At 31.3% G+C, this 57,671-nt stretch carries 53 protein-coding genes and 4 tRNA genes (1 of these 57 running past the window's edge); 23 read left to right on the top strand and 34 right to left on the bottom strand.

The features are described from left to right. Positions 1 to 1,869, bottom strand: partial view of a TonB-dependent receptor domain-containing protein gene (locus G4D72_RS02225; RefSeq protein WP_166075955.1) — the 5' portion only. 255 nt of this gene lie to the left of the window's left edge; only the first 1,869 of its 2,124 coding nucleotides appear in the window; its start codon is at positions 1,867 to 1,869; its stop codon lies beyond the left edge, outside the window. Between the two features lie 195 nt (positions 1,870 to 2,064). On the opposite strand from G4D72_RS02225, the gene G4D72_RS02220 reads away from it, so the two are divergent. The 4 genes from G4D72_RS02220 (at position 2,065) to G4D72_RS02205 (ending at position 5,990) form a co-directional block, all read left to right on the top strand. Continuing rightward, on the top strand, positions 2,065 to 2,460 hold the full coding sequence (locus G4D72_RS02220) for a DUF2721 domain-containing protein (RefSeq protein WP_166075954.1): 396 nt from the start codon (positions 2,065 to 2,067) through the stop codon (positions 2,458 to 2,460). Between the two features lie 57 nt (positions 2,461 to 2,517). Beyond that, entirely contained in the window at positions 2,518 to 3,321 is an 804-nt protein-coding gene (locus G4D72_RS02215; protein ID WP_166075953.1) for a hypothetical protein, read from the top strand. Positions 3,322 to 3,434: 113 nt separating this feature from the next. Further along, positions 3,435 to 4,820: a DUF1800 domain-containing protein gene (locus G4D72_RS02210; protein WP_166075952.1), complete on the top strand. Its 1,386-nt coding sequence runs from the start codon at positions 3,435 to 3,437 to the stop codon at positions 4,818 to 4,820. A gap of 6 nt (positions 4,821 to 4,826) precedes the next feature. Then, the gene (locus G4D72_RS02205) at positions 4,827 to 5,990 is read left to right on the top strand and encodes a DUF1501 domain-containing protein (protein WP_166075951.1); all 1,164 of its coding nucleotides are present in this window, start codon (positions 4,827 to 4,829) and stop codon (positions 5,988 to 5,990) included. Between the two features lies 1 nt (position 5,991). On the opposite strand, the gene G4D72_RS02200 is transcribed toward G4D72_RS02205, so the two are convergent. Continuing rightward, complete coding sequence (locus G4D72_RS02200; RefSeq protein ID WP_166075950.1) at positions 5,992 to 8,193, bottom strand: ATP-binding protein; 2,202 nt, start codon at positions 8,191 to 8,193, stop codon at positions 5,992 to 5,994. Positions 8,194 to 8,308: 115 nt separating this feature from the next. Here G4D72_RS02200 and G4D72_RS02195 point away from each other — a divergent pair, with 115 nt between their 5' ends. From G4D72_RS02195 to G4D72_RS02170, 6 genes are all read left to right on the top strand, one after another. After that, complete coding sequence (locus G4D72_RS02195; protein WP_166075949.1) at positions 8,309 to 9,205, top strand: EamA family transporter; 897 nt, start codon at positions 8,309 to 8,311, stop codon at positions 9,203 to 9,205. 60 nt (positions 9,206 to 9,265) lie between these two features. After that, positions 9,266 to 9,868, top strand: coding sequence for an alpha-ketoglutarate-dependent dioxygenase AlkB family protein (locus G4D72_RS02190; RefSeq protein ID WP_166075948.1), 603 nt, complete (start codon positions 9,266 to 9,268; stop codon positions 9,866 to 9,868). A gap of 101 nt (positions 9,869 to 9,969) precedes the next feature. Further along, positions 9,970 to 10,257, top strand: coding sequence for a TIGR03643 family protein (locus G4D72_RS02185; RefSeq protein WP_166075947.1), 288 nt, complete (start codon positions 9,970 to 9,972; stop codon positions 10,255 to 10,257). A 90-nt stretch (positions 10,258 to 10,347) separates the two neighbouring features. Next, on the top strand, positions 10,348 to 12,219 hold the full coding sequence (locus G4D72_RS02180; protein ID WP_166075946.1) for a M61 family metallopeptidase: 1,872 nt from the start codon (positions 10,348 to 10,350) through the stop codon (positions 12,217 to 12,219). Between the two features lie 88 nt (positions 12,220 to 12,307). Further along, positions 12,308 to 13,024: a DUF4369 domain-containing protein gene (locus G4D72_RS02175; protein ID WP_166075945.1), complete on the top strand. Its 717-nt coding sequence runs from the start codon at positions 12,308 to 12,310 to the stop codon at positions 13,022 to 13,024. Between the two features lie 118 nt (positions 13,025 to 13,142). Then, positions 13,143 to 13,709, top strand: coding sequence for a pentapeptide repeat-containing protein (locus G4D72_RS02170; RefSeq protein WP_166075944.1), 567 nt, complete (start codon positions 13,143 to 13,145; stop codon positions 13,707 to 13,709). Here the strand turns inward: G4D72_RS02170 and G4D72_RS02165 are convergent. From G4D72_RS02165 to G4D72_RS02135, 7 genes are all read right to left on the bottom strand, one after another. Continuing rightward, positions 13,702 to 14,712: an endonuclease/exonuclease/phosphatase family protein gene (locus G4D72_RS02165; protein WP_166076090.1), complete on the bottom strand. Its 1,011-nt coding sequence runs from the start codon at positions 14,710 to 14,712 to the stop codon at positions 13,702 to 13,704. The two genes, G4D72_RS02170 and G4D72_RS02165, sit on opposite strands and share 8 nt — an antisense overlap. A gap of 36 nt (positions 14,713 to 14,748) precedes the next feature. After that, positions 14,749 to 15,579, bottom strand: a complete 831-nt coding sequence (locus tag G4D72_RS02160) for a rhomboid family intramembrane serine protease (protein ID WP_166075943.1) — start codon at positions 15,577 to 15,579, stop codon at positions 14,749 to 14,751. Between the two features lie 39 nt (positions 15,580 to 15,618). Further along, positions 15,619 to 16,413, bottom strand: coding sequence for a rhomboid family intramembrane serine protease (locus G4D72_RS02155; RefSeq protein WP_235922424.1), 795 nt, complete (start codon positions 16,411 to 16,413; stop codon positions 15,619 to 15,621). A gap of 14 nt (positions 16,414 to 16,427) precedes the next feature. Continuing rightward, positions 16,428 to 18,275 (bottom strand): DNA mismatch repair endonuclease MutL, encoded by a 1,848-nt coding sequence (gene mutL / locus G4D72_RS02150; RefSeq protein WP_166075941.1) that lies wholly within the window; start codon positions 18,273 to 18,275, stop codon positions 16,428 to 16,430. Between the two features lie 103 nt (positions 18,276 to 18,378). Further along, positions 18,379 to 19,044, bottom strand: a complete 666-nt coding sequence (locus G4D72_RS02145) for a Crp/Fnr family transcriptional regulator (RefSeq protein ID WP_166075940.1) — start codon at positions 19,042 to 19,044, stop codon at positions 18,379 to 18,381. Positions 19,045 to 19,118: 74 nt separating this feature from the next. Beyond that, entirely contained in the window at positions 19,119 to 19,607 is a 489-nt protein-coding gene (ribH, locus tag G4D72_RS02140; RefSeq protein ID WP_166075939.1) for a 6,7-dimethyl-8-ribityllumazine synthase, read from the bottom strand. Beyond that, positions 19,607 to 20,401 carry a tetratricopeptide repeat protein gene (locus tag G4D72_RS02135; RefSeq protein WP_166075938.1) on the bottom strand — a complete coding sequence of 265 codons (795 nt, stop codon included), beginning with the start codon at positions 20,399 to 20,401 and terminating at the stop codon, positions 19,607 to 19,609. Before G4D72_RS02135 ends, ribH begins: the two co-directional genes overlap by 1 nt. A gap of 136 nt (positions 20,402 to 20,537) precedes the next feature. Between G4D72_RS02135 and recF the strand changes: the two genes are divergently transcribed. The 10 genes from recF (at position 20,538) to G4D72_RS02085 (ending at position 31,646) form a co-directional block, all read left to right on the top strand. After that, the gene (gene recF / locus G4D72_RS02130; RefSeq protein WP_166075937.1) at positions 20,538 to 21,617 is read left to right on the top strand and encodes a DNA replication/repair protein RecF; all 1,080 of its coding nucleotides are present in this window, start codon (positions 20,538 to 20,540) and stop codon (positions 21,615 to 21,617) included. A 5-nt stretch (positions 21,618 to 21,622) separates the two neighbouring features. After that, the gene (locus tag G4D72_RS02125; RefSeq protein ID WP_166075936.1) at positions 21,623 to 22,312 is read left to right on the top strand and encodes a thioredoxin domain-containing protein; all 690 of its coding nucleotides are present in this window, start codon (positions 21,623 to 21,625) and stop codon (positions 22,310 to 22,312) included. Between the two features lie 26 nt (positions 22,313 to 22,338). Beyond that, positions 22,339 to 23,376, top strand: coding sequence for a UDP-N-acetylmuramate dehydrogenase (gene murB, locus G4D72_RS02120; protein WP_317165222.1), 1,038 nt, complete (start codon positions 22,339 to 22,341; stop codon positions 23,374 to 23,376). A gap of 137 nt (positions 23,377 to 23,513) precedes the next feature. Continuing rightward, positions 23,514 to 24,620: a glycosyltransferase gene (locus tag G4D72_RS02115; RefSeq protein WP_394367564.1), complete on the top strand. Its 1,107-nt coding sequence runs from the start codon at positions 23,514 to 23,516 to the stop codon at positions 24,618 to 24,620. Then, the gene (locus G4D72_RS02110) at positions 24,611 to 25,174 is read left to right on the top strand and encodes an RNA polymerase sigma factor (RefSeq protein ID WP_166075933.1); all 564 of its coding nucleotides are present in this window, start codon (positions 24,611 to 24,613) and stop codon (positions 25,172 to 25,174) included. Before G4D72_RS02115 ends, G4D72_RS02110 begins: the two co-directional genes overlap by 10 nt. Positions 25,175 to 25,225: 51 nt before the next feature. Further along, positions 25,226 to 26,470 (top strand): MFS transporter, encoded by a 1,245-nt coding sequence (locus G4D72_RS02105; protein ID WP_166075932.1) that lies wholly within the window; start codon positions 25,226 to 25,228, stop codon positions 26,468 to 26,470. Positions 26,471 to 26,562: 92 nt separating this feature from the next. Then, complete coding sequence (locus G4D72_RS02100; RefSeq protein ID WP_166075931.1) at positions 26,563 to 27,399, top strand: energy transducer TonB; 837 nt, start codon at positions 26,563 to 26,565, stop codon at positions 27,397 to 27,399. Between the two features lie 116 nt (positions 27,400 to 27,515). Continuing rightward, positions 27,516 to 28,382: a lipoyl synthase gene (gene lipA, locus G4D72_RS02095; protein WP_166075930.1), complete on the top strand. Its 867-nt coding sequence runs from the start codon at positions 27,516 to 27,518 to the stop codon at positions 28,380 to 28,382. 48 nt (positions 28,383 to 28,430) lie between these two features. Then, complete coding sequence (gap, locus tag G4D72_RS02090; protein WP_166075929.1) at positions 28,431 to 29,450, top strand: type I glyceraldehyde-3-phosphate dehydrogenase; 1,020 nt, start codon at positions 28,431 to 28,433, stop codon at positions 29,448 to 29,450. Positions 29,451 to 29,471: 21 nt separating this feature from the next. After that, positions 29,472 to 31,646, top strand: a complete 2,175-nt coding sequence (locus G4D72_RS02085; RefSeq protein WP_166075928.1) for a tetratricopeptide repeat-containing hybrid sensor histidine kinase/response regulator — start codon at positions 29,472 to 29,474, stop codon at positions 31,644 to 31,646. Here the strand turns inward: G4D72_RS02085 and lpxK are convergent. After that, complete coding sequence (lpxK, locus tag G4D72_RS02080) at positions 31,624 to 32,637, bottom strand: tetraacyldisaccharide 4'-kinase (protein ID WP_166075926.1); 1,014 nt, start codon at positions 32,635 to 32,637, stop codon at positions 31,624 to 31,626. The two genes, G4D72_RS02085 and lpxK, sit on opposite strands and share 23 nt — an antisense overlap. A gap of 189 nt (positions 32,638 to 32,826) precedes the next feature. Between lpxK and G4D72_RS02075 the strand changes: the two genes are divergently transcribed. The 3 genes from G4D72_RS02075 to rluF all read left to right on the top strand — a co-directional run bounded on the left by G4D72_RS02075 (position 32,827) and on the right by rluF (position 35,646). Beyond that, on the top strand, positions 32,827 to 33,918 hold the full coding sequence (locus G4D72_RS02075) for a Nif3-like dinuclear metal center hexameric protein (protein WP_166075925.1): 1,092 nt from the start codon (positions 32,827 to 32,829) through the stop codon (positions 33,916 to 33,918). A gap of 4 nt (positions 33,919 to 33,922) precedes the next feature. Further along, complete coding sequence (locus tag G4D72_RS02070) at positions 33,923 to 34,702, top strand: zinc ribbon domain-containing protein (protein WP_166075924.1); 780 nt, start codon at positions 33,923 to 33,925, stop codon at positions 34,700 to 34,702. A gap of 155 nt (positions 34,703 to 34,857) precedes the next feature. Next, positions 34,858 to 35,646, top strand: a complete 789-nt coding sequence (gene rluF, locus G4D72_RS02065; protein WP_166075923.1) for a 23S rRNA pseudouridine(2604) synthase RluF — start codon at positions 34,858 to 34,860, stop codon at positions 35,644 to 35,646. A 96-nt stretch (positions 35,647 to 35,742) separates the two neighbouring features. On the opposite strand, the gene G4D72_RS02060 is transcribed toward rluF, so the two are convergent. The 24 genes from G4D72_RS02060 to G4D72_RS01945 form a co-directional block, all read right to left on the bottom strand. Beyond that, positions 35,743 to 36,270 (bottom strand): GNAT family N-acetyltransferase, encoded by a 528-nt coding sequence (locus G4D72_RS02060; RefSeq protein ID WP_317165221.1) that lies wholly within the window; start codon positions 36,268 to 36,270, stop codon positions 35,743 to 35,745. Between the two features lie 76 nt (positions 36,271 to 36,346). Next, positions 36,347 to 36,655 (bottom strand): DUF3467 domain-containing protein, encoded by a 309-nt coding sequence (locus G4D72_RS02055; RefSeq protein ID WP_166075922.1) that lies wholly within the window; start codon positions 36,653 to 36,655, stop codon positions 36,347 to 36,349. A gap of 135 nt (positions 36,656 to 36,790) precedes the next feature. Further along, entirely contained in the window at positions 36,791 to 37,309 is a 519-nt protein-coding gene (locus tag G4D72_RS02050) for a GNAT family N-acetyltransferase (protein ID WP_166075921.1), read from the bottom strand. 73 nt (positions 37,310 to 37,382) lie between these two features. After that, positions 37,383 to 41,693 (bottom strand): DNA-directed RNA polymerase subunit beta', encoded by a 4,311-nt coding sequence (gene rpoC / locus G4D72_RS02045; RefSeq protein WP_166075920.1) that lies wholly within the window; start codon positions 41,691 to 41,693, stop codon positions 37,383 to 37,385. Between the two features lie 251 nt (positions 41,694 to 41,944). Continuing rightward, a complete protein-coding gene (rpoB, locus tag G4D72_RS02040) occupies positions 41,945 to 45,757 on the bottom strand; it encodes a DNA-directed RNA polymerase subunit beta (RefSeq protein WP_166075919.1) in 3,813 nt (1,270 codons plus the stop codon). 251 nt (positions 45,758 to 46,008) lie between these two features. After that, a complete protein-coding gene (rplL, locus tag G4D72_RS02035; RefSeq protein ID WP_166075918.1) occupies positions 46,009 to 46,380 on the bottom strand; it encodes a 50S ribosomal protein L7/L12 in 372 nt (123 codons plus the stop codon). Positions 46,381 to 46,436: 56 nt separating this feature from the next. Next, on the bottom strand, positions 46,437 to 46,937 hold the full coding sequence (rplJ, locus tag G4D72_RS02030) for a 50S ribosomal protein L10 (protein WP_166075917.1): 501 nt from the start codon (positions 46,935 to 46,937) through the stop codon (positions 46,437 to 46,439). A 22-nt stretch (positions 46,938 to 46,959) separates the two neighbouring features. Next, positions 46,960 to 47,649, bottom strand: a complete 690-nt coding sequence (rplA, locus tag G4D72_RS02025; protein WP_166075916.1) for a 50S ribosomal protein L1 — start codon at positions 47,647 to 47,649, stop codon at positions 46,960 to 46,962. 5 nt (positions 47,650 to 47,654) lie between these two features. Further along, entirely contained in the window at positions 47,655 to 48,095 is a 441-nt protein-coding gene (gene rplK, locus G4D72_RS02020; protein WP_166075915.1) for a 50S ribosomal protein L11, read from the bottom strand. A 62-nt stretch (positions 48,096 to 48,157) separates the two neighbouring features. Then, positions 48,158 to 48,709 (bottom strand): transcription termination/antitermination protein NusG, encoded by a 552-nt coding sequence (gene nusG / locus G4D72_RS02015; protein ID WP_166075914.1) that lies wholly within the window; start codon positions 48,707 to 48,709, stop codon positions 48,158 to 48,160. 6 nt (positions 48,710 to 48,715) lie between these two features. Further along, entirely contained in the window at positions 48,716 to 48,904 is a 189-nt protein-coding gene (secE, locus tag G4D72_RS02010) for a preprotein translocase subunit SecE (protein WP_166075913.1), read from the bottom strand. 17 nt (positions 48,905 to 48,921) lie between these two features. Then, a tRNA-Trp gene (locus tag G4D72_RS02005) sits at positions 48,922 to 48,993 on the bottom strand. Between the two features lie 56 nt (positions 48,994 to 49,049). Next, positions 49,050 to 50,237: an elongation factor Tu gene (tuf, locus tag G4D72_RS02000; protein WP_166075912.1), complete on the bottom strand. Its 1,188-nt coding sequence runs from the start codon at positions 50,235 to 50,237 to the stop codon at positions 49,050 to 49,052. 59 nt (positions 50,238 to 50,296) lie between these two features. Next, a tRNA-Thr gene (locus tag G4D72_RS01995) sits at positions 50,297 to 50,368 on the bottom strand. 115 nt (positions 50,369 to 50,483) lie between these two features. Then, positions 50,484 to 50,564 (bottom strand) — tRNA-Tyr (locus G4D72_RS01990). Between the two features lie 50 nt (positions 50,565 to 50,614). Beyond that, positions 50,615 to 50,688 (bottom strand) — tRNA-Thr (locus G4D72_RS01985). Positions 50,689 to 50,782: 94 nt separating this feature from the next. Further along, entirely contained in the window at positions 50,783 to 51,085 is a 303-nt protein-coding gene (gene hpf / locus G4D72_RS01980) for a ribosome hibernation-promoting factor, HPF/YfiA family (RefSeq protein WP_166075911.1), read from the bottom strand. 27 nt (positions 51,086 to 51,112) lie between these two features. After that, positions 51,113 to 52,006: a tyrosine-type recombinase/integrase gene (locus G4D72_RS01975; protein WP_166075910.1), complete on the bottom strand. Its 894-nt coding sequence runs from the start codon at positions 52,004 to 52,006 to the stop codon at positions 51,113 to 51,115. Positions 52,007 to 52,077: 71 nt separating this feature from the next. Further along, complete coding sequence (gene rpsU / locus G4D72_RS01970; protein ID WP_166075909.1) at positions 52,078 to 52,272, bottom strand: 30S ribosomal protein S21; 195 nt, start codon at positions 52,270 to 52,272, stop codon at positions 52,078 to 52,080. 153 nt (positions 52,273 to 52,425) lie between these two features. Next, positions 52,426 to 53,598, bottom strand: coding sequence for an acyl-CoA dehydrogenase family protein (locus G4D72_RS01965; RefSeq protein ID WP_166075907.1), 1,173 nt, complete (start codon positions 53,596 to 53,598; stop codon positions 52,426 to 52,428). A 38-nt stretch (positions 53,599 to 53,636) separates the two neighbouring features. After that, entirely contained in the window at positions 53,637 to 54,515 is an 879-nt protein-coding gene (locus G4D72_RS01960; protein WP_166075906.1) for a ComEA family DNA-binding protein, read from the bottom strand. Positions 54,516 to 54,523: 8 nt separating this feature from the next. Beyond that, positions 54,524 to 54,742: a PspC domain-containing protein gene (locus G4D72_RS01955; RefSeq protein WP_091309403.1), complete on the bottom strand. Its 219-nt coding sequence runs from the start codon at positions 54,740 to 54,742 to the stop codon at positions 54,524 to 54,526. Positions 54,743 to 54,768: 26 nt separating this feature from the next. Then, positions 54,769 to 56,037: a DUF2851 family protein gene (locus G4D72_RS01950; protein WP_166075905.1), complete on the bottom strand. Its 1,269-nt coding sequence runs from the start codon at positions 56,035 to 56,037 to the stop codon at positions 54,769 to 54,771. A gap of 99 nt (positions 56,038 to 56,136) precedes the next feature. Then, complete coding sequence (locus G4D72_RS01945; RefSeq protein ID WP_166075904.1) at positions 56,137 to 57,498, bottom strand: pyridoxal-phosphate dependent enzyme; 1,362 nt, start codon at positions 57,496 to 57,498, stop codon at positions 56,137 to 56,139. Positions 57,499 to 57,671 lie beyond the last annotated feature (173 nt).

Here is a 57,671-nt window from a genome sequence, read left to right as displayed (position 1 = left end):
AATATAATTATTAAAAGGTTTATCGGCTACAAAATAAAAATAATTTCCACCTGATGTAATCGTACCAAATTCGGTAATAAATTTTATTTCTTTTGGCAAAACGATTTGCGACATCAAGTTAAAATTCCAAAAACCTTTGGTTTCTAAATTCGGAATTTGATGCAATTGATATCCTGTATATAAGTATAAAAAGTTAATTTTATCTGGATTAAAATCGAACTTCATTGTTTCTTTTAAACCTTTTGTAAAAAGCATGTAAGGCAAAGGCAATGCAAAATTGAAGTTATGAATTTTAACTTCTGAAACATTAAAGTTACTATTTTGAACAACATTGCCATTTAATCGCACCTGTTGTACTACTTGATTGGTAGCATTACTTAAATTATAACCAATATAAGCATAATCAAAAGCGCTAATTTTAACTTCAAAATTATCAAAAATAGTAGGTTGTAAATTCGGATTTCCAACTGTATTAATGTTTTGATTTTGATAAGTGGTATTGTTCGGATTTAAAGCCGATGTGGAAGGCAATGTAATTTTTTTGTTGTAATTGACATTCAAGAAAATTTGAGAGGTAACATTGTATTGAATGGTTGCATTTGGAAACCATCTTAATTGATCGAAAGGAATTAAGTCTGTAGTATTCGTTTTTCCTCCAATTTCATATTTTTCTGCACGAGAACCTAAAATAAAATCGAACTTATTGTATTTGGCTTGAAATTCTAAATAAGTGGCTGCTGTAACTCGTTCGTACTCTAAATTTTTCGTGTTGAAATTTTCCGCTTCAAAAAGTAATTTCTCATACAAAGCTCCAAAACTAACTTTTCCTTCATCTAATATTTTTAACCCTTGTGAATAATCAAACTTTCCGTTATAATAGTTTTGATTGGAATAGTTGTCTAAAACTGTATTGCCTAAAACGTTCGAAAACAAATTGAAATCATTTTTATTGTTGTTATAATTAAAAACAAAATCTAATTTTTGACTTTTATCATCAAATCTTTTCTGATAAGTAATCGTTGCATCTTGTCTTGTATTATGCGACTTTCCTAAATCTAATGTTGTAAATCCTAATCCAAAACCATCTGTTTCGCTATTACTATTCGCTTTATTTACATCATAATTTAATAATAATCTATCTTTTTTTAAATCGATGGTAATCCCCGATTTTAAAAATTGTGTTCTGTTGATACGATCACTTTCTGTTTTAGACAAAATGGTTTGATTACTAGTATTTAAAAACTCGGACCAAACTGCATTTTCTCTGTAATTCTGACCAAAATTTAATTGCCAACCGAAATATTTATTTTTTGCGTTTAACAAAACACTGTTGTAAGTTCTGTATCGCGTTTTATCATAAGTATTAAAAGCGGAACTACTAGTGTAAGTGGCACTTAAATACTTTTTTGCGTTTTTATTAGTTATAATATTCAAAATGGCACCACCAGAAGTAGCGGGAAATTCTGCGCCCGGTTGAGTAATTACTTCAATTCGTTCTACAGAGTTTGCGGGCATGCCTTCTAAGAAAGAATTCAATTCATTACTTGAAATATTTAACGGTCTACCATCTAAAAACACATCTAACTGTTTGCCCTGATACATCATACCAGCTACATCAGATGCAATCAAACCTGGCAATTGTTTGATCGTTTCCATTAAAGTTCCCGAATTTAAATTCGGTTGATCTGCAATATTAAAAATCGTTCGATCTGGCTTCTGCTCTATCGCTTTTTTCTGTTTTACAATTTTAACTTCTTCGATTTGAGCTTCTTTTAATCCGTCTTCTTTTTTAACTTTTGTAGTGTCTTGAGCCAATACAACCGATGTAAAACCAACAGTTATCAGTAAACTTTTTAAGATAATTTTCATTATTTTGTTTTTAGTATGATGCAAATATGATACACTTTTTTCAATTGTAAGGATCAAATTATAGATTGAGACACTTAAAAAAGTCACATAATTTTTATAATTAGTAATAAAAAACTCAAAAAAGTTACATTCTTTTTTCAGTTAAATAGAGTACCTTTAATGTTTAGTACCAAATACAACTAACAACAAGTAAATATGAATTTATCTATAGAAACACCAGCTTTATTGTTTTCTGCCACATCATTAATTTTATTGGCTTATACCAATCGTTTTTTAACCATTGCCCAAATTGTTCGAAGTTTGAAGAAAAACTACGATCAAGATCATAACAAATCGATTTTAATTGAAATAAAAAACCTAAATCAACGAATTACTTTAATCAGATACATGCAACTTTTTGGAGTTTTGTGTTTGTTTTTATCCGTTTTTGCTATGTTTCTTCTCTTTCTTAATTACGAAACTATTGGTATTTACGTTTTTGGAGTAAGTTTACTATCGTTACTAATTTCACTTGGCATTTCATTTTGGGAAATTAGTATTTCTGTAAATGCCCTTCGAATTCATTTAAAAGATTTAATGGAAGAAAAGTAAACCCAATTAAACCTTTATCTTTTTTTTTCGTCCAATATTAAACTTAAAGAAATAATTATGAAAAATTTAATCTCATTCATTGCATTATTTTTTATTGGATTACAAGTTTCTTTTTCACAAACTGATAAAGATTCTACTACAAGTAATGCAGACAATTTTAACTTAGAAGGTGCTTTGGCCATGTTTAAACAAGCTAATTCACTAGAAGAATTTGAAAAATTAATTAATTTAGAAAGTAATTCGGTTCATAATTTAGACTTGAACAATGATGAAAAAGCGGATTATATTTCGGTAAATTCTATTCAAGATTCCGATTCCCATGTTATTATCTTACAAGTTTGGTTAAACGCAACTGAAAAACAAGATATCGCTACAATTGGTATTGAAAAAACAGGAAATGAAAAAGCAGATCTTCAAATTATTGGTGATGAAAGTATTTTTGGCGAAGAAGCCATTGTAGAACCTTTCGAACTTACTGAAAATATAGAAAAAGGTAAAGGACCAGCTTATGCTGAAATTAATATAAACACAACAACGGTAAACGTTTGGTTTTGGCCTTGCGTTAGATGGGTTTATGCGCCAAATTACAGACTGTATACTTCGCCATTTAGATGGAATGCTTATCCGATTTGGTGGAAACCGTGGCGTCCAATAAATGTTGCCTTATTTAGCTCTAGAGGTTTAGCTTATAAAAGTAATTTCCATAGAACCTATACTGTTCGTGTGGTAAAAGCAAGAAAAATTTATGTTCCTAGAAGAAGTCAAACTACACTTATAGTCAAAAATAAAAGAGGTACAACCGTTATTCGTAAAGGAAAAAGAGGAAAAACAACTGTAATAAAAAGAAACAGAAGAAGATAAAATTGTGCTATATATTTTAATTTCAAACCTAACAATTTGTTGAGTTTTCTATTTCATAAAGATTCAACCTTTTCTTAATTCTACCGTCTAATTTATTAGTAATTTGGAAAGCTATGAAAAATTCAAACCTATGGTCGTTACGCTTAGGATTCTCAGGAAAACAAGCCCTTGAAATTGAAAAAAAAGGAATCGAAGTATTTCTGAAAAAATCGATTCAAGCAGCTTATGATTCTAAAATGCCGTCGTTTTTGGAAGATGATCCGAAATCGATAAATGAATTAAAAGCGGTTAGACAGCAAATTAAAACTGCCACATCCGAAGAACAAAAACAAATAATTAGAAAACAATTTCTTTCGAGTTTAGAACTCAAATCTTGGTGGCTAGAAAAAATGATGGTTGCAGAGTTTCCTTTACGAGAAAAGATGGTTTGTTTTTGGCACAATCATTTTGTTTCCACTGTTCAAAAAGTAAGAGTAAATTATTGGATTTATCAGCACAATCAAATCCTTCGAGAAAACGCATTTGGGAATTATAAAGAATTGACTAAAAAAATTCTAAAAACCAATGCGATGGTTCGGTATTTAGATAATGTAGATAATAAAAAAGGAAAAATAAACGAAAATTTAAGTCGAGAACTCTTAGAGCTTTTCACATTAGGAATTGGAAATTATACCGAAACCGATATTAAAAATGGAGCAAAAGCATTAGCAGGATTAGGATTAGGAGAAACTGAAGCACAATATCGAAAGTTTTTTGAAGATTCAGAAGAAATCACCTATCTAGGAAAAAAAGGAAAATTTAAAGTAGATGACTTAGTAGATATAATTTTCGAACAAAAAGCCATTCCGTATCTAATTACTAAAAAGATATTAAAATGGTTTATTTACGATGCTCCAAATGAAGAATTAGTGGTTTATTATGGCGATTACTTTAGAAGTGTTAATTTTGAAATAGAACCCTTACTTTTAAAAATTTTTACCGAAGAATTCTCTAAAAACAATGCTGGAAGTAAAATTAAAGATCCTTTAGTTTATATTTTACAACTTATTGATGAACTAAAAATTAAAGAAGTTAAGTCAACAATTATAGCCTTATTTTTAAATCAACAAGGTATGGATTTAATGAATCAACCGAATGTAAAAGGTTGGGATGGCGGAAATAATTGGTTAAGTTCTCAATTGTATTTGCAAAGAAATAATGCATCCGATTTTTTATGTAATGGTAGAATGTTAAATCGAAGTGTCCTAAAAGGAAACGATATTGACAACTTAACTACTATTAAAAACATTAAAGTAGGTATCGATTTCAAAAAAGGCAGCAATAAACAAATTATTTCAGAATTAACAAATAGGCTGCTATTTCAAACATCTGAAGAGTTGCAAAACGATATGGAGCAACTGCTAAAATACGATTTCGATGCTGAGAATGAAAACGCTGAAAAAGCTGTAATTCGTTTATTTAATTACATTACTAAAACACCAGAATATCAATTAATTTAAAATGGTATGAATAGAAGAAATTTTTTATCGTTAACAGGAACATTTACAGGTGGTTTGTTAGTTTTGCCAGAATTTTTACACGCATTTGGACAAAGCAACTCCATAATAACTGGTGAAGAATGTGTAGTTTTTATTCAACTGAATGGTGGAAATGACGGATTAAATACATTTATCCCTTTTGAAGATCCTTTGTATTACGATTTGCGTCCGAAAATTGCTTTAGCTAAAAATGATGTTATTGGAAAAAACAAAGGAATGGCATTCCATCCTGCATTAAAAGATTTTGCGACCATACAACAAAATGGACATTTATCTGTAATTCAAAATGTTGGTTATCCGGAACCCAATCGTTCTCATTTTAGAAGTCAGGAAATTTGGCAAACAGCCTCAGATGCAAACAACTATTTGAATGAAGGTTGGTTAGGCAGGTATTTAGATTTACAATGTAAAACACACAATCCAATTGCTGGAATAAATTTAGACACGATAGACAACTTAGCTTTAAAAGGAAAAGAACCTAATTTTATAACGGTTAAAGATTTGAACAAATTCAAATCGAATTCCGAAACCGAAAAGGTAAAAGTTTCTAACAATCCACATTTAGACTTTGTTAGAAAAATTGCGAACTCGGTTTCAGAAGGTGCTACAGAAATTCAAAAAGCGCTGGGCAACTCTAAATCAGAAATCAGCTATCCAAAAACAAGTTTGGGAAAAAATTTAGAATGGATGGCGCGATTAATTAAAGGAAATTTAAATTCAAAAGTATATTACACTTCCTTAAATGGATTTGATACGCATGACAATCAACTAGCCATTCATAAAAATAAATTATCGGAATTAAACGATGCAATTTTTAGCTTTTATTCCGAATTAAAACAAGCGAAAATATTACAAAATGTAACTATTGTCGTTTTTTCTGAATTTGGTAGACGCGTTAAAGACAATGGTAATGGAACCGATCACGGAACCGCTGCACCACTATTTATAATTGGTGGAAACAATAAAGGTCAGCTAATTGGTAAAAATCCGAATTTATCAGATTTAGATAATGGCGATTTAAAACACTCCATTGATTTTCGTAGTGTTTACGCTTCTATTTTAGAAGAAAAATTAAAAATAGAGGCCAAACAAATTGGCATTTTAAACAAAAAATTAGAGGGTGTTTTTTAAATTATCCTAATGCCTTGTTTAAGGCAATATACAATTTATCAATTTCGAAAGGCTTCCATAACACACCATTAAAATAGGTAATACTATCTTGTTCTGCTTCTGTTAAAGTATCTGCAGTGAGTGCTAAAATGGGAGTTTTCGAGTTGAAATTCTCTGTAGTTTTTATAATTTTAGTAGCTTCATATCCGTTCATTTCAGGCATGTGAATATCCATTAAAATAAAATCATATTTTTTTGCTTTTACAGCTTCTACAGCAAGTTTACCGTTTTCTACATGATCAACAATAATACCCCATTTTTGTAATAACTTTTTCATTAACATGGCATTAATTGCAGTGTCTTCAACCAATAAAATTTCTTTATTTATTAATTTTGTATAATCATGAAAAACAACTGGAGTTTTCAATTCAGTTCGTTCTAATTTTAGTTTAAAATAAAAAGTAGAACCTACACCAATTTGACTTTTCACTTTAATTTCACTTTTAACTAATTCTAATATTTTCTTTACAATGGCTAAGCCTAAACCTGTTCCGCCTTGTTTTCTTGTTAAAACTGGCTTTATTTGAGAAAAACTAACAAAAATTTCTTTTAAATTTTCTTCTTTAATTCCTTCACCAGTATCAATTACTTCAAACAAAACGTAATCGAATTTTTCGTAAGATTTTAAAATCGTAATAGTTACTTTAACGCTACCTTTATCTGTAAACTTTATAGCATTACTAATTAAATTATTTAAAATTTGAGTGTATTTAGTTTCATCTAATAAATAATTTATTTTGGGATCAATTTCAATATTTAAAATCAAAGAAATTCCTTTATCAACAGCCACTTTGTTATATACATTAACAATATTTGTGGTTATTTTTTCTAGGGAAACAGGCGTTAAAGTTAACTTCTCTTTTTTAGAATCTAATTTCGAAAAATTCAAAACATCATTAACAATATTAATTAAATTATTGGATGCGAATTTTAAATTCTCAATTAAAGACTGACCTTCTTCTGAAACTTGTTCTTTTAATAGTGGAATAATCGTAGTAATTGCATTTAGAGGCGTACGAATTTCGTGACTCATTACAGACAAAAAATCCTGACGAGCGCGCATGGCATTTAATTCGTCATCATTTTTTTTATTTAAAATTTCTTGACGTTCTTTTTCTAATTCTGCGTCTTGTTCTAACTTTTTCATCTTTAACAATAAGTCGTAATTCTCGATCACATTTATAGTCTGAGAATTTAAAACCGCAGCTTTTTCTCCATCAAAAAGTTCTAAGTATTTAAGTGCTAATTCAGAATTATTAAGTCTTTTATAAATTAAATAAAACAACTTATACAACTTAATATTAATCATAGTTATATTCTGAAACTTGGCAATTTTTATACCTTCATTGGCATAAAACAAAGCGTTATCAAGATCATCATAGTTGTAATACAGTTGTCCCATTTTATTACAAACCATAGAAACCCCCATTACATCGCCCATTTCTTTATGAATCTCTAATGCTTTTTGAAAAAAATAGAGTGCATTTTCAAAATCGTTTAATTTTAAATATACTTTACCTTTTCCATAATAAGCGAAGGCAGAGCCTCTTACATCTTTAGATTCCGTTTTTAGTGCAATAGATTTTTCAATTAAATCCATTGCATATTTATATTTTTTAGATTTAAGTAATAAACCAGATAAATTATTGTAAACGTTAGATTCTAGGTTGGTATCATGTATTTGTTTAGCATTTTTTATTGCTCTTTTATAAAAACTGAAAGCATTCACATCGTCACCAATATATTCATAGATGGTTCCTATAGATTTTTCAGCTCTTGATTGATTAAAAAAATCATCGTATTTTTTATAAATTTTTAAGGCGTCTACAAAATAAATTAAACCTAAATGATAGTTATTGGTTTTATAATGAACTCCTGCAATAGTATATTTAACATGAGCAATACCCATTTCATCTTTTAAGGCTTCAAAATAAACCAAAGCTTCATTAGAATACGCAATAGATTTCTCAATTTTACCAGTAATCATGTAGTACAAGGAAAGTTGACTCAAACATTTCGCAACCAATGGTAAAAAATTTTCTTTTCTACTTAATTGTAATGCTTTTTCTCCTAAATCTATACTTTTTGCTAAATTATTTATTCTAACTTCATGAGCATGCAGCAATAATTCTTCAATAGATTTCTCCAATTCAGATGTAGCCATTTTTTTATAAAAATTTTAGGTAGAAACAAAAATAACATTTTATTTAATTAAAAAGATAAAAGCTATACAAAATCATTAAAAATCCTATCTTTGTCGGCTTTTTAAAAAATGAGAAATGAGAAATGAAATATTAAAAGGAGTTTTTTTAGTTGCTTTAGGAGCAACAAGTTACGGTATGCTAGCTACTTTTGTAAAATTAGCATATAAAGATGGATTTAGTACTGCAGAAGTAACTTCATCACAGTTTATTTATGGAATTTTAGGTGTTTTACTTATTAATTTATTTCAGAAATTCAATAATAAAGAAAAAGCAATTCAGGCAAGTGCCAAAAACATCTCGCAATTAATGATCGCAGGAACTTCTTTAGGAATGACAAGTGTATTTTATTATTTGTGTGTCAGATACATTGATGTCTCTATTGCTATTGTTTTACTAATGCAAACCGTTTGGATGGGGGTTTTATTAGAATGGTATTTAGATAAAAAATTACCCTCTTCGCAGAAAATTATTTCTGTGGTTATTGTGCTTTTTGGTACATTCTTGGCGACTAAATTATATGAATTTGATGTAAAGTTAGATTGGAGAGGTATCTTCTGGGGGATTTTAGCCGCAGCATCATTTACCACAACAATGTTTACAGCCAATAAAGTCGCTTTAGGAATTTCTTCTGCACAACGAAGTTTATATATGTTGTTAGGTGGTGCAGTAATTGTTTTTACCTTTTCAGCTTTTACTCAAAATGGCGCATTAAATTTTGATATTTTTAAAAATTACGGCTTATTTTTAGCTCTTTTTGGAACTATAATTCCACCGATGCTTTTAAATGCAGGATTTCCAAAAACGGGATTAGGTTTAGGAAGCATTGTAGCATCATTAGAATTACCCGTTTCGGTACTTATGGCGTTTTTAATTTTAAAAGAAGAAGTGGTAATTTGGCAATGGTTTGGTATTTTATTAATTATCCTTGCAATTGTGATTATGAATATCAACTTTTCTAAAAAGAAAATATAATTTTAAAAATATCTGATAAATAATAAATAAATTAGCGGTGAATCTTTCATCGCTTTTTTTATGCTTAATTTATTCTCCAAAGAACCAATAGTTCTTAACTTACCAGATGCCGATTTTATCTATTATCCGAATTTCATCTCAAAAGAAAAAGCAGATTTATTTTTTGATACTCTAAAAAAAGAAACACCTTGGCAACATGATGAAATTACTATTTTCGGAAAAAAGATTTTACAACCCCGATTAACCGCTTTATATGGAAATGAAGGAAAATCTTACGGGTATTCAAATATTGTAATGCATCCACATCCTTTTACTAGTGCGCTAACTTTTTTAAAAGAAGAAATAGAAAATGAAATTCAAGAAAATTTCACAACGGTATTGCTCAACTTGTATCGTAACGAAAAAGACAGCAATGGTTGGCATGCCGACAATGAAAAAGAATTAGGAAGAGATCCAGTTATCGCCTCTTTAAGTTTCGGAGAAGAACGCAATTTTCAAATTAAACACAATACTAAAAAAGAGGTAAAACAATCTTTGATTTTACAACATGGCAGTTTATTAGTTATGAAAAATGGCGCTCAAATTAATTACAAACATCAAATTCCAAAAGCAACAAAACCTAAAAACCCAAGAATCAACTTAACTTTTAGAAAAATTATTTGAAAAAAAAGATAGATTTTTTATTAGAAAATATTTTTTTTTATTAATATTGGTACTTCATTTGATACTAAATAATTATAACTATTAAATTATGCTTTTCACTAATGAGAAAAAGTAAAAAGATTGAACTAAATTACGAGGAAACAGAACGTGTAATTAGTATGGCTCAAGAGGAAAAAAAACCTTTTGAAGTAATTAAAGAAGAATTTGGCATTACGGAAAGTGAAGTAACCGAAATTATGCGAAAAAAACTTTCTAAAGATAATTTTGAATTATGGAAAAAGAAAGTGGCGGCAGGAAAACCCAAACCAAAAGTCTTTAAAACCAATAATTTAGATGATGATATTGATGATTTAGATAGTAAATACTATTTTAAAAATAAGTTAGATTAAAAGTTATCCGTCAAGTTGTAGAACTTAGACGGATTTTTTTTTGTAACAAAATTTAAAAAAAGCTACTTATCAAATAAAAAACCCAAATAAATGAAAAAAATAATCATAACCTTAAGTGCTGCATTATTTTTAATGAGTTGTAAAACTGCTCAATTAAATAACAAATCTGTTGAACCGATAAACAATGTAGCCGTTAGTATAGATTTGGTTAATGTTATAGACGACAAAGTAAAAGTTACAATAACCAACCCTAAAATTACGACTGAAACTACCACTTTTAATATTCCTAAAATTGTTCCCGGAACCTATTCTGAAGATAACTATGGTAGATTTGTTGATAATGTTAAAGCTTTTGACGCAAAAGGTAACACTCTGAAAATTGCGAAAATGGATGAGAATTCCTATACAATTTATGAAGCTAAAAAACTTGCAAAAGTAACTTATAATGTTAGTGACACATACGACACAGAAGGTGGAGCAGGCTTTGGAGAAAGTGAAGATATTTTCTCTCCAGCAGGAACTAACATCAAAGCAGGTGAAAACTTTATGTTAAATACCCATGCATTTATTGGTTATTTTGAAGGAAAATCTGAAATCCCTTACACCGTTGAAATCAAACATCCAGCAACATTGTGGGGTGCTACTTCATTAGTAGACACTAATCCGAGTAATGAAATTGATGTTTTTACTGCTTCAAGATACGGAGAATTAGTTGACAATCCGATAATGTACTCTAAACCAGACTACACAGAATTTAATGTAGAAGGAATGGATATTGTTATTAGTGTATATTCGCCAACTGGAAAATTTAAGGCCGCAGATATTACTCCAGAGACAGAAAAATTTATGCGTGCTCAAAAAAAATTCTTAGGTAAATTTAATGCCAATAAAAAATATACTGTTTTATTGTATTTATCAGATTTGAAAGCTAAAGATGCAAAAGGTTTCGGCGCTTTAGAACACATGACATCTACAACAGTTGTTATGCCAGAAATGATGGAATTAGAACAACTTCAGGAACAATTAAAAGATGTGGTTTCTCACGAATTTTTTCATATCGTTACACCGTTAAGTGTTCACTCCAGAGAAATTCATTATTTTGATTTTAATTCGCCACAAATGTCGGAGCATTTATGGATGTATGAAGGAATTACTGAATATTTCGCTAACTTGTTTCAAATTAATCAAGGTTTAATTTCTGAGGAAGACTTTTACAAAAGAATGGCCGACAAAATAGAAGAAGCCAACAACATGAATGATAAAATGAGTTTTACAAAAATGAGTAAAAACGTTTTAGAACAACCTTATAAAGACCAGTACTTAAATGTATATCAAAAAGGTGCATTAATTGCTATGTGTATCGATATCCAATTAAGAGAACTAAGTAACGGACAAAAAGGAATTTTAAACTTAATGCAAGATTTGTCTAATGAATTTGGAAGCAACAAACCATTTAATGATGCTGAATTATTCGATAGAATTACGAAATTAACGTATCCAGAAATTGGAAACTTTTTAAACACTTATGTAGCTGGAGATACTCCAATACCTTACGATTTCTATTTTGCTAAAATGGGCGTTTCAAAAAGTAAAACTTTTGTTACTGGAAATCCGTTTATAAAAGACGGTAGAATTCCTTTAATCACTGTAGATCAAAGTACAAAACAAATTAAAGCTTTGGCTGATGTGAGCAACAACGTATTCATGACAAGTTTAGGCATTCAAGGAAACGATGTATTAAAAGCCATTAACGACAAAGAATACAACTTAGACAATATTTACGATTTAATAATGTTAAGTGAATCTTGGAAAGATGGAGATGCCATTACTGTAACAGTAACCAGAAATGGAAAAGACGAAGTTTTAAAAGGTAAAATTAACTTACCAAAAGAAGAAAAATCAGGTTTTGCTGCTACTGACTCATCAAAAGAAGCGATTAAAAATGCCTGGTTGAAAGGATAAATAATTTAATAAAAATACAATATTAAATCCTCAAATTTTAATTAGTTTGAGGATTTTTTTATTTCTTTGCAATTCTTAATTCAGAAAAATGAAAAAAATATTTATCGTTATAATTTTTGCAGCTATAGCCTCATGTAGTAAATCGAACAATAAAACTGGAAATGTCGAATTATCAGGAAATGTTGAAGGTTTAAAAAAAGGAAAACTCTACATACAACAACTTAAAGACACGGCTTTAGTCACTTTAGATAGCATTTCAATTTCTGGTGAATCTTCTTTCGAAACAAAATTTCAAATAGACGAACCACAAATGCTATATCTTTTTTTAGACCGAGGTACAACAGAATCTATTGACAATAGTATTCACTTTTTCGCAGAACCTGGGAAAATGAAAATTGAAACTACTTTACAAGGTTTTTATTCAAATGCGAAAATTACTGGTTCAGAAAATCATAAAATTTACGAAAAATTTCTAAAAATTAAATCGAAACTAAATGATGAAAAATTAGATTTAATTGAAAAAGAATTAAAAAACGAAACTTTAAAAAACAAAGCAGTAACAGATGAAATAAACACGAAAAAAGAAAAATTAACCGTAAGAAAGTATTTATATACGGCACAGTTTGCCTTGGTGAATCCGAAATATGAAGTAGCGCCATACATTGCTTTAACAGAAATTGCAGATGCTAATTTAAAAATATTAGATACTATTAATAAAACGTTAAGTCCGAAAGCAGCAAAATCTAGATACGGAAAAGAACTGTCTAAATGGATTAAAGAAAGAAAAGCAAACGAAGAAAATTAATACACAATTTATCAATCTGAACTTATTTCAGATTCTTAACTATTAAAAAAAATCCAATTTTTGAGATTCTGATACAACTTCAGAATGACAGATTTTGGATTTTTTTATCACTCAACTCATGAAACTAATTCTGGATAACACATTCGAAAAAAATAATTACACCAGCTTATCTTTAGAAACTGGCGAATACGATTCTTGCGTTTTCGAAGCCTGTATTTTCAGTAAAACCAATCTTTCTAAAAGTACTTTTATAAACTGTGAATTTATAAATTGCAACTTTGAATCGCCGCTATTAAGTTCGACTTCATTTAAAGAAGTTGCATTTAAAGAATGTACTTTGATTGGAATGCAATTTGAATATTGCAATGATTTTCTTTTTGAAGTTTCATTCGACAATTGTGTTTTACAAGTTTGTTCTTTTTTTAAAATGAACTTGAAAAATTCGAAATTCAACAATTCAAAAATTATAGATGTTGATTTTACTAGCTGCAACTTATATGCTGTAATATTTGATTCTTGCGATTTATCAAAATCTATTTTTGCAAATACGAACTTAGAAAAAACCGATTTTTCAACTGCTTTATATTTTTCAATAGATCCTGAAAACAATAAATTAGCTAAAACAAAATTTTCAAATGATAATTTAAGCGGACTTTTAAAAAAATATGATTTAGATATTATTTAATTTCTAATCTTGAAATTAAAGGAAAATGGTCGCTATTATGAAATTCATTTAAAGTCTCAAAACTCTTTACTAGAATGGTTTTATCTACAAAAATATAGTCAATTCGTGCTGGATAATATTTAAATCTATACGTTTCTCCAAAACCTGAACCATTGGTTTCAAAAGTATCTTGCATCGGCCCTTTAATGGTTCTGTAAACGTATGAAAAAGCACTATTATTCATGTCGCCGCAAATAATTTTTTTAAACTTACATTGACTGTAATGTTGTTTTAATAGTAAAGCTTGTTCTTGCTGTTTCTTAAAAGCATTACTAATTTTTCTGAAAATGTACTTTGTTTTAGATTCATCCATTTTCTGAATTTCTTCATCATCAATATCTGTACTTATTTTAATAGATTGTAAGTGCATACTGTATACACGCAACGTATCAGTATCTTTTATAATATCTGCAAAAACGGCATTATTGGTAGAATTAGGAAAATTAATTACTCCTTTATCTATAATTTTGTACTTAGAAAAAATGGCATTACCAACAATTATGTTTTTTCCTTCTTTAAAAATTTGCTTGTATTTGTAAACAGAAAATTTAGTTTTTTCTAAATCGGAATATTCTTGAACACATAAAATATCTGGATTTTTATCTTCTACTAGCTTGGCAATTTGAGCAGGAATATTGGCTTTCTGATCCCATTTAAACTTATTAAACAAGCGAACATTATAACTCATAATTGTAAAATCGCTTGTAGCTTTTGGCAATTCTGTAGGTTGTAAATTATAAAATTTATTGATGAACGTAATTCCTAACAACAATACTAATCCGGAAACGAAAATGTATTTTTTTAATTGAATCAACCAATATATAAAAAACAACAAATTAAGAACCAAAAAGAGTGGTAAAAACAAAGTCAAAACACTTAAAAAAGGAAACCATTTCGGAGCCAAAAAAGGCAATAAATAAGCTATTAATGTAGCAATTACAAGCACTACATTAAAAAACAACATGGTTTTAGAAATAAATGATAAGCCTTTAAACACCTTTTATTTATTTGCTGCAAAAAGGAATTCTTTTTCCTCTTTTGTTAAACTGTCATAACCCGATTTACTTATTTTTTCTAAAATTTCGTCAATTTGTCTTTGTTGGAAATTTACATCCGAGACACGCACCGACTGGTATTTTTTTACCGGTTTGTTTTTATAAACTTTTTTAAATGTAGTGTTTTTTCTCTTTTTAAAAAGAAAAACCTCACTTAAATCAATTCCTTTTTTCATTAATATAGCAAAAATAAACCCAGCAATACTTCCTGATAAATGTGCGATATGTCCGCCTGTATTTTCTGTTAACAATTGAGAAACATCTATAAAAACATATAAAGCTGCTAAGTGCCAAATTTTTACATAACCAATTAAAGGCAAACGAATGTTATAATTTGGAGCATAAGTAGCAACTGCCATAAATATTGCCATAATTGAAGCACTTGCACCCACAATTAAGTTATCATAATTGAAGAAAAAACCATAGGCTACAAAAACCAATCCTGCGAAAAAACTTCCTAAAAAGTATACGGTTAGAAATTGTCTAGTATTAAAAAAGGTATAAAACAAAATACTGATGTAATACAAAAAAATCAGATTGAAAATTAAATGTATAATTTCGGAATGTAAAAATCCGTAAGTTAATAACGTCCATGGAAACCATATCACATCTTCATAATTAGAAGATAAAGCCAACCAACTTGGATATTGAAATTGATTAGAAGCAAAACTAAAAATGAAAGCAGACAAAATGAAAACCAAGATATTAATAAAAATTAATTTCTGAGAAACGTCTCCACTCTTATAGTGCTGTTTTATATCGTTAAATAAATTCATTTATTTCTAGTTGTTTTTATAATACCTGTTTTTATAATATTAATTCCAACGCGTATGTTTAAACTTATTATTTCGCCACAATAACATTAATATAAATCCTGTTAATGCGCCACCAACATGTGCAAAATGACCAACATTACCTCCTGCCGAAAACAAACCTGAAAAAAGTCCTATTACCACAATAATTGACACATAATATTTTGCTTTTATAGGAAAAGGAATAAACAACATCATGAATTCTACATTTGGAAACATAAAAGCAAAAGCTACCATCAAACCAAAAATTGCTCCTGATGCACCAACTGCTCTTGTATATCCTTTTGAAATTACATTCAAAAATGCTTGAGAATCAAAATTAGGATCCGTAATTTTATTAAATAGATTTGGATGAGCATCTATTAAAGGCTGTAAATAAACAGAATCTCCATCAACAATATTAGTCTTTAGTAATTTAGAAATATCTGCATCGGTAAAAACACCATTAGTTAGAACCTCAATACCATGATGAATTTCATAGTACTCAATTCCCATATTAAATAAAGAAGCTCCTAAACCACATACTATGTAAAAAAATAAAAACTTTTTGCCGCCCCAATAATGCTCTAGAGCAGAACCAAAAGTAACTAGAGCAAACATATTGAATAAAATATGCATAAATCCTGATTCCGTATCTAAACCAGCATGCATAAACATATGGGTAAAAGGTTGCCAAAATCTGAAATTTGCATTTTCGAAGTAATATTCAGAAAGTGTAATATAATTTTGAGGCATTACTTGACTCAAAATAAAAACAATCACGTTAATTATTAATAGTTGCTTTACAACTGGTGTCATATTGTTGAACATACTTAAAATCTTTTATCTAAATCTTCTGTGGTTAATGTAATAAATATAGGTTTATGAAAAGGGGAAACATTTGGATCTTTACACGCAAACAAACCATTCACGATGTTTTCTAATTCAATAGTATTCAAATATTTACCCGATTTCACTGCAACACTTTTTGCCATGAACTTAGAGATACTATCACTTAATGAAAAACTATCTTCTGGTAAATTTTCTTGCAAGTTATAAATTAAATCGTGTAAAATAGCATTGACTTCTGTATCAGCAATTTGCGAGGGTAAACCTGAGATAATCACCTCATCAAATCCCATCTTTTCAAAAGCAAAACCGATACCTTCTAGATTAGGTTGAATTTCCTTCAAATACATCATCTCTTCCCTAGAAAATTGAATTTCTAAAGGAAATAGTAATTGCTGACTACTAGCTTGTTGAACCGTTATATTGGTTAAAAACTGCTCGTACAAAATACGTTGATGGGCTCTGTTTTGATGAATGACTAACAAACCAGATTTCATACTTTTAATAATGTATTTTCTATTGAATTGGTACATTAAAGTCTGAGTTTCAACTGTTGTTTCATCAAAAAGTTTACTGGCCACTACTTCATTTTCAAAATTAGCGGTTGAAACTTCAAAAGTATCTTGCTTTAAATCGGTATACAAACTTTCCCAATGTGGCTGAGACACTGAACTTTTAGCATATGAAACTGATGAACTAGTATATTTTTTGGTTTCTGTTTCAGTAGCAAATGGATTATACGAGCTGTCAACTTGAATAACTGGAGTATCTAATGTTTTATCTTTATAATCGTACGGTACATCAAGAGTTGCATCTCTTTCAAAGTCTAAAACTGGTGCCACATTAAACATGCCTAAACTGTGTTTTACTGAAGAACGTAAAATGGCATACAACGCTTGTTCGTCATCAAACTTTACTTCCGTTTTGGTAGGATGAATATTAATATCAATAGTGTGTGGCGGCACTTCTAAGTATAAAAAATAACTAGGTTGATTATTGTCTTTCAGTAATCCTTCATAGGCATTCATAATCGCATGATGCAAAAACGGGCTTCTGATGAATCGGTTATTCACTAAAAAAAATTGTTCTGATCTGTTTTTCTTGGCAAATTCTGGTTTTCCTACGAAGCCGCTAATTTTTAATATTTCGGTTTCTTCTGCCACTGGCACTAATTTTTCATTAGTTTTACCTCCAAAAATATTTACAATGCGTTGACGGTAATTGGAACTCGGTAAATTAAAGACTTCACTTCCATTGCTAATCATTGTAAAACTAATATTCGGATGTGCCAAAGCCACACGTTCAAATTCGTCTATAATGTGTTTCAATTCTACATTATCTGATTTTAAAAAATTGCGACGTGCAGGAATATTGAAAAATAAATTTTTAACTAAAAATGAAGTTCCTTTAGGTAAAACCGCTACCTCTTGAGTAATTAATTTACTGCCTTCTATGATTAAGTGTATTCCTAACTCTTCTTGATCTTGTTTGGTTTTTAGCTCTACATGAGCGACAGCAGCAATAGAAGCTAATGCTTCACCACGAAACCCTTTAGTATGTAGTGCAAATAAATCTTCAGCGTGACGAATTTTTGAAGTAGCATGGCGTTCAAAACACAAACGTGCATCGGTAACGTTCATTCCTAAACCATTATCAATAACCTGAATTAGTGTTTTTCCAGCATCTTTTACAATTAATTTAATTTCAGTGGCTTTCGCATCAACAGCATTTTCAACCAATTCTTTTACGACAGAAGCAGGTCGTTGAACGACTTCTCCTGCTGCAATTTGATTGGCAACATGATCAGGTAATAATTGTATAATTCCAGACATTAATCTGATGTATTTTATGTTAAGTTAAACTACAAATTTATGAAATTTATAACTGGTTTTTGTGGTGAAAAAAACAGAAATTTATAAAAGTTAGTAACAATAATCACTTTTTTAATATAATTTCTTTCCTATCGAAAGTGAGTATATTTTCGTTTTGTAATTCGTTAATTAAGACATTCAAAGTAGGTCGAGACAACCCAATTAATGAAGCTATATCTTTTTGAGTGTAAGGATGCCTGATCACTTTATCGCCTGTTATTGCATTGGTAAATCCGTAATCGTCTGCTAATTCTTTTATAAATTCTAACAAACGTGTTTTGGCATCTTTAAACAACATAATTTGCAAACGGCGTTCCAATTTTTTAAATCGGTAACCTATGAATTTGTATATTTTTAAACTAAACTCGTTGTTTCTTCGAAGCATTTCATACATCACATCCAATTTAATCACACAAATTGAAGTATCACTATCTAATGCTTGCGCAAATTCGTTGCGCTTTTCTTCACCTAAAATAGCTTTTTCGCCAAAAATTTGTCCTTTTACTAAAATAGCTGTAACAATTTCTTCTCCGTCTTCAGTAGTATATCCTACTTTAACTTTTCCTTGATTAATTAAAAATACTTTATTAGCAGCATCTTCTTCAAAATAAACATAATCGCCTTTTTTCAAAAAACTGAAGTTGTGTTCTTTGGCAAAATCTTTAAATCGGTGTGGACAAAGAATTTGAAAAACATCAATATTATCGAAAAACCAAATAGAATTATTCATAAAACTGCTTTTCATCAAATATAAAAAAAACTCTCAAGCGATTGAGAGTTTTATAATTTTATTATGAAAGTTATTTAAAACTTCTTATTTAAGTCTATCATTTTAATAGCTGCGATAGCTGCTTCGATACCTTTATTTCCATGCTTTCCTCCACTTCTATCGATAGATTGTTGCATCGTATTGTCTGTTAACACACAAAAAATAGTTGGAATATCATACAGTAAATTTAAATCTTTCATGCCTTGTGTCACACCTTCGCAGACAAATTCAAAATGCATGGTTTCACCTTTAATTACACAACCAATAACAATTACTGCGTCTAATTCTAATTTTTCATGCATTTGACGTGCACCAAAAATCAATTCGAAACTTCCAGGCACATTCCAACGATTTATGTTTTCTGGTAAAGCACCACAATCTGTTAAAGCGGTAACTACACCATTATATAAACCTTCCGTTACATTATCATTCCATTCTGAAACAACAATCCCAAACCGAAAATCTTTCGCGTTTGGGATTGTGTTTTTATCATACTGAGATAAATTTTTATTCTCTGTTGCCATTATTTTTCTAATGAAGCAATTAAAACATCAACTGTACTTCCTTCTTGAGAAGTTTCGTATTTTTCTTTAATCGTTTTTAAATATCCTAAAGCTTCATCGTTTTTCTTTAACAAAATAGCAATGTTAGCCGCTTTCATTAAAAATCTTGGAGTTGAGAAATCATTATCTTCTAAATTAGCAGCTTCAACATATAAACTTAATGCTTCTTCATTGTTATTTAATTCAGAATTTGCATCACCTTTAGCACCAATAGCAAGCGCTAATAAGTTTTTTTCTGTAGTTGAAAAATTATCTAAATGCTCAATTGCTTTTTTGAAATCTTTTAAATGTAAGCAAGCCATACCCGCAGAGTATTCTGCTAAATTAGCAGCTTTAGTTCCAGAATATTCAGAAATAATTCCTTCAAATCCTAATTTACCTTCACCACCTTTTAAAGACAATTTGAATAAAGAATCTTGCTTTTCAGTAGCATCAACAGCTTGCTGAAAATACAATTGAGCTTGATTCATTTCTTTAAAAGCTTCTTCTTGCTTTGGAGTAGCAATGTATTTATCGAATAAAATATAGCCCAAAGTCGCAATAGCTACAGTTGCAATAACACCTAAAATTGCTTTTTGGTTTCTTATTACCCAATCTTCTGTTTTGTTTGCGGTTTCATCTAATGTATTAAAAACACCAGCAGTTGTGCTTTCGTTTTCGTTTACATTAATTTCTTCTACAGTTGTATCAAATGCAGGATCTTTTTCTACTTCAGGTTTTGGTGATTTATAACCTCTTTTATTATATGTTGCCATTTAACTAAAATTTTATTAGAGGTGCAAAAATATACTTTTTATTTAAATTTAAAAGTTCTTTTATTTATATTTTTAAAAATTGAGCTTACATTTGTACTCGAAAGTGGAATTTTCTACACTTTTTAACAAAAAAAGCGTGATTTTAAAAAAACTATCTTTACTCAATTACAAAAATATTGCCGAAAATTCTTTTGAGTTTGAAAGCAAGATTAATGCTATAGTGGGAAAAAACGGCATCGGAAAAACAACCATTTTAGATGCCATTTATCATTTAGCGGTTGGAAAAAGCTATTTTAATCCGCTTTCCACTCAAAACATCAGACATGGTGAAGAATTTTTTGTTATTGATGGCGTTTTCGAAAAAGAAAACAGAACGGAACAAATTATTTGCAGTTATAAAAAAGCACAAAAAAAAATATTAAAAAGAAATGGTAAAATTTACGAGAAATTCTCTGAACATATTGGTTTGATTCCGATAGTGATTATTTCGCCAAGTGATACTGATTTAATTGTAGAAGGCAGCGAAACCAGAAGAAAATTTATTGATAACGTCATTTCAACTTTTGATGTTACCTATTTGAATACTTTAATCAATTATCAAAAAACATTACAACAACGTAATGCATTACTAAAATATTTTGCACTAAATCAGGTTTTTGACGCGGACAATTTAAGCATCTACAATGAACAATTATCTGAATTTGGACAAATCATTTTTTCGAAAAGAAAAGTGTTTTTAGAAAAATTCGTACCTGTTTTTCAAGAACTCTATGAAGTCATTTCTGAAAATGCAGAAAAAGTATCTATTGAATATGATAGCCAATTGCATTTTGATACTTTAGACAATTTGTTACACCAAAATCTTCAAAAAGACAGAATTACTCAATATACCACTGTTGGCATTCATAAAGATGATATTTTATTTCATATTTCTGGTTTTCCAGTGAAGAAATTCGGGTCGCAAGGCCAACAAAAATCCTTTTTAATCGCGTTAAAATTAGCCCAATTCGATTTTATAAAAAAGCATACAAAAACTTTACCTATTTTGCTTTTTGATGATATTTTTGATAAATTAGATGCTTTTAGAGTACAACAAATTGTAAATATGGTAAATGATGATGTTTTTGGACAAATATTCATTTCCGACACCCATCCTGAACGAACGGAAAACATTATAAAACAAACACATAAAAGTTATAGAATATTTAATATCTAAAAAACATGAAAAACGTAAGAACCCTTATCGCAACAGCAATTATCAGCTTATCAATCAGTTGCACCAATAGCCAAAGTTTCAAAAGTGTTGATGCAACAGCATTTAAAGCTACAATTACTAAAACAGATGACGCACAAATTTTAGATGTAAGAACACCAGGCGAATATGCCAACGGGAAAATTGCTGATGCTAAAAATGCAGATTGGAACGGAGATACTTTTGATGCCGATGTTGCTAATTTAGACAAATCAAAACCCGTTTTCGTATATTGTTTAAGTGGTGGAAGAAGTAAAAAAGCTGCAAATCATTTAGTAGAATTAGGTTTCAAAAATGTTATAGAATTAGATGGCGGTTACATGGCATGGGAAAAAGCAAATCCGAAAACAAATGCAGTTTGGACAGGTATGACTCAAGAAGACTACAACAAACTGATGGTTTCAGACAAAACAGTTGTGATTGATTTTTATGCCGAATGGTGTGGGCCATGCAAAAAAATGGCGCCTTATTTAGATAAAATGAGTAAAGAATTAGCAGATAAAGTAATTATTCACCGAATTGATGCCGATAAAAATAAATCTTTATTTAACGCTTTAGGTTACCAAGGCTTACCAGTTGTAATTGTAATTAAAAACGGAAAACAAACCTTCTTTAAAAACGAATTCGTTAGCGAAGAAGATTTGAAAAAAGCATTATAAAAAGTTCTCAGTCTCAGTTTTCACATATAGAAAGCTCAAAAAATTATACCATGAATATTACGAAACAACAAGCCTTAAAAAAATATAACACTTTTGGAATTGAAGCATTTGCGACTGAATTTTGTGAAATCAATTCGGTTTCAAATTTAGCTGAAGTTTTAAAAGAAAATCAACAAAAAAAACTTTTTATTTTAGGCGGTGGAAGCAACATGCTTTTGACTCAAAATATTGATGCTTTGGTTTTACACATTAACAACAAAGGCATCGAAGTGATTGATGAAACAGATGATTTTGTTTGGGTAAAAGGAAATGCAGGTGAAGTTTGGCATGAATTCGTACAATATTGTATCCAACATAATTATGGTGGAATTGAAAATTTATCTTTAATTCCAGGAAATGTTGGCGCTACTCCAATTCAGAATATTGGCGCGTATGGTGTAGAAATTAAAGATACATTTGTTTCGTGTGAAGCGATGAAAATCAACTCGCAAGAAATTAGAACTTTTGATAAAGAAGCTTGTAAGTTTGGGTACAGAGAAAGTGTTTTTAAAAATGAATTAAAAAACCAATTTGTAATTTTATCGGTTACTTTTAAACTTACAAAAAACAAACACAAACTCAATACGTCTTACGGCGCAATAGATACAGAATTGGAGAATATGGGCATCAAAAACCCAACGATACAAGATGTAAGCAAAGCTGTAATTGCGATTCGAGAAAGCAAATTACCTAATCCGAAAGAACTAGGAAATAGCGGAAGTTTCTTTAAAAACCCGATAGTTCCAATAGAAATTTACGAAAAAGCCAAAGCAAATTATCCGGAAATCCCACATTATCCAGTTTCAGAAACGCATGTTAAAGTTCCTGCAGGATGGCTAATTGAACAAGCTGGATTTAAAGGCAAACGTTTTGGCGATGCAGGCATTCACACCAAACAAGCTTTAGTTTTAGTCAATTATGGAAATGCTACAGGAAATGAAATTTGGACTGTAGCACAAAACATTCAACAAACTATATTGGAAAAATTCGGAATTAGTATCGAAGCGGAAGTGAATGTAATTTGATGTACAATTCGGGATTAACAATTTGTGTTTTTGGAGTAAAAGCTAGTTTCTCTAACCTCCAATCGCAAAAAATTAAACTTGAAATTATAAACAAATAAGCCTAAATTTGCACAACTTTTAAAAGAAACATGGAAACCATTTTATTTATACTTTTTATTGCATTTTTAGTTTTTTTCGTCATTCAATTAGTGTATCACGCTTTTGTTTTCACTCGTTTTTCTTTTGTGCAACCCAAAAAAGGAACACCTAAAAACATTCCCGTTTCGGTACTTGTATGTGCCAAAAATGAATACGAAAATTTACAAAAAAACCTTCCAATATTGGTTTCTCAAAAGTATCCAAACTACGAATTAGTTTTAATTGACGATGCTTCAAGTGACGATACTTTAGAATTATTTGAAGAATATGAAAAGCAATATGCATTTATTAAATTGGTTAAAGTTAAAAACAACGAAGCATTTTGGGGAAATAAAAAATTTGCTTTAACCTTAGGAATTAAAGCTGCAAAAAATGAATACTTATTGTTTACAGATGCCGATTGTTATCCAACTTCTGAAAATTGGATTTCTGAAATGACTGCACATTTTTCTTCAAAAAAGACTATCGTTTTAGGCTATGGGGCATACGAAAAAATTAAAGGTTCGTTTTTGAATAAAATCATTCGCTACGAAACAGTTTTAACCGCCATTCAATATTTTTCTTGGGCAAAAATTGGCAAACCTTACATGGGTGTTGGTCGTAATTTAGCTTATAAAAAATCGGAATTTTTTAATGTGAATGGATTTATCAATCATATTCGCGTGCGTTCTGGAGACGATGATTTATTTATTAACGAAGCTGCAAATAGCGAAAATACATCCGTTAGTTATCATCCTGAAAGTTTTACATATTCTAAACCAAAAACAAAGCATAAAGACTGGTTCAATCAGAAAAGAAGACATGTTTCAACCGCAAAACATTATAAAGGTTTTGATAAATTTCAATTGGCATTATTTTTTATTTCACAAGTACTTTGCATTACTTTGGCAATAATTTTGCTATCTTTTCAATACAATTGGATTATTGTAGCTAGCGTTTTAGGTTTTAGATATATTTTTAACTGGATTGTTTTTGGTTATGGGGCTGCAAAATTAAACGAAAAAGACGTAATTATTTGGTATCCAATTTTTGAATTAATTTTAATCATCACACATCTTAGGGTGGCATTTACCAATCTGATTTTTAAACCTGTACATTGGAAATAAAACAAGAAAAAATATTAAAAAACATCCAAAAAGCAAAATTGGGCGATCAAGTTGCTTTTACTTTTCTTCTCGATTTTTATTGGAATGAAGTGTACGGTTACATGCTAAAACGTACGGAAAATGAAACCGATACAGACGATATTGTTATAGAAACTTTCGCAAAAGCTTTTGATAAAATTAGTACTTACAATCCAGAATTTGGTTTTAATACATGGCTAATTACTATTGCAAAAAACGTACATATCGATTTACTTCGAAAGAAAAAATCGACCTTGTTTTTAGAAATTACAGATGAAGAAGACAGTTTAGCGAATCAGGTTTTAGATGACACACCCACCATTGAAGACAAACTGATTACAGAACAAAACCTATCGCAATTATTACAACAAATTAAACAGTTAAAACCTGCTTACCAAGAAGTGATACAACTGCGCTATTTTCAAGAAATGACGTATCAAGATATGGCAGAACAGTTAAACGAACCGCTGAATAATATCAAAATCAAACTACTTCGGGCTAAAAAATTATTAGCGGAAATTATTAGCGGAAAATAGATTTTTACATCATAAAAATTTTCATTAGGTTTGGCAAAACTTACAAACCAAATGGATAACTTTACTTTTTCAGAAAAACTCAAATATCTTTTCTCAATTCCAGTAATCATTGCCGCTCTCGGCTATTTTGTTGATATTTACGACTTATTACTTTTCGGAATTGTTCGTGTACCCAGTTTAAACACTTTAGGATTAGATGCAGATAAAGTAGGAACAACTATTATCAATTGGCAAATGTCTGGTTTACTACTTGGTGGTATTCTTTGGGGAGTTTTAGGTGATAAAAAAGGACGACTTTCTGTTTTATTTGGATCTATATTAGTGTATTCTTTAGCCAATATTGCTTGTGGATTTTTGCCGCAATTTCCAAAAGAAAACATCGTATCAATTTATGCCGCATTGCGTTTTATTGCCGGAATTGGTTTGGCAGGAGAATTAGGTGCTGGAATTACATTAGTTTCCGAATCGCTACCTAAAAGTTTACGCGCTATAGGAACTTCAATTGTAGCTGGCTTTGGATTATTAGGAGCTGTTGTAGCACAGTTAACGGTACAAATGACATCAGAATGGACCACTTCCTATTTCATTGGTGGTGGTTTAGGTTTGGTTTTACTAGTATTAAGAGTAAGTGTATCTGAATCTGGGATTTACAAAGATATCGCACACGATTCATCCGTAAAAAAAGGAAATTTCTTTCTGTTGTTCAACTCTAAAGATCGGTTTATAAAATATCTAAAATGCATTTTAATTGGCTTACCTACTTGGTATTGTATTGGAATTTTAGCATTATTAGCAAATCAATTTGCAACTGTAATGAAGATTGAAAATTTAGTACCCGGAAAAGCAATTATGTGGGCTTACATTGGAATTTCAGCTGGAGATTTTGCAAGTGGATTTATTTCTCATTATTTTAAATCAAGAAAAAAAGCTATTTTTTATATGCTACTTTTCACCATAATTGGAGTAGCGTTATTGCTTTCCGGTTTCGCGAAAACAGAAAATTCTTATTACTTTTTTTGTGCTTGGTTCGGATTAGGAACAGGATATTGGGCTATGTTTGTAACGGTTGGCGCAGAACAATTTGGAACTAACATAAGAAGCACCGCTGCAACCACAATTCCGAATATGGTTAGAGGCTTGCTACCTGTTATGATTATTGGTTTTGACTTTTTTAAACCTATTTCTGGAATTATTAATAGTGCAATAATTGTGGGAATTATTGTTTTCCTTTTAGCCATTTACGCTACTTTAACCATTGCAGAAACGCACGACATAGACATGAATTACACAGAATAATTTAATGAAATTGTTTTTTTATTGAATTTTTGGCACGATTTTTTATTATAGTTTACATTATACGCAAGTATCAACCTTAAAAACTATATATTATGTCAAATTTCAACGTACAAAACAAAGAATGGCTAGACATTGCCTTCGAAAACAGAAACAAGGCTTACGGAGCTTACCAATTAAGAAAAGAAAGTGATACTACTACCATCAAAGCGATGCTTATCACTTTCGGAGCACTAGCAATTGGAATTGGATTATTTTCATTTACGTCTCCAGAACCTAAATATGAGGAAACAATAAACTGTCCATTAACACCAGTAGAAAAAATAAGATTAGTAAAAATAAAACCTATAGTTGAAACAAAACCAATCTTAAAAAAGGGAACAGAAAAACCAAAGTTAAATCTAACTCCTGATAAGGTTCCACCTGTTGTTGTTAATGAACTAGAGGTAAAACCAATTCCGCAACCTGAAAATCCAGATACATCAAGTCCTTATAATCCAAACGGAATTGAAAATGGAAATCCGTTGCCTGCTGGCAATCCAAACGGAACAGACCCAAAACCAACAAGTTCAACTAATGGAACAGGAACAACAACACCTTCAAATAACCTTTACACAGGTGTTTTAGGAGTAGAAGCCAGTTTTCCTGGTGGAATTGATAAATTTAGAGCGTTTATTGCAGACAATTATAAAGTGCCTGAAACTTTTGATAAAGATTTCTTATTGATAGAATTGGTTTTTGTGATTGAAAAAGATGGCTCTATGACCGACATTAAAATGATAGGTAAAGGAGATAAAGCCCTAGAAAAAGAAGCCATAAGAGTTTTAAAAGCTATGAAGAAAAAATGGACACCAGGCAAAGTAAATGGTGAAACTGTTAGAAGCGAAAAAAGACTTCCAATAAAAATTAATCTTACAGAAATAGAAGATTAATTTCTTTAAAATAGATCGGTTATGAATCCACAAAATAGAAATTATTTTGTGGATTTTTTATGATTTGTTTTCATAATGTGTTTTGTATATTTGCAAGAGATTTTTAGAAATTAATTATGGCTACAGAAAGCGTATTTCCACCTACTCCAAAACCAAAATGGTTGCGTGTAAAATTACCTGTTGGACAAAAATATACAGAACTTAGAGGTTTAGTTGACAAATACAAATTAAACACAATTTGTGCTTCTGGAAGTTGCCCGAATATGGGTGAATGTTGGGGAGAAGGAACGGCTACATTTATGATATTAGGAAATATTTGCACCCGTTCTTGCGGATTTTGTGGTGTGAAAACTGGTCGCCCTGAAAATGTAGATTGGGAAGAACCAGAAAAAGTGGCGCGTTCAATCAAAATAATGAACATCAAGCATGCTGTAATTACAAGTGTAGACAGAGATGATTTGAAAGATATGGGTACAATTATTTGGGCTGAAACAGTAAAAGCGATCCGAAGAATGAACCCAAAAACAACTTTAGAAACATTAATTCCAGATTTTCAAGGAAGCGAAAAACATCTAGATAAAATTATTGAAGTGGCTCCAGAAGTCGTTTCCCATAATATTGAAACCGTAAGAAGACTAACTCGAGAAGTTAGAATTCAAGCTAAATACGACAAAAGTTTAGCCGTATTAAAATACTTAAAAGAACAAGGCTTAAATCGAACTAAATCGGGTATTATGCTTGGTTTAGGAGAAACGGAAGAAGAAGTTATTCAAACTTTACATGATTTAAAAGAAGCAAAAGTAGATGTAGTTACAATTGGGCAATATTTACAACCTAGTAAAAAGCATTTACCTGTAAAAGAGTTCATCACACCTGAACAGTTTGAAAAATACGAAAAAATTGGCAAAGAATTAGGTTTCATTCATGTGGAAAGTGGTCCGTTAGTGCGTTCTTCTTATCATGCTGAAAAACACATTCATTAATTTCAGGTGTAAGACAAAATTAAATTCAACAAAATAACAAGATAAAATTTGAAAATTCGTGTCGCTATAAATGGTTTTGGAAGAATTGGAAGAAATTTATTTCGACTATTACTGAATCATCCCAACATAGAAGTTGTTGCCATAAATGATATCGCGGATAGTAAAACCATGAGTCATTTAGTTAAATACGACAGTATTCATGGTGTTTTACAGCGAAATATTTCATTAGAAAACGAATCGTTACTTATAGATGATTTAAAATTTCAATTTTTTCATGAAAGTGACATATCAAAACTACCTTGGAAATCTTTGGAAATTGATATAGTAATTGAAGCAACAGGAAAATTTAAAACTACAGAAACGGCTCAATTACACCTTATTGCAGGTGCAAAAAAAGTTATTTTATCTGCTCCACCAGAAGACGACAAAATTAAAACAGTTGTTTTAGGCGTTAATGAACACATTTTGGATGGTTCGGAAACAATTATTTCTAATGCGAGTTGTACTACAAATAATGCTGCTCCCATGTTAAAAATAATTCAAGAATTATGCGGCATTGAGCAAGCGTACATAACAACGGTTCACTCCTACACTACAGATCAAAGTTTACACGACCAACCGCATAAAGATTTACGTCGTGCCCGAGGAGCCTCGCAATCTATAATTCCAACTACAACTGGAGCAGCAAAAGCTATTACTAAAATTTTCCCAGAATTAGACGGTAAAATTGGAGGATGTGGCATTCGTGTTCCTGTACCAGATGGTTCATTAACCGATATTACTTTCAATGTAAATCGAAAAGTTACAATTGAAGAAATAAATTTGGCTTTTAAGAATGCTTCAGAAAATGAATTAAAAAACATTTTATCATATACAGAAGACCCAATAGTTTCTGTTGATATTATTGGAAATACAAACTCATGTGTTTTTGATGCACAGCTTACTTCCGTAATTGATAAAATGGTTAAAATTGTAGGCTGGTATGATAATGAAATAGGCTATTCATCGAGACTTGTCGACTTAATACTTGTTTTTCAAAAAAAAAATAGTATTTTTAGCCACATTTAATACCTGTTTTGAAACTAAATAATGAAAAAACTTTTTTTCTTACTCACTTTTTTCTCTTTATTTACCTTTTCTCAAAGTAAGAAAAACCATCTCGACAGCATTAATTATTTTTTAGAATTAGCCAATTATTCATATGAAGAAAAATACAATTCTAAAGACGCTATAAAATATGCGCAAAAAGCCATAGAATTTTCAAAAGCAACTAAAAACAATGAAAAACTATATGACTCCTATTATTTTTTAGGCAGTCTACACTTAGAAAACAATAATTATAACGATGCAATTATTAACTTAATTAAGTGTTCTAATTATTATGAAATTAATAAAATATCTTCTTCAAAAGTTGCTAAAATTAACTACACGCTTGGTACTTTATATTTAGAAAAAAGAAAATTTTCTATTGCAAAAATGTACTTTAATAAAGCTTATTCAATTTACAACCAAACGAATTCTAGCGAAGCGTTTCCTTTGTTAGAACTTCAAAAAGGCTTAACGCTAAAAGCCAGCAATAAACTAGATGAAGCAATTGATGTTTTCAAAGATATTGCAGAAAACAATAAAGATATGGAAAGCAGTAAAATTGAAGCTGTTTTTCAATTAAGTAAAATTTATTATTTAAAGAAAGATTATAAAAAAGCACTAACTTATTCTAAAAAAGCATTAGATTTAGTAGAAAATAATTCTGTGGGAATTTCTAAAAAGAAAATTTTAAACAACCTTATTTTAATTAGTGAAAAATTAGAAGACTATAAATTATCTAACGCGTATTTAAAACAATATCTGACTTTAAATGAAATTAAAAATAACTCAAGTATCACAAACACAGAATTTTTAATTAACAAAAAAGAGCACGACAATCAGTTAGAAATTGTGGAGAAATTGGAAAAAGAGAAAAACGACCAATTGAAATCCATTCGCTTTTCCAGATTAATTAGCATCATGAGTATTGTATTGATAGCTATTTTATCCTTATTAAGTTTTTCATTATATAAGAACAATAAAATCAGAACTTTTACTTACAAACTTTTACAAGATAAAAACAAAGAACTTACCGAACAAAAAGAAAAAGCAGAATTTGCATCGAAGGCAAGATCTGAATTTTTATCGACTGTAAGTCACGAATTAAGAACTCCATTAAATGCGATAAATGGAATAACATATTTGTTACTTCAAGAAAAACCAAAAAAAAGTCAGCTTAACTATTTAAAATCTTTAGAATTTTCTGGAAATTATTTGTTAAGTTTCATTAATGATATTTTAGAAATCAATCGATTAGAATCTAACAATGTACATGTTGAAAAAATCAAATTTAACATGGTAGAATTGGCTAAAAACATCAATCAATCATTTGGTGGTTTTATAAGTAAAAACAACATTACTTTTAAGTTAGACTTGAACATAAAAGGGAATGAAAACTTGATTGGCGACCCTACAAAACTATCCCAGATATTAATTAACTTAATTAACAATTCTATTAAGTTTACAAAAAACGGAAATGTAACTTTGCGCATTACAACTATTGCCGAAAAAAATGATCATGTTACCTTACAATTTGTAGTGGAAGACAATGGAATCGGAATACCTGAAGACAAAATTGAAAATATTTTTGATAGTTTTTCTCAAGGCTCAGTAGAAATTAATAGAACTTATGGAGGAACAGGATTAGGACTTTCAATTGTTAAAAAAATTATTGAAATTTTAGGTAGTGAAATTCATTTAGAAAGTAAAGTAAATGAAGGAACAAAATTTTACTTCAATTTGAATTTCAACAAATCAGATATTAAAACCATTTCTAGTATTGAAGTAAGCCAGATTGTATCACACGATAACTTAAAGAACAAAACTGTTTTATTGGTTGAAGACAACAAAATCAATCAAATGATTACAAAGAAAATGGTGGAAAATAAAGGGATGATTTGTACTATTATCGATAACGGAGAAGACTCAATTACTACCATGCAAAAGGAAAAATTCGACATTGTTTTGATGGATGTGCATTTACCTGGAATTAACGGAACGGAAGCAACTGCAGAAATTAGAAAATTTGATACGACTACACCAATTATTGCTTTAACAGCTATTTCGCTAAATGAAAACAGAGAAATGTTATTGTCTTTCGGTATGAATGATGTGGTAACAAAACCTTTTGCACCAGAACATTTCTACAATGTAATTAGTTCTTATTTCCCTTCTTAATTATCTTAAAAATCGTCTCTTGAAAATCTAATTCGGCTTCTAAAAACATAGAGGTTATGGGTAAATAATATAACTTTTCCGAATTAATTTTTCCGTTTAAACGCATAAAATCTTTTTCAGTTGTAACCAGTATTTTGTCTTGAGCTAAATCATTTAAGACCGCTATTTCCTGTTCCGAAAAATTATGATGATCGGGATAAATCATAACCTTATCTTTTCCAGAGTTCAAATAATCAACAAAGTATTTAGGCTTTGCAATTCCGGCTACAATTACTTTTTCTTTAGAAATTATTTCAGAAACTGGTAAAGTGGAATGTAAACTTAAAACTTTTGTATCATAATGAATGGCCGTAAAGAAAACCGGAACTTCTACCTGCAATTTTTGTTTTACTTTTTCCTGTTCTTGACTAGAAAGCGAGGCAGGACATTTCGTTACAACAACAACATTAGCACGCTTTTTTCCCATTGCACTTTCACGCAAATCTCCAAAAGGCAAAATAAAATCTTCAGAAAACAAGTCATCATAAGCCGTTAATAAAACATAAAAACTAGCTTTCACTTTTCGGTGTTGAAAAGCGTCGTCAAGTAAAATTACATTTGGATTGTTTATAGAAATTAAATTTTCAATACCTGTTCGTCTGTCTTCACAAACCGCAACTGCAACATCTGGAAATTTAGTATGAATTTGGTACGATTCGTCACCTAATTCGACAGCAGTGCTAGCGTCATTTGCTAACACAAAACCTTTCGTACTTCGTTTATAACCACGACTTAATACCGCCACTTTATATTTTTCCTTTAATAATCGAATTAAGTATTCTGTATGAGGTGTTTTTCCAGTTCCGCCAGCACTTAAATTTCCGATAGCGATTATGGGTAAATCATAACTTTTACTTGTAAATAAACCCATATCGTAAAGCCAATTTCTAAAAAAAGTGACTATCCAATATATAATTGCGATGGGAAAAAGTATTTTTCTTATTAATTTCATATGAAGCTAATTATTATTTTATATTTGTCATATGGTATAGCTTTATTATAGATAGGTGTCTATCTCAGCAATTTTATTTTCATTTGTTTTCGATGATTTTCAATTGCAAGCAAACGCTTTTTTTGTGGCTATTTCATACTACGAAAATAAGTTTTTTTATCTTTGAAACTATAAAATTAGAAAAAACTCATGCAATTATCTGAAATAACGAAACATTTGGAGCAATTAGCACCGTTAGCTTACGCCGAAGACTTTGACAATGTTGGTCTTTTAGTAAGTCACACCAACGATATTACAGGGATTTTGGTTTGTCATGATGCTTTAGAAGAAGTGATTGAGGAAGCTATTTCTAAAAATTGCAATTTGGTAGTTTGCTTCCATCCTATTTTGTTTTCTGGCTTGAAAAAAATTACTGGGAAAAATTATGTTGAAAGAGCAATCATTAAAGCGATAAAAAACGACATTGCCATTTACTCTGTACATACGGCTTTAGACAATCATCAAAATGGGGTGAATAAAATTTTTTGCGATGCCTTAGGAGTAACCCATACAAAAGTTTTAATCCCGAAACAAAACTTCATACATAAATTGGTAACTTATACCAAACCTGAAAACGTAAATCAATTAAAAGCCGCTTTATTCGATGCTGGTGCCGGAACGATTGGTAATTATGACAATTGTAGTTTTATTTCCTCTGGAATTGGGTCTTTTAAAGGAAACGATGCCAGCAATCCAGTAATCGGAGAAAAAAACATCCTACAAAAAGAAGCCGAAATAAAAATTGAAGTCACATTTGAAAAACACCTTCAAAACAACATTTTAAAAGCCCTTTTCACCAATCATTTGTATGAGGAAGTGGCTTATGAAATTTACAAAACTGAAAATGAACACCAAAATATTGGTTTAGGAATGATTGGCGAATTAGAACACGCTATGAAACCCGCCGAATTTTTACAATTTGTAAAAGATAAAATGGAATGTGGCGGCATTCGTCATAGTCAATTTTTACCTAACGAAATAAAAAAAGTAGCAGTTTTAGGAGGCAGTGGAAGTTTCGCTATAAAAAATGCAATTTCTGCTGGTGCTGATGCCTTTTTAACCGCAGATTTAAAATACCATCAGTTTTATGAAGCCGAAAACAAGCTGCTTTTAGCAGATATTGGCCATTTTGAAAGTGAAAGGTATACAAAAAACTATATTGTTGACTTTCTTAAAGAAAAAATCACTAATTTTGCAATCATTTTATCAGAATTAAATACAAATCCCGTTAAATATTTTTAACAATATGGCAAATACAAAAGAACTAAGCGTAGAAGAAAAGTTAAGAGCAATTTATGCCTTACAATTAATCGATTCTAAAATTGACGAAATTAGAAACGTAAGAGGTGAATTACCTTTAGAAGTGGAAGATTTAGAAGATGAAGTAGCCGGATTATCTAAGCGTTTAGAAAAATTGAACGACGATTTAAATGCTATCGATCATCAAGCAAAAGAAAAAAAGAACAATATTGATGACCACAAAGCAGCAATAAAAAAATATACAGAGCAACAAAAAAATGTGCGAAATAATAGAGAATTTAATTCTTTATCTAAAGAAATTGAGTTTCAAGAATTAGAAATTCAATTGGCTGAAAAGCACATTAAAGAAATGAAAGTTTCTTTGGAAAATAAAAAGGAAATTATCAATCAAACCAAAGAAAAGTTAGAAAGCAAGCAAAATCACTTAAAGCATAAAAAAGCAGAATTGAGTGATATTATGGCTGAAACTGAAAAAGATGAAAATTTCTTGATAGAAAAATCTAAAGAATATAGAGAAAAAATTGAAGAGCGTTTATTAGCAGCTTACGACAGAATTAGAGGAAGTGTCATTAACGGATTAGCAGTTGTTTCTATTGAGCGTGGCGCTTCTGCAGGTTCATTCTTCACAATTCCACCTCAAACACAAATGGAAATTGCTGGTAGAAAGAAAATTTTAACCGATGAGCACAGTGGACGTATTTTAGTTGACACTATTTTAGCCGACGAAGAAAAAGAAAAAATGGAAAAAGTTTTCGCCAAAATGTAATAGTAAAAATCCCTTATCTTTTCTCAAAACAATACGGGATATTTATATTTAAGAAACCCTTCAAGTGTTCAAAACTCTTGAAGGGTTTTCTATTAAGTAACAAATTTCTAAATTCTAATTTCAAGTTTCTAACTTCAAAATACTATCTTTGCCAAATGGAAGAGCAATTAGTACGCATCAATAAATATTTATCCGAATCAGGATTTTGTTCCCGTAGAGAAGCAGACCGCTTATTAGAAGAAGGCAGAATAACTATTAACGGAAAAACACCAGAATTGGGCACAAAAGTCGCACCAGGCGATGAAGTTCGTGTTAATGGCGAATTGGTAACCAATGCGAATAAAAAACCTATTTATTTATCTTTCCACAAACCAGCTGGAATTGAATGCACGACCAATCAAAATATTCCAGATAACATTGTAGATTACATAAATTATCCAGAACGTGTTTTTCCTATCGGAAGATTAGACAAAGCCAGTGAAGGTTTAATTTTTATGACGAATGATGGCGACATTGTAAACAAAATTTTGCGCGCGAGAAACAATCACGAAAAAGAATATATCGTGACAGTTGACAAACCTATTACAGATGTTTTCATTAGACAAATGAGTAATGGCTTACCAATTTTGGACACAATTACAAAGAAATGTAAAGTGGAAAAAGTAAGTCAATTTGTGTTTAAAATTGTTTTAACACAAGGCTTAAACCGACAAATTCGTAGAATGTGCGAATATTTAGATTACGAAGTAACTTCCTTAAAAAGAATTAGAATTATCAATATAACTCTAGATGTTCCCGTTGGCAAATACCGCCCGTTAACCGACAAAGAAATTATCGAATTAAATACACTTATTGAACCTTCAAGTAAAACTGAAGATGCTAGTATTTTAAGAGATAAAAAAACCAATTACGGCAGTAGAAATTACGACAAAAGGAATAGATAGTTTTTGGGCGTTACCCTTTGGGTCGTGTCTTCCGCTATATTCCCGATGAAAAATCGGGAGATGCCGCTACAACCACTAACGCAAATTCGTTTTCATTTAGATCACTAATTCCATCTGATAATCGTCCATAATGTAATTATTTCCGATATCAATTACTTCATCTTTTGTGATTGCAAAACCTAATTTTTGATAGAAAAACTGGGCTTTATTGTATTTGTTTACATTTAAAAAAACTCCTTTTTGCTGGTTTTTTTTAGCAATTTTCACCACTTCATCAATCATAAATCTTCCGAAACCTTTCCCTTGAGTTTCTGGTAACAAATAAATTTTATGAATTTTAAGCCAACCGGTTTCTTTACAATTCAATTCGTAAGCTACAAATCCGACTTTATTACTAGCCTCAACTAATAATTCGAAAACCTGCCCATTATCCATTTGATTACTTAAATTTTCAATAGAATAAAAGTTATCCAACATATAATTTAATTGCTCAATTGATAAGATTTCTCCATACGTAGAAGGCCAAATTGCATATGCCAAATCTTTAATTATTGGCAATTGAGTTTTATTTATTTTTTCTAAATATATCATAATAAAAAAGGCAATCACATAAAATGCAATCACCTTCAAATTTATAAATTTTAATTAAATATCTAATAAATGAGATGCTGAAACAAGTTCAGCATGACAAAAATCAAAATTACGCTTGTCCGGTTGGTCCGAAATTTAAGGGCATTGGCGGATGTTCCTCTTCTTTAATTTGTCCGTGTGCACTTTCAAATCTGTGAATGTTTTCGTGTAGTGCTTTTAATAATCTTTTAGCATGTTGTGGTGTCAAAATAATTCTTGATTTCACCTTAGCTTTTGGAACTCCGGGCATTAACGAAATAAAATCTACTACAAATTCGGTATTTGAATGATTGATTATCGCTAAATTAGAATACGTTCCTTCTGCTACTTTTTCGTCTAATTCGATATTGATTTGACCTTCCTGATTGTTATTTTCCATTTTTAATTTAATTTTTAGTCATACAAATCATAAAAATTTAATTCTAAATTTATGATAAATATATGAGGTTTGAATTCATTTAAGTATATACAAGATTAAGTAATATTTTTGATTTAAAAAAACGAATCGCAATTCTTACAGTATTAATTTCATCATGAGATCCGTTTGCTCGTCATTTCCTAATTTGAAGATATGTTTATTAAATTCTACGAAACCATTTTTCTTATAAAAATTAAGAGCTCTCAGGTTTTCTTCCCAAACACCTAACCAAACATATTCTACATTTTTCAGTTTTGCAACTTCTATTGCTTTATTATAAAGTAATTGTCCGATTTTTTTTCCATGAAATTCTTTAGTAACATAAATTCGTTCAATTTCAAGTGCTTTTTTGTCTTTTAATTCGGTTTGTGATGCTCCAAAATTGAGTTTTAAATAACCAATTACTTCGCCGTTAAATTTTGCAAAATAGAATTCAGAATTTATGTCGTTAAGTTCTGCAGTTAATTTTTCATTTGAAAAGCCTTCTTCCAAATAGATTCTCATATTTTCCTCAGTGTTAAATGCTGAAAAGGTTTCCCAAAACGTTTGGCGACCAATTTTTTGTAATTGTTCTAATTCATTAAGATTTACGATCTGAATGTGAATGTATTCCATATCTATTTGATTAAAAAAAACCTAACAGAAAAAAATCTGTTAGGTTTTTAGAATGATATATGCGATTTTGAATTTAGTAGCTGAATTCTTCTTTTCCAGCCATTAATTCACTGTATTCTTCTTTAGAACCTACAAGAATATTGTCGTAATCTCTCATACCTGTTCCAGCAGGAATTCTGTGACCTACAATTACATTTTCTTTCAATCCTTCTAAAGTATCGATTTTACCCGCAACAGCTGCTTCGTTTAATACTTTAGTAGTTTCCTGGAACGATGCCGCAGAAATAAATGATTTCGTTTGTAACGATGCTCTTGTAATACCTTGTAATACAGGTGTTGCAGTCGCAGTAATTACATCTCTAGCAGAAACTAAGTTTTTATCTTCACGTTTTAATAATGAATTTTCGTCTCTTAATTCTCTTGGAGAAATAATTTGTCCTGGTTTTAAATTCGTTGAATCACCAGCATCTTCTACTACTTTCATTCCATATAACTTATCGTTTTCTAGAATAAAGTCTGAAGTATGTGCTAGTTGATCTTCTAAGAATAAAGTATCTCCTGGATCTTGGATTCTAACTTTTCTCATCATCTGACGAATCACTACTTCGAAGTGTTTGTCATTGATTTTTACCCCTTGTAAACGGTAAACTTCTTGAATTTCGTTTACTAAGTATTGTTGAACAGCAGATGGTCCTTGAATTCTTAAGATATCTTCTGGAGTAATTGCTCCGTCTGATAATGGTGTTCCAGCTCTAACGAAGTCATTTTCTTGAACTAAGATTTGCGCCGATAACTTCACTAAATATTTCTTAACATCTCCGAATTTCGATTCAATAGATAACTCACGGTTACCTCTTTTCACTTTTCCGAAAGTAACTACACCATCAATTTCAGTAACTACTGCAGGGTTTGAAGGATTACGAGCTTCTAACAACTCGGTAATTCTTGGTAAACCTCCTGTAATATCACTTGCTTTAGATGAACGACGAGGAATTTTTACAAGAATTTTTCCTGCTTTAATTTTCTCACCATCATCTACCATAAGGTGTGCACCAACTGGTAAATTGTATGATCTAATTAACTCACCATCTTTACCATAAATATGTAAAGTTGGGATTAATTTTTTGTTACGTCCTTCAGAAATTACTTTTTCTTGGAAACCTGTTTGCTCATCAATTTCAACCATGAAAGATTGACCTTGTTCTAAATCTTCATAAGCAATTTTACCTGTAAACTCAGATACAATTACACCATTATAAGGATCCCACTTACAGATAGTTGCGCCTTTTTCTACTGTATCACCATCTTTAACGTTGATTGTAGAACCGTAAGGAATATTATGAGTACTTAATAAAATACCAGTATTAACATCTACTAATTTCAATTCAGTAGAACGAGAAATTACGATATCGATAGTATTACCTTCAGCATCTTCTCCTTTAACTGTTTTTAAATCTTCAATCTCTAATTTACCTGCAAAACGAGCAGAAATACCAGCTTCTTCAGAAATACCTCCAGCAACCCCTCCAACGTGGAATGTACGAAGTGTTAACTGTGTACCTGGCTCTCCAATTGACTGTGCAGCAATAACTCCAACAGCTTCACCACGTTGTGCCATTTTACCAGTAGCCAAATTACGACCGTAACATTTTGTACAGATTCCTTTTTTAGCTTCACAAGTTAATGGAGAACGCACTTCTACTTTTTCAATTGGAGAAGCGTCTATAGCTTTAACAATTGCTTCTGTAATATGATCTCCAGCATGAACTAAAACTTCAGAGTTGAATGGGTTAATTACATCTTGTAACGCAACACGTCCTAAAATTCTTTCTCCTAATGTTTCAACAATTTCTTCATTTTTCTTCAAAGCAGAAACTTCTACACCTCTTAATGTTCCACAGTCTACAGAATTAATAATAACATCTTGAGATACATCATGTAACCTTCTTGTTAAATATCCTGCATCGGCAGTTTTAAGAGCCGTATCCGCTAATCCTTTACGTGCCCCGTGCGTAGAAATGAAGTATTCTAAAATCGATAAACCTTCTTTAAAGTTAGAAAGAATCGGGTTTTCAATAATTTCACCACCACCTGCGGTTGATTTTTTCGGCTTAGCCATTAATCCACGCATACCAGTTAACTGACGAATTTGTTCTTTAGAACCCCTTGCCCCAGAATCAAGCATCATATATACCGAGTTGAAACCTTGTTGGTCTTCACGGATATTTTTCATAGCTGCTTCAGTTAATTCCGCATTGGCAGAAGTCCAAATATCAATTACCTGATTGTAACGCTCATTATTTGTAATCAGACCCATGTTATAGTTCATAGAAATACCTTCTACTTGCTCACGAGCGTCTGCAATTAATTTTGTTTTTTGCTCTGGAATTCTAATATCTCCTAAACTGAATGACAATCCACCTTTGAAAGCGAATTTGTAACCCATGTTTTTCATATCATCCAAGAAAGCTGCTGTAGTAGGTACATCAGTTACTGCTAAAATTTTACCAATAATATCTCTTAAAGATTTTTTTGTTAAAACTTCATTTATATATCCTGCAGCTTCTGGTACTACTTCATTAAATAATACTCTACCTGCAGTAGTTTGGATAATTTGATATACTAATTCTCCGTTTTCATTAAAGTCTTTTGCTCTAATTTTCACTCTAGCATTTAATTCAACTCTTCCTTCATTTAAAGCGATATTACACTCTTCAGCAGAATAGAAAGTTAAACCTTCTCCGTTGATTTTCATTTCTGGAGTAGTTAAACGCTCTTTGGTCATATAGTAAAGACCTAATACCATGTCTTGAGAAGGTACCGTAATTGGTGCACCATTCGCAGGGTTTAAGATATTGTGAGACGCTAACATTAATAATTGTGCTTCCAAAATTGCTTCTGGCCCTAAAGGTAAGTGAACCGCCATCTGGTCACCATCGAAATCGGCGTTGAATGCCGTACATACTAATGGGTGTAACTGGATTGCTTTTCCTTCAATTAACTTAGGTTGGAAGGCTTGGATACCTAAACGGTGAAGTGTAGGAGCACGGTTAAGTAATACTGGATGTCCTTTAATAACATTTTCTAAGATATCCCATACTACTGGTTCTTTTTTATCGATAATTTTCTTAGCCGACTTCACTGTTTTAACGATTCCTCTTTCGATTAACTTACGAATAACGAATGGTTTGTACAATTCAGCAGCCATATCTTTTGGAAGACCACATTCGAACAATTTCATTTCTGGTCCTACAACAATTACTGAACGAGCAGAATAATCCACACGTTTTCCTAATAAGTTTTGACGGAAACGACCTTGTTTACCTTTTAATGAATCTGATAAAGATTTTAATGGTCTGTTTGATTCTGTTTTAACTGCAGAAGCTTTTCTTGTATTATCGAAAAGTGAATCTACCGCTTCTTGTAACATACGTTTTTCATTACGTAAGATTACTTCCGGCGCTTTAATTTCAACTAATCTTTTTAAACGATTGTTACGGATGATCACTCTTCTGTATAAATCATTTAAATCTGAAGTTGCGAAACGACCTCCATCTAAAGGTACAAGAGGACGTAATTCTGGTGGAATAACTGGAATTACTTTTAAAATCATCCATTCTGGACGGTTTTCTCTGTTTTTATTAGATTCACGGAAAGATTCTACAACATTTAATCTTTTTAAGGCTTCTGTTTTTCTTTGTTTAGAAGTTTCATTATTAGCAGCATGACGTAATTTATATGATAATTCATCTAAATCTGTACGAGCTAATAAATCCATAATACATTCAGCACCCATTTTGGCGATAAATTTATTAGGATCTGTATCATCTAAATATTGGTTTTCCATTGGTAAAGTATCCACGATATTTAGATATTCTTCTTCAGTTAAGAAGTCTAATCGATTTAAAGTTTCACCTTCTGGACCTTTAGCAATACCTGCTTGAATCACTACATATCTTTCGTAGTAGATGATCATGTCTAATTTCTTAGAAGGCAATCCTAAAACGTAACCAATTTTGTTTGGAAGAGAACGGAAATACCAGATGTGAGCGATTGGCACAACAAGGTTGATGTGACCTACTCTGTCTCTACGTACTTTTTTCTCAGTAACTTCAACTCCACAACGGTCGCAAACGATTCCTTTGTAGCGAATTCTTTTATATTTTCCACAAGCACATTCGAAATCTTTAACTGGTCCGAAAATTCGTTCACAGAAAAGACCATCTCTTTCTGGTTTGTGTGTACGGTAGTTGATTGTTTCCGGTTTTAACACCTCACCTCTAGATTCACTTAACATTGATTCTGGCGATGCCAAACCAATTGTTATTCTGTTAAATCTTTTAACTCCAGTACTTTTGTCTTTGTTATTTCTATTATTCATCATAGTTTTTACTATTGATTTATGTGCAATTTAAAATTGAATCTTGTTTTAGTCAAAAGAAACTTAAGACCTTAACGCTACCACGGCTTACTTCTCTAAACTTCAATCTCAACATTGAAGTGCTAGTTATATTGCTATAAAAAATCGGAACGGTTTACGGGTATAAATCCTTAAAAACTCTATTGTACGTAATCAGTTTTCAGTCACAGTTTTCAGCAAATACTGCGAACTGCGACTGTAACTGTTTACTATTTTTATTCTTCTAATCTGATATCTAAACCAAGACCTTTCAATTCATGCATTAATACATTGAATGATTCAGGTAATCCTGGTTCTGGCATAGTTTCACCTTTTACGATAGCCTCGTAAGTTTTGGCTCTACCATTCACGTCATCCGATTTAACTGTCAAGATTTCTCTCAAAGTACTTGATGCACCGTATGCTTCAAGTGCCCAAACCTCCATCTCTCCAAAACGTTGTCCTCCAAATTGCGCTTTACCTCCTAAAGGTTGTTGCGTAATTAATGAGTAAGGTCCGATTGAACGAGCGTGCATTTTATCATCAACCATGTGTCCTAACTTAAGCATGTAAATTACACCTACCGTTGCTGGTTGATGGAAACGTTCACCTGTTCCACCGTCGTATAAGTATGTATGACCGAATCTTGGAATTCCAGCTTCGTCTGTATATCCATTAATTTGATCTAATGAAGCTCCGTCAAAGATAGGCGTTGCAAACTTTTTACCAGTTTTTAAACCTGCCCAACCTAATACGGTTTCATAAATCTGTCCAATGTTCATACGCGAAGGTACTCCAAGTGGGTTCAATACGATATCTACTGGCGTTCCATCTTCTAAGAAAGGCATATCTTCCTGACGAACGATTTTAGCAACAATACCTTTGTTACCGTGACGTCCTGCCATTTTATCCCCTACTTTCAACTTACGTTTCTTAGCGATATAAACTTTAGCTAATTTTAAAATTCCAGCAGGTAATTCATCACCTACAGAAATTGTAAATTTCTCTCTTCTTAATACCCCTTGTAAATCGTTTAATTTGATTTTATAATTGTGTACTAAATCGTTAATTAATGAATTCGTATGTTCGTCTGTAGTCCATTGCCCTTTTGTTAAGTGCGCAAAGTCTTCCACAGATTGTAACATCTTTTTAGTGAATTTTTTACCTTTTGGTAATACTTCTTCACCTAAATCATTGATTACACCTTGAGATGTTTTACCGTCTACGATTAAGAATAATTTATCGATTAACTTGTCTTTTAGTTCAACGAATCTTACTTCGAATTCCATTTCAAGTTTGTCTAAATCTTCTTTATCTTTAGAGCGTTTACGTTTATCTTTAACCGCTTTAGCAAATAATTTTTTGTCTAAAACTACACCGTGTAATGATGGAGAAGCTTTTAATGAAGCATCTTTTACATCACCTGCTTTATCACCAAAGATCGCACGTAATAATTTTTCTTCTGGAGTTGGATCTGATTCCCCTTTTGGTGTAATTTTTCCGATAAGAATATCACCAGGTTTTACTTCAGCTCCAATTCTGATCATTCCGTTTTCATCTAAGTCTTTAGTAGCCTCTTCAGAAACGTTAGGAATATCGTTAGTTAACTCTTCGTTACCTAATTTTGTATCTCTAACTTCTAGTGAATAATCATCAACGTGGATAGAAGTGAAAATATCATCTCTAACTACTTTTTCAGAAATTACAATTGCATCCTCGAAGTTATACCCTTTCCAAGGCATGAAGGCTACTTGTAAGTTTCTACCTAAAGCCAACTCTCCGTTTTGTGTTGCATATCCTTCACAAAGTACCTGACCTTTTTCAACTCTTGTTCCTTTTCTAACGATAGGTTTTAGGTTGATTGTTGTACTTTGATTCGTTTTTCTGAATTTAATTAAGTTGTAAGTTTTTTCATCTTCTTCAAAACTTACCATTCTTTGTTCTTCCGTTCTGTCATACTTAATAGTTACTTTATCAGCATCTACATAAGTAACAACTCCAGAACCTTCCGCATTAATAAGTACACGAGAATCAGACGCCACTTGTCTTTCTAAACCAGTTCCTACAATTGGAGCTTCTGGTCTTAATAGAGGTACAGCCTGACGCATCATGTTTGATCCCATCAACGCACGGTTCGCATCATCATGTTCTAAGAAAGGAATTAATGAAGCAGAAATAGAAGCAATTTGATTTGGTGCAACGTCTGTGTAGTGAACTGCAGTTGGAGAAACCACTGGAAAATCTCCTTCTTCACGTGCAATTACATTATCAGCAAGAATTTTACCATTATTATCCATTTCAATGTTTGCTTGCGCAATCATTTTTCCTTCTTCTTCTTCAGCGCTTAAATAAACAGGAGTAGATTCTAAATCAACTACACCATCAGTTACCTTACGGTAAGGAGTTTCGATGAATCCCATTCCGTTTACTTTTGCATATACTCCTAATGAAGAAATCAAACCAATGTTTGGACCTTCAGGAGTTTCAATAGGACATAAACGTCCGTAATGCGTATAGTGAACGTCACGAACCTCGAAACCTGCTCTTTCTCTAGATAAACCTCCAGGTCCTAGTGCTGATAAACGACGTTTGTGAGTAATCTCTGCTAATGGATTCGTTTGATCCATAAACTGAGATAACTGGTTGGTACCAAAGAACGAATTAATTACAGATGATAACGTTTTCGCGTTAATCAAATCGATTGGAGTAAAGACTTCGTTATCACGTACATTCATTCTTTCTCGAATAGTACGAGCCATACGAGCTAAACCAACACCAAACTGAGCTGATAATTGTTCACCAACTGTTCTAACACGACGGTTAGATAAGTGATCAATATCATCAATCTCTGCTTTTGAATTAATTAATTCGATTAAGTATTTTACAATTGTAATGATATCTTCTTTAGTTAAAACTTGCTTATCCATTGGGATATCTAAGCCTAACTTTTTATTCATTCTGTAACGACCTACATCACCTAAGTTGTAACGTTGGTCTGAGAAGAATAATTTATCGATAATACCACGAGCCGTTTCTTCATCTGGCGGTTCGGCATTACGTAATTGTCTATATATATGTTCTACTGCTTCTTTTTCAGAGTTAGTAGGGTCTTTTTGCAATGTATTATGGATGATAGCAAAATCTGCTTGATTACTATCTTCTTTGTGTAATAAAATTACTTTAACATCTGCTTCGATGATTTCATCAACGTTATCTTTATCTAAGATAGTGTCACGGTCTAAAATAATTTCGTTACGTTCGATAGAAACAACTTCACCAGTATCTTCATCTACGAAATCTTCATGCCATGTGTTAAGTACACGAGCAGCAAGCCTTCTTCCGATGTATTTTTTGATTCCAGTTTTAGACACTTTAATTTCTTCTGCAAGGTCGAAAATTTCAAGAATATCTTTATCTCTTTCAAAACCGATGGCACGGAAAAGAGTAGTAACAGGTAATTTTTTCTTTCTATCGATATATGCATACATAACATTGTTAATGTCTGTTGCAAATTCTATCCAAGAACCTTTAAAAGGAATTACTCTGGCAGAATATAATTTAGTTCCATTTGCGTGGAAAGATTGACCAAAGAAAACCCCTGGTGATCTATGTAATTGAGAAACAACGACACGTTCAGCTCCGTTGATAACGAAAGTTCCGCTTGGCGCCATGTAAGGAATTGTTCCTAAATAAACATCTTGCACAATAGTTTCGAAATCCTCGTGCTCAGGATCTGTACAGTATAACTTTAAACGAGCTTTAAGTGGCACACTGTAAGTTAAACCTCTATCGATACATTCCTCGATAGTATATCTTGGTGGGTCAATAAAATAATCTAGAAATTCAAGAACGAACTGATTTCTAGTATCAGTTATTGGAAAATTTTCCATGAAGGTATTATAAAGACCTTCATTACCTCTTTCGTCTGATTTAGTTTCTAATTGAAAAAAATCTTGAAATGACTTTACCTGAATATCTAGAAAATCTGGATAATTAGGAATATTTTTTGTCGAGGCAAAATTGATTCTTTCTGTTTGATTAGCAATCATCAATGGATAATATTATGATTAAAAAAAAGTAATTTTTGTGATTAACACAACATTTATAAAATAATTTATACTTTTTTTTTACAATCAATACATCTTTAAAAACAATTTAAAATCACTTTTTTTCTTCGTATTGATTTAAAAAAATATTTTTCGTAGATCTATAAAATTTATAGAATTTTATTATACGAAAAATGGTTTAGGTCGTGGAAATGACTTCCAAGACCTAAACCTGTATTATAAACTGGGTGAGATTATTTTAACTCAACTACAGCACCAGCCTCTTCTAAAGCTTTCTTAAGACCTTCAGCCTCATCTTTAGAAACTCCTTCTTTAACATTTGTTGGAGCAGCATCAACTAAATCTTTAGCTTCTTTAAGACCTAAACCAGTTAATTCTTTAACCGCTTTAACAACTCCTAATTTAGAAGCACCAGCTTCTTTTAATACAACTGTAAATTCAGTTTGTTCAGCTGCAGCACCAGCATCTCCACCACCAGCAGCAACTACAACAGCTGCAGCAGCAGGCTCGATACCATACTCATCTTTTAATATTGTTGCTAATTCGTTAACTTCTTTTACAGTTAAGTTAACTAATTGTTCTGCGAAATTTTTTAAATCTGCCATTTTTTCTATCTTTAATGTGTTTAAAATATGTAATTTATTAAGTGCGTTTTGTTTTCTTATTCTGCAGCTTCACCTTTAGATTCAGCATTATTTAATAAAGCTGAAAGTATACGTTTAGCTGGAGATTGTAATAATCCGATAATTTCACCAATAACTTCTTCTCTAGATTTAATAGCTACTAAGCTATCTAAAAGTTCGTCACCAATAAAAATTTCTTGATTAATATATGCTCCTTTTAATAAAGGTTTTTTACCTTTTTTACGGAATTCTTTGATAATTTTTGCAGGACCATTAGCTGTTTCTGCAATCATTATAGAAGTGTTACCTTTTAAAGTAGATGATAAATCTCCATAGTCGTTTGCAGAAACTTCCATAGCCTTAGCTAACAAAGTATTCTTTACAACTTCTAATTTGATTCCTGCTTTAAAACAAGCTCTTCTTAAGTCTGAAGTAGTTCCTGCATCAAGTCCAGATACGTCTGCTAAATACACAACATTCACATCTGCTAACTGTGCAGTCAAATTTTCAATAGCAATTGATTTTTCTTCTCTAGTCATACTAAATATATTTAACTACCAATTATACTGCTTTAGGATCTAAAGCGATAGCAGGACTCATTGTACTTGTTAAGTGAATAGACTTAATGTAAGTACCTTTCGCCGCAGTTGGTTTTAATTTGATTAATGTTTGAACAATTTCGTGTGCATTGTCATAGATTTTATCAGCATCAAAAGATACTCTTCCTATTCCTGCATGAACGATACCAGTTTTATCAACTTTAAAGTCAATTTTACCAGCTTTAACTTCTTGAATTGCTTTAGCAACATCCATAGTTACAGTACCAGTCTTAGGATTTGGCATTAAACCTCTTGGTCCTAAAACACGACCTAATGGACCTAATTTACCCATAACAGCTGGCATAGTGATGATTACATCAACATCTGTCCAACCATCTTTGATTTTTTGAAGGTAGTCATCTAAACCAACGTGGTCTGCACCAGCTGCTTTAGCTTCCGCTTCTTTATCTGGAGTAACAAGAGCTAAAACTCTTACATCTTTACCTGTACCATGTGGTAATGCAACCACACCTCTTACCATTTGATTTGCTTTTCTTGGATCTACTCCAAGTCTAACAGAGATATCAACTGATTCATCAAACTTAGCTGAAGCAATTTGTTTGATTAATACTGATGCATCTTTTAGAGAATATAATTTATTCTTTTCAATTTTAGCAGCAGCTTCTTTTTGCTTTTTTGTCAATTTTGCCATATCTCTTATTTTAGAGGAGAATCTCCAGTTACAGTTATACCCATAGATCTAGCTGTTCCAGCAATCATACTCATCGCAGACTCCAATGTGAATGCATTTAAATCTGCCATTTTATCTTCTGCAATCGCCTTAATCACATCCCAAGTAACACTTGCTACTTTTTTACGATTAGGCTCACCAGAACCAGATTTTAATTTTGCAGCATCCATTAATTGAACTGCAGCAGGTGGAGTTTTAATAACAAAGTCAAAAGACTTGTCTTTGTATACAGTAATTTGTACTGGACACACTTTGCCAGGTTTATCTTGTGTTCTTGCATTGAATTGCTTACAGAACTCCATGATATTAACCCCAGCAGCTCCCAAAGCAGGTCCAACCGGTGGCGACGGGTTCGCAGCACCTCCCTTAACTTGTAGTTTAACTACTTTACTAACTTCTTTAGCCATTTTTTAAAATTTTACATTAATCAACGGAAGCGATTAATGCGGGTTTATATATGTAACAAAAATTATACTTTTTCAACTTGCATAAAACTTAATTCTAATGGTGTTTTTCTTCCGAAAATTTTAACCATTACTTCAAGTTTACGCTTTTCTTCATTTATTTTTTCAATAGTTCCGTTGAAACCATTAAAAGGACCATCGATAACCTTAACAGTTTCATCAATAGAATAAGGTATGCTCACATTTTCTGTTTTCACAGATAATTCATCAACTTTACCTAACATTCTGTTAACTTCTGCCATTCTTAATGGTACAGCATCACCACCTTTAGTTTCACCTAAAAATCCGATAACACCAGTAATCGACTTAATAATATGAGGAATTTCACCTGTTAAGTTAGCTTCAATCATAACATAACCAGGGAAATATACTCTTTCTTTTGATATTTTTTTACCGTCTTTTACTTGTACTACTTTTTCGGTAGGCACAAGTACTTGAGAGATATAGTCACCCATTCCAACACGATTAACTTCTTGCTCAATATAAGCTTTAACCTTGTTCTCTTGACCACTTACCGCTCTAACGACATACCATTTCTTTACGTTATTATCAGCCATTTCGAATTAACCTTTTAACAAATTAAAGAATCCGTTTAACACTTTAGTGAACGTTAAATCAACACCCCATGTAGCCAAAGCAAATAACACTGAAAACAAAGCAACAACAACTGTATACTTTTGCACATCAGCCCAAGCTGGCCAAGTTACGTTTGATTTTAATTCTTCGAATGCTTCAGAAAAATATTTTAACATGATATTTACTTTATTTGCACGGGCGGAGGGATTCGAACCCCCATCAATGGTTTTGGAGACCACTATACTAACCCTTGTACTACGCCCGTTTGTTAAAAATCAGTACCGAAAATCGGTACTGATTTAATTTATTATTGACTTATAATTAGTCTAAAATTTCAGTTACCTGTCCAGCACCTACTGTTCTACCACCTTCACGGATAGCGAAACGTAAACCTAAAGACAATGCAATTGGAGATAATAATTCAACTTCAATAGTTAAGTTATCACCTGGCATTACCATTTCTCTACCTTCTGGTAACATAATAGTACCTGTTACGTCAGTTGTACGTACATAAAACTGAGGACGGTAATTATTATGGAATGGAGTATGACGTCCACCTTCTTCTTTTTTCAAGATATAAACCTCTGCTTTGAATTTAGCGTGTGGTTTAACAGATCCTGGCTTAATGATAACCATACCTCTTTTGATGTCTGATTTATCAATACCTCTTAATAATAAACCAACGTTATCTCCAGCTTCACCTCTATCTAAGATTTTACGGAACATTTCAACTCCAGTAATAGTAGAAGTTAATTTTTCAGCACCCATACCGATGATTTCAACTGGATCTCCAGTGTTTGCAATTCCAGTTTCGATACGACCTGTAGCAACAGTTCCACGACCTGTAATTGTAAATGAATCTTCAACTGGCATTAAGAATGGTTTTTCAACATCACGAACTGGTAATTCAATCCAGTTGTCAACTGCATCCATTAATTCCATGATAGTAGCTACCCATTTTGGATCTCCATTCAAACCTCCTAAAGCAGAACCTTGAATAACTGGACCATTATCTCCATCATATTGATAGAAAGATAATAAATCTCTGATTTCCATTTCAACTAACTCTAACAACTCAGCATCATCAACCATATCCACTTTGTTCATGAATACAACCATTCTAGGCACACCTACTTGACGACCTAAAAGGATATGCTCACGAGTTTGTGGCATTGGACCATCTGTAGCAGCAACTACTAAGATAGCACCATCCATTTGCGCAGCACCTGTAACCATGTTCTTAACGTAATCCGCGTGACCTGGACAGTCTACGTGAGCGTAGTGACGGTTAGCAGTTGAATACTCAACGTGCGACGTGTTAATTGTAATACCTCTTTCTTTTTCTTCAGGAGCATTATCAATTTGATCAAATGATTTTGCTTCTGATAAACCTGCATCTGACAATACTTTTGTAATTGCAGCTGTTAACGTAGTTTTACCGTGATCTACGTGTCCGATAGTACCAATATTCAAATGGGGCTTCGAACGGTCGAATGTTTCCTTTGCCATGATTTTAAAATTTAATCTTAGTTATTTATTATTAGTGTTCAAAAATTATTTCTATTTTGAGCCAATGTCGGGAATTGAACCCGAGACCTCTTCCTTACCAAGGAAGCACTCTACCCCTGAGCTACACCGGCTTTTGTGAGTTCAGAAGTCAAAAACAAACCTAAATTTGTTTTCAATTCTTTTTTACCTTATGTATTTTTTTTTCTAAATTTATTAAAAATCACTTCTTAACAAATTACAAAATTGTGGGGAGAGCAGGATTCGAACCTGCGAAGTTTTCACAGCAGATTTACAGTCTGCCCTCGTTGGCCGCTTGAGTATCTCCCCTTTCTACCTACACACTTCGTTGCATAAATAGTATACCTAAAATTTCAAAGAGCCAGTGGAGGGACTCGAACCCACGACCTGCTGATTACAAATCAGCTGCTCTAGCCAGCTGAGCTACACCGGCATTTCTATATATAGAAAAAGTCCGCTATTTCTAACGGACTGCAAATGTATGTAATTTATTTATTAATCAAAACTTTTTTAAATCTTTTTTTCAATTAACTGTGTGCTCTTAACTTTTCTTTTCTTTTTACCAATAAACGCTCTAAAGATTCTACAGCTAAATCTGCTGCTTCTTCAAAAGTCCTACTTTGCTTTTTCACAATAAAATCATCTCCAGGAACTAACACTTTTAATTCGACAATTTTATTTTCTTTTTCACTTATATTTTCAACTTTTAAAAATACGTCTGAAGAAACTACTTTATCATAATATTTTTCTAGCTTAGTCATTCTCTCATCTATAAAATCAACTAGTTTTTTGTCGATATTAAAATTAACCGCGTGAACATTAACTTTCATAATAATTGGTATTTAATTAAACATTTCTTATTTGTTCCTTGGATGCGCATTGTTGTACACTTTTTTAAGTTCAGATAAACTACTATGAGTATAAATCTGAGTAGATGACAAACTAGCATGACCAAGCAACTCTTTAACTGAATTTAAATCTGCACCGTTATTTAACAAATGTGTTGCAAACGAATGCCTAAGAACGTGGGGACTTTTTTTTACCTTTTCAGATACAGTACTAAAGTAATCATTTATTAATCGATATACAAACGTTTCACTTATTTTATTTCCTTTTTTAGACAATATTAACTTTTCTTTGTTAACAATTATTTCAAGTTCATTTCGTTTTATTAAATATAAAGTAACAATTTCTAAAGTCGAAAGCAACAAAGGAAGAATTCTTTCTTTATTTCTTTTTCCCAAAACCTTGATGGTTTTTCCGGAAAAATCTATAGAACTGACTTCTAAATTTATTAATTCTGCACGACGCATTCCTGTAGAATATAACAATTCTACAACTAACCTATTTCGAACACTATCAAAATCCGAATCTAAAAATTGCGTTTCAAACAATTGATTAATTTCTTTCTCTGAAAATGGAATTTGTACTTGCTTGGGTGTTTTTAAAGATTTGTGTTTTACAAAAGGATTGATTTCAATTTGTTTCGTTTTTAACAGAAATTTGTAAAAGGATTTTAAGGATGCCATTTTTCTGTTTATGGAAGAAGGAGCCATTTCAGAATCTGATAAGTAAACAATCCAACTTCTAATCAATGGATAATTCACTTCTTCTAATTTACAAGAATTGTGGTTTTCATTTAAAAAAAGTTGAAACGATACAATATCATTATAATATGCTTTCACAGTAAGCAGTGAATATTTTTTCTCTTTTTCGAGATATTCTGTATGTGACTGTAAATTATTACGCATAAAAAAACCGTTAGACACAAATTTATAATTTATAATCTAACGGTTCTAGTATTTAATCAAAAAATGATCGATTAACTTTCTAATTGATCTCTCAAGTTTTGGATGTAAGCTGCTTTTTGAATTTTGATTCTGTTTGTCACAGAAGGCTTAATAAAAGCTTGACGTGCACGTAACTGACGAACAGTTCCTGTTTTATCAAATTTTCTTTTATAGCGCTTTAATGCTCTATCGATATTTTCTCCGTCTTTAATTGGTATAATTAACATAATATTGACACCTCCTCTCGTTAAGGGTGCAAAAGTATATATTTATTTTGAATAGTCAATTATAAATTGTGAATTATTTTTTAAAACAAAAAACCAAGTAACAATCTCTCATTACTTGGTTTTTTGAATTTATTTAAGATTAAAACAACAAAATTATTTTTTTACCGCTGGTTGATAATTTTGTTTGTCGATGATCATTTTTGATAAAATCTCTTTTAAAATCTCAGAAGTTCCACCACCAATTGGCCCCAAACGACTATCTCTTAATAAACGTGCTAATGGATATTCTTCCATATAACCGTAACCACCAAGCATTTGTAAACAATCGTAAATTGCTAAATCAGCCACTTTTGTTGATTTTAATTTCGCCATTGTAGCTTCTTTCACCACATATTCGCCTTTATCTAATCTGGCAGTTGCAGCGTAATTGAAAAGTTTACAATGTTCTACTTCTGTAGCGTGTTCTACCATAGTATGGCGTAACGCTTGGAAAGAATTTATTTTAGTTCCAAAAGCTTCACGTTGCGACATATATTCAATAGTATAATCAATAGCATATTCAGCTCTTGCATGTGCATTGATTGCCATAATTAATCTTTCGAAAGCAAAATGTTGCATGATGTATGGAAACCCTTTTCCTTCTTCACCCATTAAATTTTCTAATGGAATTTCTACATTATCAAAGGCAATTTCAGCAGTATCTGATGCTCTCCAGCCTAACTTATCTAGTTTAGTTGCAGAGATTCCTTTTGTTTTTGTGTCTACTAAAAATATACTAATTCCTTTATTACCTAATTCTGGATTCGTTTTTGCCGCTACCACATAGTAATCTGCATAAACACCATTTGTGATAAACGTTTTAGAACCGTTAATAACAAATTTATCGCCTTGTTTTACAGCAGTGGTTCTCATTCCGGCAACATCGCTTCCTCCAAATGGTTCTGTAACACATAAAGCTCCAATTTTCTGACCTAAAATACTTGGCGCTAAATATTCTTGCTTGATTCTTTCATCACCTTCTGCATTTAAATGTGTCATTGCTAAATAGGCATGAGCCCACATAGCAGCGGCAAATCCTGAAGATTTAATCTTTTGAAGTTCTTCTAAAAAAACAACGGTGTAAAATAAATCTAAATTTAAACCTCCATACGCTTCTGGATAGTTGATTCCGAAAAAGCCCATTTCGCCAAATTTCTCCCAAATGAAGCGTTCAATTGTTCCCGTCTTTTCCCATTTTTCAATGTGAGGTACAACTTCTTTTTGTAAAAAATCTTGTAAACTTTTTCTAAACAATTCGTGTTCTTCTGTAAAGTATAATGAATTCATATATATAAGCCTTTTATATTGATTTTTATTAATTTAATTTAAAAATCCAAATATACGGCGATTATTTTTAATTTTTCAACAGGAAATTGCTTAACATTTGTTAAATCTTCAATACTCTTAATTTCCCCATTCATACTTCTATACGTTACAATGTTTTTTGCTAATGTGTAATTGAAATAAGGAAACTGTTGCAATTCTTTAATTGTCAATTCATTAATTTTATATTTCTTCAAATTATCCAAAGATTTTACCTGAAATTTTTTATTCAAATCTTCTATAGCCTCTGGCGAAATTCCCCAAATATAACTGAGTTGTTCCATATCAGAAAAACCACCAAACTTTTCTCTCTCTGCGATTATTTTAAGAGCTAACTTTTCTCCTATCATAAAAACTTTCTCTAATTCGAATTGACTAGCTGTATTGATATCTTGAACTGTTATTTTAACTTCTTTTTTCTCAAATTTTTGATACTTATTTTCAAAGTTAGAAGGATATTTATTAGCCGATTTATTAGTCACCCAGTCTGGAAACTTAAAATAGGGCGCATATTTTTTCATCCAATCATTAGAAACACCAGTTAATTTTTGAAATTCGGATTTGGAATTCACATATTTATTTTGCTTTCTTAGCTTGTGAAGCTTATCAATTTGTTCAACAGTCATTCCTAATTTATAACCTTTATAATCAGAAATAAAATTCGGATTAAACGGATATATTTTAGTTGCATTTTCTTGAGTAACTTTTTTTAAACTATCAATTCCGTTTTGTTGTTTTAGCCAGTTTTCATCTTCTTGGAAAGTACTATTCCCAATATTAGCATAATGATTATTAAACAAATAGAAACCTACTTGCGTCACTCCTATTAGAGCTAGCAAAATGGCAATACCGAAATAATGCCCTTTAGAAAATTTTATCATGGATTTTTTTATAAATCAAACACAGAACTGCGCTTGGTGTAAATCATATCTTTTAATTTTAACAAAAAAGCCAATGTTAAATAAAATCCGAATCCCAAACCTACTGTAATAAAAGAGATGTACACGAAAAACAAGCGTACTTGAGTAGCGCGCATACCAAGCCTATCGGCCAAACGTGAAGCTACATAAAATCCGTTTTTCTCGAAAAAATGAAGTAAATTATACATTTCTAATTTATAAAGGATAAAGATACTTAGTTTTTTAACAATTGCAAAGCCACAGCACATTTGAGGCATTTATTTTTATTACAAAATTCGTTTTTAAGTTCTAGCAACGATTGAGATTGAAAAGCATTAGTAGCTTTCACATCAAATGCTAAAAACTTAGACACGATTGTATTTTTTTCTGAAGGAATAGTTTCTAAAAGATGAATCAATTCTTCGATATTTAGTTGTCCTTGACTTTTAGAAAAGCTAAACTTTATTGGAATTATAGTATTAACTATCAACAAATCGATGAATTGAGACGTTAATCTTTTGGTTTTTTCTTTGCTACATTTTGAAAAAGTATAATGTTTTTTCCAATATAAGGAAGTTTCACTTTTAAGTAATTGTTTGAGTTCTTCATATGAGTTAGCAAGTATTATTTGAGAAAATAAATTTTGCTTAGTTGAAATAAGATGAACCAATTGTGACAAACGTATAGTTGGAAAATTATCGGGGCGTAATTTAAAAAACTGAGGTTCTAACCCGAATTCTTCTTGAATGTGGTATTTAATCTTTAAAAACTCCCAATTGCTTTTTAACTTCAAATAGTAGTCATCATATAAATCTTCTTCTAACATATTTAGCTTTCCAAAAAACAAAGCCTCTAGCTTTTCTATTTCAAAACTTTCTTTTCTAATAATTATATACGGGATAGATTGTGCTAATTGCAAAAAGGAATCGCCATTAGTGTTAAGTCCGAAATTTTTGGCTAACATTTCAAAAAATACTGCTTCCCAATCGTAATTTGTTGCTTCCAATCTTTCGTCAATTAAAGCAGATTTTCTTTCTAATCTATTAATGAATAAAGTTTCTAACCAATTGTTCCATACAAATGTATCTGTTGAAGCAATTTCATTTTCGCAATTAATCCATGTTTTAGATGTAGTTAAAGCTTTATAAGAATGAATATCGGATAGCGCTACGTATTTTTTTAATTCTAACGTTGGAATTTCAGAGTTATCTTTTCTAAAAACGGGCATGTCATTTTCCCAAACAACATGTAAAATAACATTATCATACTTACTGTCATTTTCATGATTGTGTGCATACCAATCTGAAGATTTGATATGAATTTCAATATTTCCTGCCCATTTTTGTTGGTTTATGGAAATTTGAGCATTAAAAATATCTGGACCGGCATTTTGCAAATACTGTCCGAAATGATTGATTTCTAAACTTTCGTTAAGATGAGTTTGAAGTTGAGTAAATGGTAGTTTCTTATTTACCCATAAATAATGGAGAAATTCTTCATGCATGGCGAATAAAATTTAATTTTGGCTTATAATAAAAACAAATATAAAAAAAACGGATAACAATTTGCTATCCGTTTTTAAAATTTTTGATTTATTTTTTTTCTATTTAATAGAACTAATAATATCGTGTTTGGTAATGATATGGTGTTTTCCGTTTCCTAAATCTACTAAAACAGCTTGGTTGTCTTTATTGATGAGTTTAGAAACTTCATCCACGGAAGCAGCTGCTGATACAACAGGAAAAGGTTTCCCCATTACATCTTTAATAGGTAAATCTGCAATGTCTTTATTTTCGAAATAACTTCTGAACAAATCTGATTCATCTAGACTTCCAACGAAACCAGTTGTATCGATAACGGGAATTTGAGAAATTTTATATTTTTTTAATCTTTCAATGGCATGAGAAACCAATTCTTCAGTACGAACAATTACTAAGGGTTTGTCTTTGTGATCTTTGATTAAATCTTCTGCTTTTGTTATTTCTTCCTCTAAGAATCCACGTTCGCGCATCCATTCGTCGTTATACATTTTACCTACGTATCTACTTCCTGAATCGTGAAATAAAACTACTACAACATCTTCTGGTTTGAAATGTTCTTTTAACTGTAACAATCCTTTAACCGCAGCACCAGCAGAATTCCCACAGAAAATCCCTTCTTCTAAAGCTAATTTACGTGTATAAACGGCAGCATCTTTGTCTGTTACTTTTGTAAAACCATCGATAAGAGAAAAATCTACATTTTTAGGTAGAATGTCTTCTCCAATTCCTTCTGTAATGTAGGAATAAATTTCATTTTCATCGAAAATTCCGGTTTCATGGTATTTTTTAAAAACCGAACCATACGTATCAATTCCCCAAATTTTAATGTTTGGATTTTTTTCTTTTAAATATTTAGCCACACCAGAAATTGTTCCACCAGTTCCTACTCCAACAATAAAATGGGTGATTTTCCCTTCCGTTTGTTCCCAGATTTCAGGACCAGTTTGTTCGTAATGTGCCGTTGCATTACTTGGGTTATCGTATTGATTGACATACCAAGAATTAGGAATTTCTTCACCTAATCTTTTAGAAACAGAATAATATGAACGAGGATCTGTTGGCTCTACGTCTGTTGGACAAACAATAACTTTCGCACCAACTGCACGTAAAATATCTGCCTTTTCTTTAGATTGTTTATCGGAAATTACAAAAATGCATTTATAACCTTTAACAATTGCGGCTAAAGCTAAGCCCATTCCTGTATTACCAGAAGTACCTTCGATAATTGTTCCTCCAGGTTTTAACCTGCCGTCGGCTTCTGCATCTTCAACCATTTTAACAGCCATTCTGTCTTTAACTGAATTACCTGGATTAAAGATTTCCAATTTACCTAAAACCAAACAAGGAATTTCTGCTGCAATTTTATTTAATTTAACTATTGGAGTATTTCCGATAGTTTCTAATATGTTTTTTGCGTACTTCATTTTTAAATCTATTAAGGGCTACAAAATTAGTTTTTTTTGCATCAGCTTTCAAGTTTGCTGTTGAAAAGTTTTAGAAAAATCCGTTTATAAAGAAAATTTTCATTTAGAAAGCGAACTGCGTGAGTGATGGTAACGGCATCTCCCGATTTTTCATCGGGAATATAGTGGACAGC

Source organism: Flavobacterium difficile, from assembly GCF_011392115.1.
In the GTDB taxonomy this organism is placed as follows: Bacteria; Bacteroidota; Bacteroidia; order Flavobacteriales; family Flavobacteriaceae; genus Flavobacterium; species Flavobacterium difficile.
This window is presented reverse-complemented; position numbering and strand designations above follow the sequence as displayed.

Coding starts and splice junctions, on each gene's coding strand:
- rluF (WP_166075923.1), top strand. CDS start 34,858: ATGGAAGAGCAATTAGTACGCATCAATAAATATTTATCCGAATCAGGA.
- G4D72_RS02050 (WP_166075921.1), bottom strand. CDS start 37,309: ATGGAATACATTCACATTCAGATCGTAAATCTTAATGAATTAGAACAA.
- lipA (WP_166075930.1), top strand. CDS start 27,516: ATGGCTACAGAAAGCGTATTTCCACCTACTCCAAAACCAAAATGGTTG.
- rpsU (WP_166075909.1), bottom strand. CDS start 52,272: ATGTTAATTATACCAATTAAAGACGGAGAAAATATCGATAGAGCATTA.
- G4D72_RS02085 (WP_166075928.1), top strand. CDS start 29,472: ATGAAAAAACTTTTTTTCTTACTCACTTTTTTCTCTTTATTTACCTTT.
- G4D72_RS02125 (WP_166075936.1), top strand. CDS start 21,623: ATGAAAAACGTAAGAACCCTTATCGCAACAGCAATTATCAGCTTATCA.
- G4D72_RS02100 (WP_166075931.1), top strand. CDS start 26,563: ATGTCAAATTTCAACGTACAAAACAAAGAATGGCTAGACATTGCCTTC.
- G4D72_RS02135 (WP_166075938.1), bottom strand. CDS start 20,401: ATGGCAACATATAATAAAAGAGGTTATAAATCACCAAAACCTGAAGTA.
- G4D72_RS02200 (WP_166075950.1), bottom strand. CDS start 8,193: ATGGCTACATCTGAATTGGAGAAATCTATTGAAGAATTATTGCTGCAT.
- G4D72_RS02055 (WP_166075922.1), bottom strand. CDS start 36,655: ATGGAAAATAACAATCAGGAAGGTCAAATCAATATCGAATTAGACGAA.
- G4D72_RS02170 (WP_166075944.1), top strand. CDS start 13,143: ATGAAACTAATTCTGGATAACACATTCGAAAAAAATAATTACACCAGC.
- rplK (WP_166075915.1), bottom strand. CDS start 48,095: ATGGCTAAAGAAGTTAGTAAAGTAGTTAAACTACAAGTTAAGGGAGGT.
- lpxK (WP_166075926.1), bottom strand. CDS start 32,637: ATGAAATTAATAAGAAAAATACTTTTTCCCATCGCAATTATATATTGG.
- rplJ (WP_166075917.1), bottom strand. CDS start 46,937: ATGACTAGAGAAGAAAAATCAATTGCTATTGAAAATTTGACTGCACAG.
- G4D72_RS01975 (WP_166075910.1), bottom strand. CDS start 52,006: ATGCGTAATAATTTACAGTCACATACAGAATATCTCGAAAAAGAGAAA.
- G4D72_RS02205 (WP_166075951.1), top strand. CDS start 4,827: ATGAATAGAAGAAATTTTTTATCGTTAACAGGAACATTTACAGGTGGT.
- secE (WP_166075913.1), bottom strand. CDS start 48,904: ATGTTAAAATATTTTTCTGAAGCATTCGAAGAATTAAAATCAAACGTA.
- G4D72_RS02145 (WP_166075940.1), bottom strand. CDS start 19,044: ATGAATAATTCTATTTGGTTTTTCGATAATATTGATGTTTTTCAAATT.
- G4D72_RS02070 (WP_166075924.1), top strand. CDS start 33,923: ATGGCAAATACAAAAGAACTAAGCGTAGAAGAAAAGTTAAGAGCAATT.
- G4D72_RS01945 (WP_166075904.1), bottom strand. CDS start 57,498: ATGAAGTACGCAAAAAACATATTAGAAACTATCGGAAATACTCCAATA.
- G4D72_RS01965 (WP_166075907.1), bottom strand. CDS start 53,598: ATGAATTCATTATACTTTACAGAAGAACACGAATTGTTTAGAAAAAGT.
- rplL (WP_166075918.1), bottom strand. CDS start 46,380: ATGGCAGATTTAAAAAATTTCGCAGAACAATTAGTTAACTTAACTGTA.
- mutL (WP_166075941.1), bottom strand. CDS start 18,275: ATGTCTGGAATTATACAATTATTACCTGATCATGTTGCCAATCAAATT.
- rpoC (WP_166075920.1), bottom strand. CDS start 41,693: ATGATGAATAATAGAAATAACAAAGACAAAAGTACTGGAGTTAAAAGA.
- G4D72_RS02190 (WP_166075948.1), top strand. CDS start 9,266: ATGCTTAATTTATTCTCCAAAGAACCAATAGTTCTTAACTTACCAGAT.
- hpf (WP_166075911.1), bottom strand. CDS start 51,085: ATGAAAGTTAATGTTCACGCGGTTAATTTTAATATCGACAAAAAACTA.
- G4D72_RS02180 (WP_166075946.1), top strand. CDS start 10,348: ATGAAAAAAATAATCATAACCTTAAGTGCTGCATTATTTTTAATGAGT.
- G4D72_RS02215 (WP_166075953.1), top strand. CDS start 2,518: ATGAAAAATTTAATCTCATTCATTGCATTATTTTTTATTGGATTACAA.
- G4D72_RS02175 (WP_166075945.1), top strand. CDS start 12,308: ATGAAAAAAATATTTATCGTTATAATTTTTGCAGCTATAGCCTCATGT.
- rplA (WP_166075916.1), bottom strand. CDS start 47,649: ATGGCAAAATTGACAAAAAAGCAAAAAGAAGCTGCTGCTAAAATTGAA.
- nusG (WP_166075914.1), bottom strand. CDS start 48,709: ATGGCTGATAATAACGTAAAGAAATGGTATGTCGTTAGAGCGGTAAGT.
- G4D72_RS01955 (WP_091309403.1), bottom strand. CDS start 54,742: ATGTATAATTTACTTCATTTTTTCGAGAAAAACGGATTTTATGTAGCT.
- G4D72_RS02165 (WP_166076090.1), bottom strand. CDS start 14,712: ATGTTGTTTTTTAATGTAGTGCTTGTAATTGCTACATTAATAGCTTAT.
- rpoB (WP_166075919.1), bottom strand. CDS start 45,757: ATGATTGCTAATCAAACAGAAAGAATCAATTTTGCCTCGACAAAAAAT.
- G4D72_RS02075 (WP_166075925.1), top strand. CDS start 32,827: ATGCAATTATCTGAAATAACGAAACATTTGGAGCAATTAGCACCGTTA.
- G4D72_RS02185 (WP_166075947.1), top strand. CDS start 9,970: ATGAGAAAAAGTAAAAAGATTGAACTAAATTACGAGGAAACAGAACGT.
- G4D72_RS02155 (WP_235922424.1), bottom strand. CDS start 16,413: ATGACACCAGTTGTAAAGCAACTATTAATAATTAACGTGATTGTTTTT.
- G4D72_RS02160 (WP_166075943.1), bottom strand. CDS start 15,579: ATGAATTTATTTAACGATATAAAACAGCACTATAAGAGTGGAGACGTT.
- G4D72_RS02105 (WP_166075932.1), top strand. CDS start 25,226: ATGGATAACTTTACTTTTTCAGAAAAACTCAAATATCTTTTCTCAATT.
- G4D72_RS02220 (WP_166075954.1), top strand. CDS start 2,065: ATGAATTTATCTATAGAAACACCAGCTTTATTGTTTTCTGCCACATCA.
- G4D72_RS01950 (WP_166075905.1), bottom strand. CDS start 56,037: ATGCATGAAGAATTTCTCCATTATTTATGGGTAAATAAGAAACTACCA.
- G4D72_RS02195 (WP_166075949.1), top strand. CDS start 8,309: ATGAGAAATGAAATATTAAAAGGAGTTTTTTTAGTTGCTTTAGGAGCA.
- G4D72_RS01960 (WP_166075906.1), bottom strand. CDS start 54,515: ATGATAAAATTTTCTAAAGGGCATTATTTCGGTATTGCCATTTTGCTA.
- tuf (WP_166075912.1), bottom strand. CDS start 50,237: ATGGCAAAGGAAACATTCGACCGTTCGAAGCCCCATTTGAATATTGGT.
- G4D72_RS02210 (WP_166075952.1), top strand. CDS start 3,435: ATGAAAAATTCAAACCTATGGTCGTTACGCTTAGGATTCTCAGGAAAA.
- ribH (WP_166075939.1), bottom strand. CDS start 19,607: ATGGCAACAGAGAATAAAAATTTATCTCAGTATGATAAAAACACAATC.